This is a genomic window from Clostridium oceanicum (assembly GCF_039521385.1).
Taxonomy (GTDB): Bacteria; Bacillota; Clostridia; order Clostridiales; family Clostridiaceae; genus Clostridium_F; species Clostridium_F oceanicum.
Genome location: NZ_BAAACG010000003.1, coordinates 230,686 through 288,356, shown reverse-complemented (window position 1 = coordinate 288,356; position 57,671 = coordinate 230,686). Strand labels below are relative to the sequence as shown.

The 57,671-nt window shown below is 27.6% G+C and carries 52 protein-coding genes and 1 riboswitch (2 of these 53 only partly in view); of the genes, 48 read left to right on the top strand and 4 right to left on the bottom strand.

The features are described 5' to 3' along the window. The 6 genes from ptsP to ABDZ71_RS02975 form a co-directional block, all read left to right on the top strand. A protein-coding gene (ptsP, locus tag ABDZ71_RS03000; RefSeq protein ID WP_343758715.1) for a phosphoenolpyruvate--protein phosphotransferase crosses the window boundary here: on the top strand, positions 1-6 show its final stretch. The gene continues 1,614 nt to the left of window position 1, outside the view; the window shows 6 of its 1,620 coding nt (coding positions 1,615-1,620); its start codon lies off the left edge, out of view; the stop codon is at positions 4-6. A gap of 302 nt (positions 7-308) precedes the next feature. Then, positions 309-1,013, top strand: a complete 705-nt coding sequence (locus tag ABDZ71_RS02995; RefSeq protein ID WP_343758714.1) for a DUF4652 domain-containing protein — start codon at positions 309-311, stop codon at positions 1,011-1,013. A 20-nt stretch (positions 1,014-1,033) separates the two neighbouring features. Next, the gene (locus ABDZ71_RS02990; RefSeq protein WP_343758712.1) at positions 1,034-2,311 is read left to right on the top strand and encodes a tetratricopeptide repeat protein; all 1,278 of its coding nucleotides are present in this window, start codon (positions 1,034-1,036) and stop codon (positions 2,309-2,311) included. Positions 2,312-2,380: 69 nt separating this feature from the next. After that, positions 2,381-3,556, top strand: coding sequence for a beta-aspartyl-peptidase (gene iadA, locus ABDZ71_RS02985; RefSeq protein ID WP_343758710.1), 1,176 nt, complete (start codon positions 2,381-2,383; stop codon positions 3,554-3,556). A gap of 90 nt (positions 3,557-3,646) precedes the next feature. Continuing rightward, on the top strand, positions 3,647-3,964 hold the full coding sequence (gene trxA, locus ABDZ71_RS02980) for a thioredoxin (protein WP_343758707.1): 318 nt from the start codon (positions 3,647-3,649) through the stop codon (positions 3,962-3,964). A gap of 134 nt (positions 3,965-4,098) precedes the next feature. Then, positions 4,099-4,971 (top strand): NAD(P)/FAD-dependent oxidoreductase, encoded by an 873-nt coding sequence (locus tag ABDZ71_RS02975; protein ID WP_343758706.1) that lies wholly within the window; start codon positions 4,099-4,101, stop codon positions 4,969-4,971. A gap of 176 nt (positions 4,972-5,147) precedes the next feature. Here ABDZ71_RS02975 and ABDZ71_RS02970 read toward each other — a convergent pair whose 3' ends face one another. After that, positions 5,148-5,624 (bottom strand): cell wall hydrolase, encoded by a 477-nt coding sequence (locus ABDZ71_RS02970; RefSeq protein WP_425544687.1) that lies wholly within the window; start codon positions 5,622-5,624, stop codon positions 5,148-5,150. 221 nt (positions 5,625-5,845) lie between these two features. Continuing rightward, a riboswitch (cyclic di-AMP (ydaO/yuaA leader) is annotated at positions 5,846-5,970 on the bottom strand. Between the two features lie 134 nt (positions 5,971-6,104). On the opposite strand from ABDZ71_RS02970, the gene cdaA reads away from it, so the two are divergent. The 13 genes from cdaA (at position 6,105) to glmS (ending at position 20,542) form a co-directional block, all read left to right on the top strand. Next, positions 6,105-6,953, top strand: coding sequence for a diadenylate cyclase CdaA (gene cdaA / locus ABDZ71_RS02965; RefSeq protein ID WP_343758704.1), 849 nt, complete (start codon positions 6,105-6,107; stop codon positions 6,951-6,953). After that, positions 6,923-8,230, top strand: a complete 1,308-nt coding sequence (locus ABDZ71_RS02960) for a CdaR family protein (RefSeq protein WP_343758702.1) — start codon at positions 6,923-6,925, stop codon at positions 8,228-8,230. The genes cdaA and ABDZ71_RS02960 overlap by 31 nt, the downstream gene beginning before the upstream one ends. Continuing rightward, positions 8,211-9,812, top strand: a complete 1,602-nt coding sequence (locus tag ABDZ71_RS02955) for an NAD(P)/FAD-dependent oxidoreductase (RefSeq protein ID WP_343758700.1) — start codon at positions 8,211-8,213, stop codon at positions 9,810-9,812. The genes ABDZ71_RS02960 and ABDZ71_RS02955 overlap by 20 nt, the downstream gene beginning before the upstream one ends. Positions 9,813-9,889: 77 nt before the next feature. Next, the gene (gene buk, locus ABDZ71_RS02950; protein WP_343758698.1) at positions 9,890-10,981 is read left to right on the top strand and encodes a butyrate kinase; all 1,092 of its coding nucleotides are present in this window, start codon (positions 9,890-9,892) and stop codon (positions 10,979-10,981) included. Then, a complete protein-coding gene (ptb, locus tag ABDZ71_RS02945; protein ID WP_343758697.1) occupies positions 10,974-11,885 on the top strand; it encodes a phosphate butyryltransferase in 912 nt (303 codons plus the stop codon). The genes buk (ABDZ71_RS02950) and ptb overlap by 8 nt, the downstream gene beginning before the upstream one ends. A gap of 28 nt (positions 11,886-11,913) precedes the next feature. After that, the gene (buk, locus tag ABDZ71_RS02940; RefSeq protein WP_343758695.1) at positions 11,914-12,984 is read left to right on the top strand and encodes a butyrate kinase; all 1,071 of its coding nucleotides are present in this window, start codon (positions 11,914-11,916) and stop codon (positions 12,982-12,984) included. 281 nt (positions 12,985-13,265) lie between these two features. After that, positions 13,266-13,928, top strand: a complete 663-nt coding sequence (locus tag ABDZ71_RS02935; RefSeq protein WP_343758693.1) for a ParA family protein — start codon at positions 13,266-13,268, stop codon at positions 13,926-13,928. A gap of 95 nt (positions 13,929-14,023) precedes the next feature. Beyond that, complete coding sequence (locus ABDZ71_RS02930; RefSeq protein WP_343758691.1) at positions 14,024-14,233, top strand: 4Fe-4S dicluster domain-containing protein; 210 nt, start codon at positions 14,024-14,026, stop codon at positions 14,231-14,233. Between the two features lie 17 nt (positions 14,234-14,250). Then, positions 14,251-15,321, top strand: a complete 1,071-nt coding sequence (locus ABDZ71_RS02925; protein WP_343758689.1) for a 3-methyl-2-oxobutanoate dehydrogenase subunit VorB — start codon at positions 14,251-14,253, stop codon at positions 15,319-15,321. Next, a complete protein-coding gene (locus ABDZ71_RS02920) occupies positions 15,321-16,070 on the top strand; it encodes a thiamine pyrophosphate-dependent enzyme (RefSeq protein ID WP_343758687.1) in 750 nt (249 codons plus the stop codon). The genes ABDZ71_RS02925 and ABDZ71_RS02920 overlap by 1 nt, the downstream gene beginning before the upstream one ends. Beyond that, on the top strand, positions 16,071-16,595 hold the full coding sequence (locus ABDZ71_RS02915; RefSeq protein ID WP_343758685.1) for a 2-oxoacid:ferredoxin oxidoreductase subunit gamma family protein: 525 nt from the start codon (positions 16,071-16,073) through the stop codon (positions 16,593-16,595). It abuts the gene before it with no gap. A 162-nt stretch (positions 16,596-16,757) separates the two neighbouring features. Continuing rightward, on the top strand, positions 16,758-18,107 hold the full coding sequence (gene glmM, locus ABDZ71_RS02910; protein WP_343758683.1) for a phosphoglucosamine mutase: 1,350 nt from the start codon (positions 16,758-16,760) through the stop codon (positions 18,105-18,107). Positions 18,108-18,712: 605 nt separating this feature from the next. Beyond that, positions 18,713-20,542: a glutamine--fructose-6-phosphate transaminase (isomerizing) gene (glmS, locus tag ABDZ71_RS02905; RefSeq protein WP_343758681.1), complete on the top strand. Its 1,830-nt coding sequence runs from the start codon at positions 18,713-18,715 to the stop codon at positions 20,540-20,542. Between the two features lie 295 nt (positions 20,543-20,837). On the opposite strand, the gene ABDZ71_RS02900 is transcribed toward glmS, so the two are convergent. After that, positions 20,838-21,218, bottom strand: coding sequence for a VOC family protein (locus ABDZ71_RS02900; protein ID WP_343758678.1), 381 nt, complete (start codon positions 21,216-21,218; stop codon positions 20,838-20,840). 406 nt (positions 21,219-21,624) lie between these two features. Between ABDZ71_RS02900 and ABDZ71_RS02895 the strand changes: the two genes are divergently transcribed. From ABDZ71_RS02895 to ABDZ71_RS02845, 11 genes are all read left to right on the top strand, one after another. Continuing rightward, positions 21,625-22,815 carry a phosphoenolpyruvate hydrolase family protein gene (locus tag ABDZ71_RS02895; RefSeq protein WP_343758676.1) on the top strand — a complete coding sequence of 397 codons (1,191 nt, stop codon included), beginning with the start codon at positions 21,625-21,627 and terminating at the stop codon, positions 22,813-22,815. 196 nt (positions 22,816-23,011) lie between these two features. Next, positions 23,012-24,220 (top strand): Tm-1-like ATP-binding domain-containing protein, encoded by a 1,209-nt coding sequence (locus tag ABDZ71_RS02890; protein ID WP_343758674.1) that lies wholly within the window; start codon positions 23,012-23,014, stop codon positions 24,218-24,220. Positions 24,221-24,234: 14 nt separating this feature from the next. Beyond that, positions 24,235-25,065, top strand: coding sequence for a phosphoenolpyruvate hydrolase family protein (locus ABDZ71_RS02885; protein ID WP_343758673.1), 831 nt, complete (start codon positions 24,235-24,237; stop codon positions 25,063-25,065). A gap of 298 nt (positions 25,066-25,363) precedes the next feature. Next, on the top strand, positions 25,364-26,128 hold the full coding sequence (locus tag ABDZ71_RS02880) for a class I SAM-dependent methyltransferase (RefSeq protein ID WP_343758672.1): 765 nt from the start codon (positions 25,364-25,366) through the stop codon (positions 26,126-26,128). A 165-nt stretch (positions 26,129-26,293) separates the two neighbouring features. Beyond that, entirely contained in the window at positions 26,294-26,644 is a 351-nt protein-coding gene (locus ABDZ71_RS02875; RefSeq protein ID WP_343758670.1) for a RidA family protein, read from the top strand. A 256-nt stretch (positions 26,645-26,900) separates the two neighbouring features. Next, positions 26,901-27,317: a YjdF family protein gene (locus ABDZ71_RS02870; RefSeq protein WP_343758668.1), complete on the top strand. Its 417-nt coding sequence runs from the start codon at positions 26,901-26,903 to the stop codon at positions 27,315-27,317. 311 nt (positions 27,318-27,628) lie between these two features. Continuing rightward, positions 27,629-28,861 carry a tetratricopeptide repeat protein gene (locus ABDZ71_RS02865; protein WP_343758666.1) on the top strand — a complete coding sequence of 411 codons (1,233 nt, stop codon included), beginning with the start codon at positions 27,629-27,631 and terminating at the stop codon, positions 28,859-28,861. Positions 28,862-29,281: 420 nt separating this feature from the next. After that, positions 29,282-30,883: a sodium:solute symporter family transporter gene (locus ABDZ71_RS02860; RefSeq protein ID WP_343758664.1), complete on the top strand. Its 1,602-nt coding sequence runs from the start codon at positions 29,282-29,284 to the stop codon at positions 30,881-30,883. A gap of 145 nt (positions 30,884-31,028) precedes the next feature. Then, a complete protein-coding gene (locus ABDZ71_RS02855; protein WP_343758662.1) occupies positions 31,029-32,036 on the top strand; it encodes an ester cyclase in 1,008 nt (335 codons plus the stop codon). Between the two features lie 42 nt (positions 32,037-32,078). Then, on the top strand, positions 32,079-33,302 hold the full coding sequence (locus tag ABDZ71_RS02850) for an ester cyclase (protein WP_343758660.1): 1,224 nt from the start codon (positions 32,079-32,081) through the stop codon (positions 33,300-33,302). Between the two features lie 158 nt (positions 33,303-33,460). Further along, the gene (locus ABDZ71_RS02845) at positions 33,461-34,741 is read left to right on the top strand and encodes an MFS transporter (RefSeq protein ID WP_343758658.1); all 1,281 of its coding nucleotides are present in this window, start codon (positions 33,461-33,463) and stop codon (positions 34,739-34,741) included. A gap of 223 nt (positions 34,742-34,964) precedes the next feature. Here the strand turns inward: ABDZ71_RS02845 and ABDZ71_RS02840 are convergent, their stop codons facing one another. Further along, complete coding sequence (locus tag ABDZ71_RS02840; RefSeq protein WP_343758656.1) at positions 34,965-35,573, bottom strand: YczE/YyaS/YitT family protein; 609 nt, start codon at positions 35,571-35,573, stop codon at positions 34,965-34,967. 312 nt (positions 35,574-35,885) lie between these two features. Here ABDZ71_RS02840 and ABDZ71_RS02835 point away from each other — a divergent pair, with 312 nt between their 5' ends. The 18 genes from ABDZ71_RS02835 to ABDZ71_RS02750 all read left to right on the top strand — a co-directional run bounded on the left by ABDZ71_RS02835 (position 35,886) and on the right by ABDZ71_RS02750 (position 57,083). Beyond that, on the top strand, positions 35,886-37,889 hold the full coding sequence (locus ABDZ71_RS02835; protein ID WP_343758655.1) for a BglG family transcription antiterminator: 2,004 nt from the start codon (positions 35,886-35,888) through the stop codon (positions 37,887-37,889). Between the two features lie 29 nt (positions 37,890-37,918). Next, a complete protein-coding gene (locus ABDZ71_RS02830) occupies positions 37,919-38,368 on the top strand; it encodes a PTS sugar transporter subunit IIA (protein WP_343758653.1) in 450 nt (149 codons plus the stop codon). 71 nt (positions 38,369-38,439) lie between these two features. After that, positions 38,440-38,748, top strand: a complete 309-nt coding sequence (locus ABDZ71_RS02825; RefSeq protein ID WP_343758650.1) for a PTS fructose transporter subunit IIB — start codon at positions 38,440-38,442, stop codon at positions 38,746-38,748. Between the two features lie 27 nt (positions 38,749-38,775). Then, positions 38,776-39,945, top strand: a complete 1,170-nt coding sequence (locus ABDZ71_RS02820) for a hypothetical protein (RefSeq protein WP_343758648.1) — start codon at positions 38,776-38,778, stop codon at positions 39,943-39,945. A gap of 88 nt (positions 39,946-40,033) precedes the next feature. Then, positions 40,034-42,730, top strand: a complete 2,697-nt coding sequence (locus ABDZ71_RS02815; protein WP_343758646.1) for a glycoside hydrolase family 38 N-terminal domain-containing protein — start codon at positions 40,034-40,036, stop codon at positions 42,728-42,730. 169 nt (positions 42,731-42,899) lie between these two features. Beyond that, complete coding sequence (locus ABDZ71_RS02810) at positions 42,900-44,345, top strand: tetratricopeptide repeat protein (RefSeq protein WP_343758644.1); 1,446 nt, start codon at positions 42,900-42,902, stop codon at positions 44,343-44,345. A 211-nt stretch (positions 44,346-44,556) separates the two neighbouring features. Continuing rightward, positions 44,557-45,801: a homoserine dehydrogenase gene (locus tag ABDZ71_RS02805; protein WP_343758642.1), complete on the top strand. Its 1,245-nt coding sequence runs from the start codon at positions 44,557-44,559 to the stop codon at positions 45,799-45,801. A gap of 1 nt (position 45,802) precedes the next feature. Beyond that, entirely contained in the window at positions 45,803-46,858 is a 1,056-nt protein-coding gene (gene thrC, locus ABDZ71_RS02800; protein WP_343758640.1) for a threonine synthase, read from the top strand. A 1-nt stretch (position 46,859) separates the two neighbouring features. After that, positions 46,860-47,750 carry a homoserine kinase gene (gene thrB / locus ABDZ71_RS02795; protein ID WP_343758638.1) on the top strand — a complete coding sequence of 297 codons (891 nt, stop codon included), beginning with the start codon at positions 46,860-46,862 and terminating at the stop codon, positions 47,748-47,750. A gap of 135 nt (positions 47,751-47,885) precedes the next feature. Then, a complete protein-coding gene (locus tag ABDZ71_RS02790; protein ID WP_343758636.1) occupies positions 47,886-49,607 on the top strand; it encodes a methyl-accepting chemotaxis protein in 1,722 nt (573 codons plus the stop codon). Between the two features lie 240 nt (positions 49,608-49,847). Further along, on the top strand, positions 49,848-51,569 hold the full coding sequence (locus tag ABDZ71_RS02785) for a methyl-accepting chemotaxis protein (RefSeq protein WP_343758634.1): 1,722 nt from the start codon (positions 49,848-49,850) through the stop codon (positions 51,567-51,569). A gap of 136 nt (positions 51,570-51,705) precedes the next feature. After that, complete coding sequence (locus tag ABDZ71_RS02780) at positions 51,706-52,086, top strand: NifB/NifX family molybdenum-iron cluster-binding protein (protein WP_343758632.1); 381 nt, start codon at positions 51,706-51,708, stop codon at positions 52,084-52,086. Positions 52,087-52,106: 20 nt separating this feature from the next. Next, entirely contained in the window at positions 52,107-52,940 is an 834-nt protein-coding gene (locus tag ABDZ71_RS02775) for a nucleotide-binding protein (protein ID WP_343758630.1), read from the top strand. Next, positions 52,931-53,782: an ATP-binding protein gene (locus ABDZ71_RS02770; RefSeq protein WP_343758628.1), complete on the top strand. Its 852-nt coding sequence runs from the start codon at positions 52,931-52,933 to the stop codon at positions 53,780-53,782. The genes ABDZ71_RS02775 and ABDZ71_RS02770 overlap by 10 nt, the downstream gene beginning before the upstream one ends. 12 nt (positions 53,783-53,794) lie before the next feature. Further along, positions 53,795-54,151 (top strand): NifB/NifX family molybdenum-iron cluster-binding protein, encoded by a 357-nt coding sequence (locus tag ABDZ71_RS02765; RefSeq protein ID WP_343758626.1) that lies wholly within the window; start codon positions 53,795-53,797, stop codon positions 54,149-54,151. Between the two features lie 122 nt (positions 54,152-54,273). Beyond that, entirely contained in the window at positions 54,274-54,714 is a 441-nt protein-coding gene (locus tag ABDZ71_RS02760) for a DUF134 domain-containing protein (protein WP_343758624.1), read from the top strand. Between the two features lie 216 nt (positions 54,715-54,930). Next, entirely contained in the window at positions 54,931-55,848 is a 918-nt protein-coding gene (locus tag ABDZ71_RS02755) for an ABC transporter ATP-binding protein (protein WP_343758622.1), read from the top strand. Between the two features lie 2 nt (positions 55,849-55,850). Further along, positions 55,851-57,083 (top strand): ABC transporter permease subunit, encoded by a 1,233-nt coding sequence (locus tag ABDZ71_RS02750; protein WP_343758620.1) that lies wholly within the window; start codon positions 55,851-55,853, stop codon positions 57,081-57,083. A 121-nt stretch (positions 57,084-57,204) separates the two neighbouring features. On the opposite strand, the gene ABDZ71_RS02745 is transcribed toward ABDZ71_RS02750, so the two are convergent. Beyond that, a protein-coding gene (locus tag ABDZ71_RS02745; protein ID WP_343758617.1) for an aminotransferase class V-fold PLP-dependent enzyme crosses the window boundary here: on the bottom strand, positions 57,205-57,671 show its 3' portion. Its footprint extends 688 nt past the window's final position; 467 of the gene's 1,155 nt are visible here — the last part of the coding sequence; its start codon lies off the right edge, out of view; its stop codon occupies positions 57,205-57,207.

Sequence of the window (57,671 nt, the reverse complement as noted above, 5' to 3'; positions counted from 1 at the left end):
AAATAATATAACCTAAATATATTAGGCAGAATTACTATATTGATTACATATTAGACTAACAAAAGTTTATTTTAATAAATTTTTGTTAGTCTTTTTATAATATATTTATATATAAATTTAAAATTACAATATAAGTATTAGTATTTATAAAAAATTTCTTAGGACAAATGATAATAATATAATTTGTCTTAAGAAAGGGGTAAGATTTATAAGGATATTATGATTAATACTAAAAATATCATGAATATACAGAATTAATCTTTTTATGTATAATTAAGTTGTATAATGTGGAAAATGGAGGTAGTAAAATGATTAAAAATAATAAATCTTTTTTAAAAAAAATTATAAGTGTATTGTTAATGTGTTTATGTATAAATGTATTATTTATAGGATGCAAAAATAAAGTTTCCAATAAGGAAACTACTAAAGAGAAAAAAGTAACAGAGGAAAGTGACAAGAGTAAAAACAATGAGGATACAAAAGAAACTAATAATTCTAAAAAACCGAGTGAAATTACTATAGAAAAAAAGGAATTTGATAGTAAAAATTCTAAAGAAAAAGAAGATATTAAATGGCAAGAATCTAAAAATAATAAATTTTCAGCAGCTATTAAAGGAAGAGGTAACAATGGTGAGGAAGAAGGAGTAGGAACAATATGTGTTAAGGATAAAGAAAATAAAATATGGAATATAAAGGTTAAAAATGATAAACAAGATACTCCTAAAAATTTATTGTGGTTAGATGATGAAAATATACTTGTAGTGATAGGACATGCCTATGGAACTGTATCTAAAGGTGGAGACTTATATAATATAAATGTTAAAACTAATAAAATTAGTGAAATTTATAAAAGAAAAGATTTAAAAAAAGAAGTTGTATCTGTTAAAAAGGAAGATGAATTTTTAGTATTAAATATGAATGTATTTGAGGATGATAATTTTTCAAAATCTCATAAAGAAGAAATAAAAATGTCTTATAAAGAGATTAAAGAAATTATCTCTAAAAACAATTAGTTATTAAGAGAGGAAAAAATATGAACAAGAGTGATAAATCTAATAAAATATATTTAAAAGCACTAAAGCAATATAATAATGGTTATATAGATAAATCCTTGGATTTATGTGAAAAGAGTATATCTATAGATTGTAAAAATTCATCAGCTATTAATCTAAAAGGATTATTATATTATTTAAATGGAGATTTAATAGGTTGCAAAAAACTTTGGGAAATGAATTATAAAAATAATAAAGATGAGATAGCTAATAAGTATTTAAAAGATATTGAAGACGATAAAATTTTATTAAAATACTATACAGAAGCTATAACTTACATTAGAAAATCAAATTATGAGAGAGCTATAGTATTTTTAGAGAAATGCGAGAAAAGTGATTTTAATTATATAAATGTACTTAATAATTTAACTAAATGTTATTTAAAAATAGGAAGAAACTATAAAGCATTGGAATATAACGAAAAAGTTTTAGAAAGAGATAAAAATAATTTAAAGGCAAATAAATTAAAAAAGAATTTTTCAAATAGTGGATTAGATAAAAAAGGAAAGGGAAAAAAAGTAGCTGTATGCTCAATTATATCTATAATTTTTATTTGTGTAATGGCAACAACTGTGTATTATTTTAAATTTAATCCTAAAAAACCTTTAAAGGCAAAAAAAACAGATAGTAAAAATGTAGCTAGCAGTAACCTTAAGAAAATTAAATCTAATCCTAAGTCTAATAATATTGTTAAAAATAATGATAAGGATAAACAAAAAAAACCTGAAAAAAGTGAAAATAAAAAATTTGACTCAAACAAAGTAAAAAAATTTATAGAAAACAAAAACTTTAATGAACTATATAGCATATATATATATTGGAAGAATAGGAATTTAAGCATTAATGATAAGGCTCTTCTTATAAAAGGTGAAACTTTACTTAAAAAAGAAGGTATAGAATATTTTTATAAAGAAGGAGTAGAGTATTCTAAATCTAAAGATTATGATAAAAGTAATGAAAAATTGCTAAAAGCTTATAATTTTGGCAAGGTCAATTATTTATATTCTCATATAGTTTATTTATTAGGGAACAATTATGAGAAAATTTCAGATGTATCAACTAGTATAAAATATTATGAAAAGTATATAAATGATTTTCCAAGAGATAGTTATTCAGCAGAAGTATTATATAAATTAGCTATTATGTATGAAAAAATAGACAACAACAAGTCTAAACACTATGCTGAAAGAATAGATGATATATACTCTGAATCTATGTATAATAATAGTAATATAAAAAGAATAATAAATTCTAATTAATTTTAGAATAAAAGTATCTATGTATGAAGAATAATAATAGTAGAAATTTTATTATAGGAGGGATATAAAATGATAACAGTTATAAAAAATGGTTATGTATATTCTCCCTCATACCTAGGTAAAAAAGATATTTTAATACTAGGAGATAAGATAGAAGGATTATATGATAATCTTGATTTATCAAATATACCTTTAAAAGTAAAGGTGATAGATGCAAAAGAAAACTTAGTAACTCCTGGTCTTATAGATTCTCATGTTCATATAATAGGAGGCGGAGGAGAAGGTGGATTTTCAACAAGAACTCCAGAAATACAATTGTCTCAAATTATTGAAGGTGGAATAACTACAGTAGTAGGTTGCTTAGGCATGGATGGTATATGTAGAAGTATGGAAGCTTTACTTGCAAAAGCTAGAGGACTAGAAGAAGAAGGCATAACTACTTACATATATACAGGGTCTTATAGTATACCAGTTGATAATATTACCGGTAGCCCAAAGTCAGATATTGTTTTAATTGATAAAGTTATAGGAATAGGAGAAATAGCTCTATCAGACCATAGATCTTCCCAACCTAATTATGATGATTTTATGAAAATATGTGCAGAAGGTAGATCCGGTGGTTTAATTTCAGGAAAACCAGGGATAATACATGTTCATATTGGAAATGAAAAAAAAGGTATAGAATACATTTTTAAAGTTTTTAAAGATACAAATATACCAATTAATCAGATAATACCAACTCATATGGGAAGAAATAAAGAACTTTTTAATTCTGCTATTGAATTTATGAAAAAAGGTGGAATAATAGATTTAACAGCCAGTTCAGATCCAAATCATATAGAGAAAGAACAAGTAAAAGCAAGTAAAGCATTAAAGATTATAATAGATAAAGGGTTAAATATAGAACAAGTTCATTTTTCATCTGATGGTCAAGGAAGCTTACCTATTTTTAATGATAAAGGTCAATATGTAGGTCTTGGAATAGGTACAGTTAAAGCTCTTTATGGAGAAATTAAAGATTGTGTTAAAAGTGAAAATATAGAATTAGAAAAGGCTTTAAAGGTAGTTACATCTAATGTAGCAAAGCATTTAAAGATGAAACATAAAGGATCTTTAGAAAAAAATAAAGATGCAGATATTTTAATTTTAGATAAAAACAATCTAGACATCTTGTCTGTATTTTCAAAAGGCACACAATTAATGAAAGATAAAAAAATATTGAGAAAAGGTACTTTTGAGTCATAATAAATATTTGATATGTTGACTTTTATAAATATATAGATTAAAATATAATTAACAAAGTACCCTAGAGGGGTATAATTAGGAGGTAAAATAATGGTAAGAGAAATAAACCAAAATATGTTTGGTCAAGAAGTTTTAAACTCTGATGTTCCTGTAGTGGTAGATTTTTGGGCAACTTGGTGCGGACCTTGTAAAATGCTTTCACCAGTAATGGATGAAGTATCCAAAGAATTAAAAGGAAAAGTTAAATTTGTTAAAGTTAATGTAGATGAAAATCCAGTTATATCTCAACAATATAGTATAGCAAGTATACCAACAGTTATGGTATTTAAAAATGGTAATCTTGTAGAAAATTTAGTAGGATTTAGACCAAAAGAAGCAATAAAATCAGTTGTAGAAAATCATATTTAATTTATTATTATTAATTATAAGAATAACATTTTTAATGTTATTCTTAATTTTATATTAAAGATTTTTATTTAAAAACAAAAGATAAGAAAAAAGTTATATAAAAATTTAAAAAGAATATAAAGGAAGTGATATTTATGGAAAATAGATATGATATAGCTATAATAGGAAGCGGTCCAGCAGGGTTAGAAGCAGCAATAAATTGTAAGATAAGAAATAAAAATATTATAATATTTGGAAGAGAAGATTTAAGCAATAAATTAATAAAAGCTCCTAAAGTAGATAACTATTTAGGATTTCATGGTATAACAGGTAAAGAGCTTAAAGATAAATTTCAAAAACATATAGATGATATGGGAATAGAGATTGTTTATGAAAGAATAAATAATGTTTACGCTATGGGTGAATATTTTGCTTTAATGGTTGATGAAAAAACTTACGAAGCTTCTTCTGTAATATTAGCAACAGGTATGGAATATACTAAACCTTTAAAAGGAGAAGAAGAGTTTCTAGGAAAAGGCGTAGGGTATTGTGCTACTTGTGATGCACCTCTTTATAAAAATAAAATAGTAACTATAATAGGTTACAATAAAGAAGCAGAAGAAGAAGCAAATTATGTTAATGAGTTAACAGCAAATCTTTATTATATACCTATGTATAGAGGAGAGTATAATTTAGATAAAAGTATAAAAGTAATTAAAGATAAGCCTGTAGAAATTTCAGGAGATAAAAAAGCTAATAAATTAATTCTTAACAATTCACAAATTGAAACGGATGGAATATTTGTATTAAAAGATAGTGTATCTCCAGCACAACTTGTACCAGGATTAGAAATGGAATCTTCACATATAAAGGTAGATAGAGAAATGAAAACAAATATAAAAGGTTGTTTTGCAGCAGGAGATTGTGTTGGTAAGCCTTATCAGTATATAAAATCAGCAGGAGAAGGGCAAGTAGCAGCTTTAAGTTCTGTATCTTATTTAGATAATAAAGATAGATTAAATAAATAAATAATTATATTATTTTTCATTTTAAATAGATAGAAAAATAAAAAAACCTGAGTAATTTTTTACGCAGGTTTTATTTTTATAAAAATAAAAATTTTTGATATTTATTATATAGGAGAGAATAAATTGGAAGTTTTTTATAAATAGAATATTTTTATGGTAATGTATCTTTTATTTTCTTAAGAAATATTAAAGAATACATGATTTCCTATATTTTTTTTATTATTTTTGTTAGCATTTTTCATCCATTTTGAAGTTGCTATTTTGGGATTGTAAAAGAATAATGCTTTGTTTGTAGGATCTTTTCCTTGTAAGGCCTTCATTACTGCATCGTAACTGGATTTGTCAGCATCTTTTATTACGTTACCATTTTTATCTACACAAGAAAAAGCGCCTCTTTCTTTTATTACTGATTCAATAGTATTTGGAAATTTAGGATTTATAGTTCTATTTAAAATTACAGATGCTACAGCAATTTTACCATTAAAAGGTTCAGATTCACTTTCTGACCTAACTACCTTTGCCATTAAATCAATGTCTTTTTTATTGATGTATAATTTTTTCCCAACATAATTTATAACTTGAGTTGAATTAGAGTTTAAGTTAAAAGTTTTTTCTGCTTTAGGGGTTTTAACTACAAACTTTTTAGGGTTAATTTGATTTCCCTTAAAAACTTCTCTAGTTTTTTTAGAATTATTAGGGTTATTGGTATTTTTACATTTAATATTTTTACTACTAGCTAATTTTAAATTTATAGGTTTATTTTCTTTTAAATTACTAAAACTATACTTAGGAATTAGTTGGATTTTTGAATTACTAAGCATTATTAAAGATAATAAAAATAATGTAAAAATAAACCTTCTTATTTTTTTCAAAATTAAACACTCCTTTTGCCAACGGGGTTAGCTGACGGGTTCGGTAAAGGCATAACCTACATTTTGATAAAAATGATTCACCCCAAAGATGGTTTCCCCGCGTTATAAACTTAGGCTAATGATATTATTTCCAAATTAAAAAAAATAATACTTAAAATTTTATTAAAATTTATTTTAAATTACTTTTAGGGTGATATAAAAATACATAAATAGTGTATAATTGTAAATGTATATTTATATAAGTATAAGGGGTGACTAAGGGTGGAATTTTTACAAGTATTATCCAATTCAATAAAAAATATGAGTATGTTTTCCGTTTTAGATATACTTGTAGTTTCTTATATTTTTTATAAAAGCTATATGTTAATTAGGGAAACTAGAGCTGAACAGTTGTTAAAAGGAATAATATTAATAGTTGTATTAATACCTATAAGTAGCTTATTAAAGTTAACTATGCTTAGTTGGATATTACAAAAAACTATTACTATTGGTGTGTTATCTTTTGTAATAATTTTTCAGCCGGAAATTAGAAGAGCCCTTGAACACATTGGAAGAAGTGCTTTTAATGAAAAGCAAATATTAAGAGATGAAGAGAAAATGGAAGACGTTGTAGGAAACATAGTAACAGCAGTAGATAATTTATCAAAAGATAAAGTTGGAGCTTTAATTATTGTAGAACAATTTACAGGGCTAGGAGAAGTTATAAGTACAGGAACAAAGTTAGATGCTGAGATTTCTTCTGCACTTTTAGAAAATATATTCGTAGTTAATACTCCACTTCATGATGGAGCTACAATTATAAGAAATGATAGAATTATTTCTGCAGGGTGTTTTTTACCTTTAACTCAAAATAAACATATAAATAAAAAATTAGGAACTAGACATAGAGCAGCTATTGGGATATCAGAGAATTCAGATTGTATAACCATAATAGTGTCAGAGGAAACAGGAATTGTTTCTCTTGCAGTAAATGGTCAACTTACTAGAGGGTATGATAAACAAAAATTGAAAGATATATTAATAAAAATAATAAAGAAAAGTTATACAAGAGAAGTTACTTTTAAAGGTAAGGTGGTAGAATGGGTGGAAAAAATAAAAACCAAGATATGATTATAAGAATTTGTTGTATTATAGCATCCTTTAGTTTATGGCTATATATTTTTAATATAGAAAATCCTATTAGAGAACATAAAGTATCTGTTCCTGTTCAAATAATAAATCAAACTAGTGCTATAAAATCAAATTTAGCTATGATACCACAAGATAATACATCTATTAATCTTGTATTAAAAGGTAATGCATCAGATATATATGCTGCTAATGCAGACAAGTTTAAATTAGAAGCAGATTTAAGTGAATATGGATTAAAAAAAGGGGTAAATAAAATACCAGTAAAGGTAAAGAAAAAACCAGATAATATTTCTATAGTGAATGAAGAAAACATATGGATAGAAGTTAAATTAGATGAGCTAAAAACTAAGACTGTAGATGTAGATATAAAATTAACAGGTAATAATAAAAAGACATATACTTCACTTACTCCAACTACAAAAACAAAAAGAGCTACTATAAGCGGTACAAAATCTTATGTGGATAAAGTTAAAGATGTAGTAGCTGTTTGTGATGTAACTGATACATCTGATGTTATAAAAAGGAATATACCTCTTATAGCTAGAGGATTTGATGGAGAAGAGGTAAAAGGCGTTGATATAAAGCCTTCTTTTATAAGTGTAGAGATACCTGTGAAAAAAGTAAAAACAGTGCCTATTAATGTTAAATTAAATACTTCTTTAGATAATAACCCTAGTATACAATCAATACTTCCAACTTTAAAATATGTTGATATAGCTGGAGATGAAGAAGTTATAAATAATATAAAAAGTATAGATACAGAAACTATAGATATAAATAGTTTAAATAATAAGAAAAAAATACAATCAAAACTAGTGGTGCCTCAAAATGTAACTTTAGTTAATAGTAATGGATCTATAGAATTAAATATAACTTTTAAAAATGGCAATAATAGCAAAAAACCAGATGAATCAAATGATGATAAAGAAGATAATAATAATAAAGATGAAATAATAACTAAGAATTTAAGTTTAACTATAAAAACTTTAAATATTATGCAAGGTAAAGAAGCCTCACTTGATAATACTAAAGTGAGTATAAGTATAAAAGGAAAAAAATCTTTAATAAATACTTTAAATAGTGGTAATGTAAATGCTTATGTTGATTTAAAAGATAAAAATGATGGACAATATACTATTCCAATAAATATTGAATTACCACAAGGTGTAACTAAGATTTCCTCAGATATAGAGAATGTTAAAGTTACTATAAAACCACAAAACCAGGAGGAAACAGATGACAATAAGAATCAATAATATACAATTAACAATAGATGAAGATATAAGCCTTCTTAAAAAAAAGGCAGCAAAAAAATTAAGAATAAAAAGCGAATATATTAAAAATTTAAAAATATTAAGAGAATCTATAGATGCAAGAAGGAAAAATAATATTAAGTTTAATTATATGTTAGAAGTAAATTGTGAAAATGAAAAGAAGATAGTTTGCAAAAGTAATTTAAAGGATGTAAAAATTAATCCTCCAGAATATAAAGAAGAAATTGAAATAGGAAACAAAAAACTTTCTTCAAGGCCAGTTATAGTAGGAATGGGTCCAGCAGGTATGTTTGCTGCTTTAAGGCTTGCTACCTATGGTTATAAGCCTATAGTTATAGAAAGAGGAGAATCTGTAGAAGAAAGAAGTAAAAGCGTAGATGATTTTTGGAAAACAGGTAAATTAAATACAGAATCTAATGTACAATTTGGTGAAGGTGGAGCAGGAACCTTTTCTGATGGAAAATTAACTACTAGAATAAAAGATAGAAGATGTTCTTTTATATTAGAAGAGTTTGTTAAAGCTGGAGCTCCAGAGGAAATAATCTATTCTAGTAAACCTCATATAGGTACAGATGTATTAAAGGTGGTAGTAAAAAATATAAGAGAGACAATAAAGTCTCTTGGAGGAGAAATAAAATTTAATAGCAAGTTAGAGGACTTTGTTGTTAAAGATGGCAAACTAAAAAGTATTGTAGTAAACAAAGAAGAAATTCCTTGTGAAAATTTAATCTTAGCTATAGGCCATAGTTCAAGAGATACTTATGAAATGCTTTATAAAAATTCTGTATCTATTGAATCTAAGCCCTTTGCCATTGGAGTTAGAGTAGAACACTTAAGAGAAATGATTGATGTAAACCAATATGGTAAATATGCAAATCATCCTAGATTAAAAGCTGCAGACTATAGACTTACATATAGATCGAAAAATACTGGACGATCTGTTTATAGTTTTTGTATGTGTCCAGGAGGAGTTGTTGTAGGAGCATCTTCAGAAAAGGATGAGCTTGTAGTTAATGGTATGAGTTATTATAAAAGAGATGGAAAAAACTCTAATTCAGCAATAGTTGTATCAGTATCACCAGAAGATTTTGATTGCACCACTCCTTTAGGAGGAATAGAATTTCAAAGACATTATGAAAAATTAGCTTATAAATTAGGTGGTGGAAACTATAAAGCACCAGTTCAATTAGTTAAAGATTTCTTAGAAGATAGAGAGTCTTTAAGACTTGGAAAAGTTGAACCTTCATATAAACCAGGATACGAATTTCGACAAGTATCACAGTGTCTTCCTTCATATGTAGTAGATTCTTTAAAAGAAGGTTTTGTAAGTTTTGATAGAAAAATAGAAGGTTTTAAAGATGAAGGTGCTATAATTACAGGCATTGAAACTAGAACATCTGCCCCAGTTAGAATTAAAAGAAATGAAAAACTTGAAAGCTTATCTTTAAAAGGATTATACCCAGCAGGTGAAGGAGCTGGATATGCAGGAGGAATAATTTCAGCTGCAGTTGATGGCGTAAAAGTAGCAGAAAGTATAATAGGGGAATATAAACCTATAGACTAAAAATTATGAAAAATTTCACTTTACCGATAATTTCTGATAGAATATAAAATGGAATTAATTTTATTGGAGGTTTGTTTATGGGGAAAGAATTAATACTGGTTATAAATCCAGGTTCTACATCTACAAAAATAGCTTTGTATGATCATGACAAATGTGAGGCTTCAGAAAATTTATCTCACTCCACTGAAGAAATAAAGAAATTTGATACAATATATAACCAAAAAGATATGAGAGAAAATATAATTATGGACTGGCTTACTAGTCAGAATATAAGTATTAGTGACTTAAAGGCGGTAGTAGGTAGAGGTGGACTTTTACGTTCTATGCCTGGAGGAACTTATAAGATAACTGATAAAATGCTTGAAGATCTAAAAATTGGTTATCAAGGACAACATGCATCAAATCTTGGAGGCGTTATAGCCTATAGCATTTCTAAAAAAGCAAATATACCATCATTTATAGTAGACCCCGTAGCAGTAGACGAAATATCAAAAGAAGCAAGAATTTCGGGAATGCCAGAAATACCTAGAAAATCTTTAGTACATGCTTTAAATATAAAAGCTGTAACTAGAAGAATATGTAAAGAAGAAAATAAAGATTTTTATCATAGCTCTTTTGTAGTAGCTCATATGGGAGGCGGAATATCTGTTTCTCCAATGAAAAATGGGCAAATTTTAGATGTTAATAATGCTAATGAAGATGGCCCTTTTTCACCAGAAAGAGCAGGAGGTGTTCCTGTAGGTGATTTAATTAAAATAGCTTACAGTAACAAATATACTTATAGGGAATTAAAGAGTAAACTTATTGGAAAAGCTGGATTTGTAGGATATTTAGGTACAAACGATGGAAGAAAAGTAAATGAAATGATTGAAGAAGGTAACCCTAAAGCTAAGCTTGTTTTAGAGGCTATGGCCTACCAGATTTCTAAAGAAATTGTTTCTATGGCTACCGTTTTAAACGGAAAAGTAGATGCTATAATTTTAACTGGTGGACTAGCTCATAATAAAAAACTTACAAGTTTAATTGAAAATAGGGTTAACTTTATGTGCAAAGTTAAACTAGTACCTGGGGAAGATGAGATGTTAGCATTGGCTCAAGGTGCTTTAAGAGCTCTTTTAAATATAGAAAAAGCTAAAATTTATGAAGACGAGGTGTTTTTTAATGATTAAAACTTTTAAAGAGGTAGTAGAAAAAGCTAAAAGTCAAGAAAAAAGAACAATATCAGTAGCAGTTGCTCAAGATGAACATGTTTTAGAAGCTGTGAAAGATGCTAAAGAGCAAGGATTAGTTAATGCAGTTTTAGTTGGTGATAAAGAAAAAATACTAGAAATTGCAAAGAAAATAAACATGAATCCAGAAGATTATGAAATAATAGATGAAAAAAATAATAAAAAGGCTGCGCTTAAAGCAGTTGAAATCGTTTCTAGCGGAAAAGGTCATATGGTAATGAAAGGCCTTATAGATACAGCAAGCTTTCTAAGAGCTGTTTTAAATAAAGAAATAGGATTAAGAACTGGAAAATTAATGTCACATGTTGGTGTTTTTGAAATTCCTAAATTAGAAAAAATAATACTTGTTACAGATGCAGCTTTTAATATGTATCCAGAATTAAAGGATAAAATAGATATAGTTAAAAACTCAGTTACTGTAGCTCATTCTATGGGAATTGAAAATCCAAAGGTTGCTCCAATATGTGCAGTAGAAGTTGTTAACCCTAAAATGCCTGCTACATTAGATGCTGCTACTCTTTCAAAAATGAATGATAGAGGACAAATTAAAGGTTGTGTGATAGACGGACCACTAGCATTAGATAACGCAATTTCAAGAGAAGCTGCAAAACATAAAGGAATTGGCGGAGAAGTTGCAGGACAAGCTGATATATTCTTAGTTCCAAATATAGAATCAGGAAATATAATGTATAAGACTTTAACATATGCTGCAGACTGTAAAAACGGTGGATTACTAGTAGGCACAGCGGCTCCAGTTGTATTAACATCAAGAAATGATAGCCACGAATCAAAATTAAATGCAATAGCATTAGCTGCATTAGTTGCAGGTCAGCTAAATAAATAGATTTATAGATTTTAGGAGGAATTTTAACATGGGATACAAATTATTAATAATAAACCCAGGATCAACATCTACAAAAATAGGTGTATATGAAGACGAAAAACAGATATTAGAGGAAACTTTAAGACATTCATCAGAAGAAATAGGTAAATATCATGCTATATACGATCAATTTGAGTTTAGAAAAGAAGTAATATTAAATGTTTTAAAAGAAAAGAATTTTGATATAAATGAATTAGACGGTATAGTTGGTAGAGGTGGCCTTTTAAAGCCAATAGAAGGCGGAACATATAGAGTAAATGATTTAATGCTTGAAGATTTAAAAAAGGGAGTTCAAGGCCAACATGCAGCTAATTTAGGTGGAATAATAGCAAATGAAATAGGTAAATCACTTAATATACCTGCTTTTATAGTAGATCCAGTAGTTGTAGATGAAATGATAGAAGTTGCTAAAATATCTGGAATGCCTGAAATAGAAAGAAAAAGTAAATTCCATGCATTAAACCAAAAAGCTGTAGCTAAAAGATATGCAAAAGACAATAACAAATCATATGAAGACTTTAATTTAATAGTTACACATATGGGTGGAGGAGTTTCAGTAGGAGCTCATGAAAAAGGAAAAGTTATAGATGTTAATAATGCACTTGATGGAGAAGGTCCATTTTCACCAGAAAGAACAGGAGGACTTCCAGTAGGTGATTTAATAAAATTATGTTATAGCGAAAAACATACTTATGAAGAAATGAAAAAGAAAATTAGCGGAAAAGGTGGAGTCGTGGCATATCTAAATACTAACGACTTTAGAGAAGTAGAGGAAAAAGCCGAAAAAGGTGAAAAAGATGCTAAACTAATAGTAGATGCATTTGCATATCAAGTTGCAAAAGAAATAGGAAAATGTGCAGCATCATTAAGTGGTAAAGTAGATGCTATATTATTAACTGGAGGAATAGCTTATAGTAAACATATAACTGCTCTTATAAAGGAGAAAACAGGATTTATAGCACCAGTTGTAATTTACCCAGGTGAAGACGAATTACTTGCATTAGCTCAAGGGGGATTAAGAGTCTTAAAAGGTGAAGAAGAAGCTAGAGAATACAAATAAAAAAAATTGTAATATTGTGCAATTTTATAACTTTATCAAAATATAACTTTGATAAAATTATAACTAATAAAAAAATTCATAATTTACTACAAAATTGATAATTTTATGATATAATAGAGTTGGTTATTGAAAGATATTCGTTTAAAATGGTTTACAATTGAAAGATATATTTTAATTGTAAGAACATACGTCCATCAATTATTATATATCTTTCTCTGGTTTTAAATGGTAATAGTTACTAAAGTATTAATAGATGGATTATTATTGGAGTGATAAAAAGTATGAGTAGATTAAATATTTTTACAGGACACTTTGGAAGTGGAAAAACAGAAATTTCTATAAATTATGCAATTAAATTAGCAAAAGAAGGTAAGAAAGTAGCATTAGTAGATCTTGACATAGTTAATCCTTATTTTTGTTCTAGACAATTAAAAGACAAGCTTAATGAATTAGGAATTAGAGTTATTGCTTCAGATTCTAATCTTATGAATGCAGAACTTATGGTTGTTCCTGGAGAAGTTTTAGCTGTATTTAATGACAAAAGTTATGATGTAGTAATGGATATAGGAGGAGACGATCAAGGAGCAATAGTCCTTGGACAGTATAACAGATACTTTAAAGAAGAAAGTTATAATATGTACTTCGTAGTAAATAATAATAGACCTCTTACAGCAAATGAAAACGATACTCAAGAATATATGAAATCTATAGAGGAAGTATCAAGATTAAAAGTAACTGATTTAATTTCTAACACAAATTTATCATATGAAACTAATAAAGAGCATATCTTAAAAGGAGACAAGATAGTAAAAGAGTTATCAGAAAAAACAAATATTCCTTATAGATATATTGCTTGCAAAGAAGAATTTAAAGATCAAATAAAAGATGAAGTACAAGCAAAAGTATTTCCGATAGACATATACCTAAAGACACCATGGAAATAAAGCTGAATTTAAAATTGTACACGTTTTCAAAAGTTTAAAACTAATTATTTTAGTTAAGATATATTTTATCTATTAAATCTTAAGGAGGGGTTGTAATGCCAAAAGTAACATTTAGAGAAGACAGATGTAAAGGCTGTGGTCATTGCATTGAGGCATGTCCTAAGAAAATAATAAGCTTTTCAGACAAGCTAAACAAAAAAGGTTATCATCCAGTTACAATAGTTGATGAGAAAAAAGACGATTGTATAGGTTGCGCATCTTGTGCAAGAATTTGCCCAGACAGCGTAATAACAGTAGAAAGATAAGAAGGAGGGGTTATATAATGGGAGAAAAGGTTTTAATGAAAGGTAATGAGGCTATTGGAGAAGCTGCCATTCAAGCAGGATGCGAATGTTTCTTTGGATATCCAATTACTCCACAAACAGAAGTAGCTGCTTATATGTCAAAGAAAATGCCTAAAATAGGTAAAACTTTCTTACAAGCAGAAAGTGAAGTTGCAGCTATAAACATGGTATATGGTGCAGCAGGAACAGGAGTTAGATGTATGACTTCTTCAAGTTCACCAGGAATAAGTTTAAAATCAGAAGGTATTTCATATATAGCAGGGGCAGAACTTCCATGCTTAATAGTTAACATAGTAAGAGGAGGCCCTGGTCTTGGAAGTATACAACCAGCTCAATCAGATTACTTCCAAGCAACAAAAGCAAGTGGACATGGAGATTTTAGCATGCCAGTATTTGCACCATCTTCAATCCAAGAAATGGTTGACCTTATAGAAGATGCTTTTGATGTAGCTGATACATACAGAACACCTTGTATGGTTATGGGAGATGGAATGTTAGGTCAAATGATGGAGCCAGTTGAATTTAAAGAAAGAAGCAAAAAAGAAGTTTCAAAATCAGACTGGGCTGCAGATGGCTTAAAAGGAAGAAAAGAACATCACGTAATCAATTCATTATATTTAAAACCAGAAGAATTAGAAAAACATAATGAAAAATTACAAGCTAAATATAAGAAAATAAAAGAAAATGAATGTAGATATGAATTATACAATTGCGATAAAGATTGCGATTTAATTATAGTTGCATATGGAACAACTTCAAGAATATGCAAAAATGTTGTTAAAATGGCTGAAAAAGAAGGAATAACTTTAGGTTTAGTAAGACCTATAACAATTTGGCCTTTCCCATATGAAGCATTTGAAAAAACTATAGATAAAACTAAACATGGATATTTGTCAGTTGAAATGAGCTGCGGACAAATGGTTTATGATGTTAAAGTTGCTGCAAATGGAAGAAAACCTGTTGATTTCTACGGAAGATCAGGCGGAATGGTTCCAGACCCACAAGATATATTAGATAAAGTTAAGACTATAGTAGGAGGTGCTAAATAATGGCTATCGTATATCAACCACCTAAAGCATTATTGGACGTACCTACACATTATTGTCCAGGATGTACACACGGTGTAATTCATAAATTAGTTGCTGAAGTTATTGATGAACTTGGAGTATTAGACAAAACTATAGGTGTTGCTCCTGTTGGATGTTCAGTTTTAGCATATGACTATTTTGCATGTGATATGTTTGAAGCAGCACATGGTAGAGCACCAGCTGTAGCAACTGGTATAAAAAGATCTAAACCTGATTCAGTAGTATTTACTTACCAAGGTGATGGAGATTTAGCTGCAATAGGAACAGCTGAAATAGTTCATATTGCAACTAGAGGTGAAAATGTTACTACTATATTTGTAAACAACTGTATATATGGAATGACTGGTGGACAAATGGCACCAACTACATTACCAGGACAAGTAACAGAAACTACTCCTTATGGAAGAGATACAGATTACGCAGGATTCCCTGTAAGAGTATCAGAAATGATCTCTACATTAACTGGAGCTTGCTACGTAGAAAGAGTATCTGTTGATACAGTTCCAAATATATTAAAAGCTAAAAAAGCTATAAAGAAAGCTTTCCAAAATCAAATAGATGGAAAAGGATTCTCATTAGTTGAAGTATTATCTATATGCCCAACTAACTGGGGATTATCACCACAAGAATCATTAAAATGGTTAAGAGAAAACATGATTCCATATTATCCTCTTGGTGTTAAGAAGGATACAACTGGGGAGGTGAAATAAATGGCAACACAACAAATAATATTTGCAGGATTTGGTGGCCAAGGTATATTATCAATGGGTAAATTTTTAGCTTATGCTGGAATGGATTCAAACATGGAAGTTTCATGGTTGCCATCTTATGGCCCAGAAATGAGAGGAGGTACAGCTAACTGTTCAGTTGTACTATCTGATCAGCCAGTAGGATCTCCTATAGTTACTAGACCAGATACAATAGTTGTAATGAATAGACCGTCTTTAGATAAATTTGAAGATTTAGTTGCTCCAGGCGGACTTATTATATTAGATTCTGACCTAGTAGATAGAATGCCAGAAAGAAAAGATGTAAAGGTTATAGCTCTTCCAGCTCAAAGCGAAGCTCAAAACATAGGAAGTAAAAAAATAGCTAACATGGTTCTTTTAGGTGCTCTTGTAAAAGAAACAGGTATAGTTACTATGGATGAAATAACAGCTTCATTAAAATCTCACGGAAAAGAAAAATTCTTTGAATCTAATAAGAAAGCTCTTTCTGTTGGAGAAAAATACTAATTTAATATAAAAATTAAAACAAAATATTGCAGTGAGGATTACTATAATCTTCACTGTTTTTTTTATATTAGAACTTATTCAAAATTTTTACTGTTGTTACTAAATTAAAACTGTAATATAATAACTGTATGTATTTAATAAATTAGGAGTGGTGTTTTTAGTATGAGTAGATTATTTGGAACTGATGGAGTTCGTGGAATAGCTAATAAAGAATTAACAGCAGATTTATCATATAAATTAGGAAAAGCAGGAGCTTATGTACTTACAGAAGGTACCCATAAGCCTAAAATAATTGTAGGAATGGATACAAGAATATCAGGACATATGCTTGAATGTGCATTAGTTTCCGGAATACTATCAGTTGGTGCAGAAGCTATTTGTGTAGGGGTTGTTCCTACACCAGCTATAGCATATTTAACTAGAAAATATAAAGCAGATGCAGGAGTAGTTATATCAGCTTCTCATAATCCTGTAGAATACAATGGTATTAAATTCTTCAATAAAAATGGATATAAACTATCTGATGATTTAGAAGATAAAATACAAGCTTTAATAGAAAGTGATTTTAAAGGAATCCCAGTACCTACTGGAAAAGATTTAGGAAGAAAGATAGAAGAAGAAGGAGAAGCAGTTAGAGATTACATAGACTTTACAAAATCTACTATAGATGGAGATTTAAAAGGATTAAAAGTAGCATTAGATTGTGCTAATGGTGCTTCTTCTGTAACGTCTTTAAAAGCTTTTGAAGAAATGGGAGCAGAAGTTCACGTTATAAATAATAATCCAGATGGAATAAATATAAACCATAACTGTGGATCAACTCATCCAGAAGATTTAATGAAATATGTAACTGAAAATAAATGTGATCTAGGTTTAGCTTTTGATGGAGATGCAGATAGATGTTTAGCTGTAGATGAAAAAGGTAATTTAGTTACTGGAGATTTCATATTAGCTATATGTGGAAAAGCATTAAAAAGTAGTGGAAAACTTAATCATAATACAATAGTTGTTACTGTTATGAGTAACCTTGGATTAGATATAGCTATGAAAAAAGAAGTAATTGGTACAGTTAAAACAAAAGTAGGAGATAGATATGTTCTTGAAGAAATGAAAAAGAACGGCTATGCTCTTGGAGGAGAACAATCAGGACATATTATATTCTCTGATTATAATACAACAGGAGATGGACTTATAACAGGTCTTCAAATGGCTTATATAATTAAACAAAGTGGAAAAACATTATCAGAATTATGCTCTATAATGAGGGAACTTCCACAAGTGCTTGCTAATGCCAAAGTTCCAAATGATAAAAAGGATATATATTTAAATGACGAAGAAATAAAAGGACAAATAGATTCTATAACTGAAAAATTAAATGGATGTGGAAGAGTTCTTATAAGACCTTCAGGAACTGAACCTTTAGTTAGAGTTATGCTTGAAGGAGAAAACCAAAAAGAGATAGATGTTATGGCTCATGGCCTTGCACAGCTTATAGAAGAAAAGGCAAACTAGTTTTTATAAGGAATATTACAATGTTTTCCATTAAAGTAAAAATTAAAAGTGTGAAAATAGTTAATTAAGGTATAAAATTTTTATTATTAAAGTTAACATGTATTTGAATTTTTAATTCTATCTATAAGAAAAAAGCATGAACATTTCATGCTTTTTTTATTTTTCATATGTAAGAATATCTTATAATGACCTAAAATCAATGAGTGTACAAAATGAATAGAATTTATGGGTAAAAATATAAGATATTTATAGTAAAGTTTAAATCTTAACATTTTATAAAGTTTTGAAGATAATAACAAATTAATATTGACCTTTATGGGACAGCTTATATATAATATAATAAGGCTTTTAGATTTTAGTCTAAAGGAGGGAAGATGTATACAATTTAATATTTTTTAAGCGCCAGAACTTAAGATTTAAACTTAAGTTGACGAGGACAAGGAAATTCGAAAATTCGGCGGATACCTTGCGGTATAGTACTACCGATAAACACTAATAAAACCAAAAAGTGATTTTTGGGACAATATTAGTGGGGTACTTAAAGGCCTTTTTGCGTTATACAAAAATAAAATGTATGAAATGTTGAAAGGTAGGTAGTTATAATAATGTGCGGAATAGTTGGATATATAGGACAAAGACAAGCATCTTCAATTTTAGTAGAAGGATTAAGTAAACTAGAATATAGAGGATATGACTCAGCAGGAGTTGCGATTATTAATGAATCAAATAATATAGATGTTAAAAAGTGCAAAGGTAGATTAGCTAATTTAGAAGAACAATTAAATGAAAACCCAATAGAAGGAATGATTGGTATAGGCCATACAAGATGGGCAACTCACGGAGAACCATCCGATGTTAATTCACATCCACATTCAAATGAAAAACAAACAATAAGTGTGGTACACAATGGTATAATAGAAAATTATATTGAATTAAGAGAATGGCTTATAAAAGAAGGATATACTTTTAAATCAGAAACAGATACAGAAGTAGTACCTCATTTAGTAGATTACTATTATAATGGGAATTTATTAGAAGCAGTTATGAAAACTGTAAAAAAACTAGAAGGAAGTTATGCTTTAGGAGTAGTTACTAGTGAAGAATCAGATAAAGTAGTAGCTGTAAGAAAAGATAGTCCTTTAATAGTAGGTCTTGGAGAAGGAGAATCTTTCATAGCATCAGATATACCAGCAGTATTAAATCATACAAGAGACGTATATCTATTAGAAGACAACGAATTTGTACTAATGGATAAAAATGGAGTTTCTTTATTTGATACAGAAGGAAATAAAATAGAAAAAGAAGTATTCCATGTAACTTGGGATGCAGCAGCTGCTGAAAAAGGTGGATTTGACCACTTTATGATAAAAGAAATATATGAACAACCAAAAGCTATAAGAGATACTATGACTTCAAGAATAGTAAAAAATGAAAGTATAAAATTAGATGATATTACTATAACAAAAGAGCAAATTAAAAATATAGATAAGATATATATAGTAGCTTGTGGTACTGCATATCATGCAGGAATAGTTGGTAAATACGCTATAGAAAAATTAACTAGAATACCAGTAGAAATTGAAGTTGCATCAGAATTTAGATATAGAGATCCAATCATAAATGAAAAAACTTTAATGATTGTTATAAGTCAATCAGGAGAAACAGCAGATACACTAGCAGCTCTTAGAGAAGCTAAAAGACAAAATGCTAGAGTTATAGCTGTAACAAATGTTGTTGGAAGTTCAGTATCTAGAGAAGCAGATGATGTTTTATATACTTGGGCAGGACCTGAAATCGCAGTAGCATCTACTAAAGCATATGAAACACAACTTATAGCTATGTATATAATTGCTTTATTCTTTGCTGAAAACAAAGAAACATTAAGTGAAGAAGAAATAGAAGATATAAAAGAAGAAATGTTAGCTTTACCAGAAAAAGTAGAAAAAGTTTTAGAAGGTAAAGAAAAAATAAAAGAATTTGCAGCTAATATTTGTAACAATAAAAATATGTTCTTACTTGGAAGAGGACTAGATTATGCAGTAGCATTAGAAGGAGCTTTAAAAATAAAAGAAGTTTCATATATTCATTCAGATGCTTATGCAGCTGGAGAATTAAAACATGGTCCTATAGCTTTAATTGAAGATGGAACAGTAGTTATTGCATTATCTACTCAAGAAAGATTATTTGAAAAAATGGTAAGTAACGTTAAAGAAGTTACTACTAGAGGAGCAAATGTATTTGGAATAGCTATGGAAGGTCATACTGAAATAGAAAAAACAGTAAATGAATCTTACTATATTCCAAGAACAATTGAAGTATTAGCACCAATATTATCAGTAGTTCCTATGCAACTTATGAGTTACTATACAGCTATAGAAAAAGGCTGCGATGTAGATAAGCCTAGAAACTTAGCAAAATCAGTTACTGTTGAATAATAAATATAAAAAATTATAAATGCTTTAAAGTTAAAATAAAGAATGGTTGAATTTAATAAAGATTGATTTTTGAAAACAATCTTGAGTTAGAAAAGTATATAGATGAATGGATACCCGTCAAAACGCAAGTTTAGATGGTTTATCCATTCATTTTTTATTGAAAAATCTGGTATCTAGATATATAATGTGACTTGTATTAGCTATGCATAAATACTAAAAAGAGGGCTTATAACAGCCCTCTAATTAGGAAACAACCTTTTGTTATTTTTATAGTTGTAATACTTTATTTATAATATTAATCATATTTTTGATTAATTACCCATACATGATTAAATTTATCAGAGATTACTGCATTTCTTGCTGGAATTTCTGGGAAATCATTAATTGGAGATATAACTTTACAGCCTTGACTAACAGCATTATTAAAGGATGATTCTATATCTTTAACATATAGATTTAACCACATTGAACTAGTAGAACCTTCAGATGGAGCAATAAGTCCATAATCCTTATTTTCATTGAGAACACGAATCTCTGTATTTCCAAGTTTCATTCTTGTTTCGTTCATTTCAGAAGTTTCATCTGTTTTGGATAATATTGTTGCATTAAATAAATTACTATAATAATCAGCAGCTTCCCTCGCATTACTTACTACCATGTTAACTTCTAACTTCATTATTTACATCCTTCCTTTCTTAGTTCAATCTGTTATAAAATCTATCTCACAATTCAGTGAGTATACTTTTTTAATCTGGAAAAGTATGTTTCTCATTGTGTTCAATGCCTACTCCTTTTCATGAAGTAATAAACATATTTTATATTTGTTCACTGCTCATTTTTAAAGCAATTTCTCTCTTTTCATTTGGAGAGAAGAAACAGTATAATAATTAACTTTCATATTTGCTAGTTTTCTTTTTTTAAACCAACTCATCGGTCTGTGCTGTAATGATACTGTATTAAATTACTCCTGTCAATAATAGAATTATTAATATTTAATATTTAGTTTCAAAAAATTAACAACTATAATATTGTTAATTTTTAGGTGATAATGATATGATGAAATAAGATAAGGAGATTAAAATATGCAAAGGAAAAGAATATTAAAAGAGTTAAAACTACAGATAAAAAATGGTAACCATATTATTGGTGTAGCAACAGGTTCTGGAATGACTGCAAAGTATGCTAAAAAAGGAGGAGCTAATTTCCTTTTGGCATTAAATTCAGGTAGATTTCGTCAAATGGGAAGAAGTTCATTAGCAGGTTTTTTACCTTTTAATAATAGTAATGATATGGTTATGGATTTCTCAATGAGAGAGTTAATACCCTTAGCAAAAGGACATATTCCTGTAATATTTGGAGTAAATGCAACAGATCCTACAAAGGATATGGAAAGTTATATAGAAGAAATAAAAAATAAAGGGTTTTCTGGTATTAACAATTATCCAACAGTTGGATTAATAGATGGCAAGTTTAAAGAGGCTCTTGAAGAAAATGGTTGTAATTATTCTATGGAAGTAGAAGCTATAAATATAGCTCACAAAAAAGAGATGTTTACTATTGCCTTTGTATTTAATGATAAACAAGCAGTTCAGATGATTAAGGCTGGAGCGGATGTTATTTGTGTTCATTTAGGATTAACAGGCGGAGGATTATTAGGGGCAAAAAAAGTTTTATCACTGGAAGAAGGCAAAATTAAAGCGAAAAAGATATTTAAAAAATGTAATGAAATAAAACCAAATGTTATTAAGTTAATTTATGGTGGTCCTGTAAAAACCCCTACAGATATTTGTTATATGTATAGTAATAATAAAAATTTAATGGGCTACATAGGAGGATCAGCTTTTGAAAGAATTCCTTGTGAAAAATTTATAACTAATATAACTAAAGCATTTAAAGTTCCTGTACATTTAAAGGAAGATGAACTAATGAATAAAATGTTAGATGGAATTACCAAACATTATGATTATGTTGAATTTGTTAAAGAATATGTTAATAAAAATTATATGAGTCAGATTTCTTTTTCTGCTTTAGCTAAAATTGCTAATATATCTAGAAGTTATTTAAGTACCTTATTTAAAAAGGAGATAGGCTGTAGTTTTAAACAGTATTTAGTTAAGTTTAGAATAGAAAAAGCTGCTAAAATATTAGAAAAAGAAAATATTCAACTATCACAAGTTTCATCTTTAGTAGGATATAAAGATTATGCACAATTTAGTAAAATGTTTAGAAAATATAAGGGTTGTTGTCCAAAAGAATATAATACAGAAATATAACATAAACACAAGAATACATAATATAACAATATTTACATTAAAAGTAATATAAAGTATGATTAATTTATAGTTAATCATACTTTTTTGTTATTTAATAAATTATTTATTTATATATTTTTGATGCTTAACATTATAATTTAAAAATATTTAATTTATAAAAATTACATAAAAATTTATTTGGAGAGGAGGTTAAATAATGAAAACAATCGCAATTGCAGGAACATTTGATACTAAAGGACCAGAGTTTTTATATATAAAAGAATTGATTGAAGGTTTAGGATTAAATACTTTTACCATTCATACTGGTGTATATGAATCATCATTTAACCCAGATGTACCTAATAGTGAAGTAGCAAAAGCAGCAGGAACAAATATTGAAAAGTTAGCAGCTAAAAAAGATAGAGCAATACCAATGGAATTGCTATCAAAAGGTATGGAAAAATTAATACCTCAATTATATAGTGAAGGGAAATTTGATGGAATTATTTCCTTAGGAGGTAGTGGTGGTACTTCATTAGTAACACCAGCTATGAGAGCTTTACCTATAGGTGTTCCTAAAATTATGGTATCAACAGTAGCATCAGGAAATACTGCTCCTTATATAGGAACCAGTGATATTATTATGATGCCTTCTATAGTAGATGTTTCAGGACTTAATTCAATTTCAACGAAAATTTTTGCAAATGCAGTATTTGCAATGGCAGGTATGGTCAAATTTGAAAATACAAAAAAGACAGAGAAGAAACCCTTAATTGCTACTACTATGTTTGGAGTAACAACTCCCTGTGTAAATGCTGCTAGAAAATACCTTGAAGCTAAGGGGTATGAAGTTTTAGTATTTCATGCAACTGGAGCAGGTGGAAGATGTATGGAGTCCCTTATTAATCATGGATTTATTCAAGGAGTATTAGATCTTACTACAACAGAATGGGCGGATGAAGTTATAGGTGGGGTTTTAAGTGCAGGAGAAAATCGTCTTGAGGCAGCAGCTAAAAATAATATTCCTCAAGTAGTATCTGTAGGTGCACTTGATATGTGTAATTTTGGTCCCTATGATACAGTTCCAGAAAAATTTAAAAAGCGTAGATTATATAAACATAATCCTACAGTTACTTTAATGAGAACAAATGGAGAAGAAAATAAACAAATAGCTGAAAAAATAGCTCAAAAATTAAATATGTCTAAAGGAAAAACAGTTTTAATGTTACCTCTTAAAGGAGTATCAAGTATTGATACTAAGGATCAGCCATTTTATGGGGAAAAAGAAGATAAAATTTTATTTACTACTTTAAAAGATAAAGTTGATAAAAGTGTTGTAGAGGTAATAGACCTTAATTTTGCAATCAATGATTCAGAATTTGCAGAAATAGCAGCACAAAGATTAATAGATTTAATTAATATGTAAAGGAGAAGGTATAGATGAACAAAATGACAAGAAAAGAAATTATAAAAAAATTTAAAGATGAAGTTAAAGGTGGAAAAATATTAGTAGGAGTAGGTGCTGGAACAGGAATTACTGCTAAAAGTAGTGAAGCTGGTGGAGCAGATATGCTTATAATTTATAATTCTGGAAGATATAGAATGGCAGGAAGAGGGTCTCTTGCAGGATTATTGTCTTACGGAGATGCAAATCAAATTGTAGTTGAAATGGGCGCAGAAGTGTTACCAGTTGTAAAAGATACACCAGTATTAGCAGGTGTATGTGGAACTGATCCATTTAGAGTTATGGATGTATATTTAAAACAGTTAAAGGATCAAGGCTTTAGTGGAGTTCAAAATTTCCCAACAGTTGGTTTAATTGATGGAGTATTTAGACAAAACTTAGAAGAAACAGGAATGGGTTATGATTTAGAAGTTGATATGATTAAAAAAGCTCATGAATTAGATATGCTTACAACTCCTTATGTATTTAATCCAGAACAAGCAAGAAAAATGGCAAAGGCTGGAGCAGATATTTTAGTAGCCCATATGGGTCTTACTACAAAGGGAACAATTGGAGCAAAAACAGCTGTTACATTAGATGATTGCATAGAGAAAATTAAAGCTATTATTAAAGCTGGTAGAGAAGTTAATCCAGATATAATGGTAATTTGCCATGGCGGTCCTATTGCAGAACCTAAAGATGCTAAATATGTAATTGAAAGAATAGATGATATAGATGGATTCTTTGGCGCATCTAGTATTGAAAGATTTGCAGCTGAAAAAAGTATTAAAAATCAAACAGAAGAATTTAAAGTAATAAAAAAATAGTTAGGAAATTTTCATATTACAGATTAAATAAAGCCAAGTAGATTAAGGAAATACTTAATTCTACTTGGCTTTTATAATATGTTACCTATATTAAAAAATAAATAAGATAATATGTTATTATATTTTTATAACCTTAAAGGATTTTAAAGATTATTGTTGAAATATGAATATTGTTTAGAAATTTATAGTCATTTATTACAATAGTTTATTAAAAGGGTGATTTCTTAATTTAGATAAAGTTAGTAAGGTTATATTTTAGAGAATTAATTAATGAATTTTAAAAGGATGGGATATTAGTATGGATATTATAAAGCAAAATGAACTTGCTTGGGATAAAAGAGTAGATGATGGTATATGTTGGACTATTCCTGTTAGTAGTGAAGATATTAAAAATGCTAGAAATGGAGTTTTTGATATTAAACTTACATCAGAAAAATCCGTTCCACGTAGTTGGTTTCCTCTCAACTTAAAGGGGGTTAAAATTTTATGCTTAGCTTGTGGCGGTGGGCAACAAGGTCCTATTTTAGCAGCAGCAGGAGGGGAAGTAACTGTATTTGATATTTCAATATCTCAGCTAAAACAAGATGAACTAGTAGCTAAAAGAGAAAACTTAAATTTAGAAACTATTAAAGGAAATATGTGTGATTTATCAAGGTTTAAAGAAAATACATTTGATATTGTGTTTTGTCCAGTTGCAGTTACGTATATTTCTGATGTTAATCCAGTATTTAAGGAAAGTTATCGTGTATTAAAGAAAAATGGAAAGTTTATGTTTGGAACAGTTAATCCATATATATATTTATTTGACGGTAAGAAATGGGATGAAGGTATTTTTCAAGTATCTAATAAATTACCATTTAACTCTTTTGATGAACTTAATGAAGAGGAAGCAACGGAATTTATAAAGAATAAAAATGCTATTGAATATAGCCACACATTAGAAGATTTAATTGGAGGTCAAATAATAGCAGGATTTAAAATAGATAAATTTTATGAAGATATAGATAAAGATGAAATTTGTAAGTATAGTAGTAAATATTTTGCTACAAGAGCAGTAAAATAGTGAATTTAATTTGACAGGTATTATTAATATAATTGAATCATTTTTATCTTTTATAATTTTTAAAGAGAAACTGTATAAATAATTCAGAAATTTGTAATTATTTATTAAAATTAGTATAATTGTAAAGGTAGACAAACCATAATAATGTAAAGTAGGTGTATTATAGTGGAAATTAAAAGATATGAAGGTACAGGAAGAATGAGTCGTGCAGTAGTACATAATGAAACAGTATATTTATGTGGACAAACTTGTGCAGATAAAAATAAAGATATGAAAGAACAAACTAAATGTGTTCTTGAAAAAGTAGAAGAATTATTAAATAAATATAATTCTGATAAAAAACATATCCTTTCAACTACAATATATATTAAAGATATGTCAATGTTTAAAGATATGAATGAGGTTTGGGATTCTTTTATTGAAGATGGATTTGAACCAGCAAGAGCATGTGTTGAAGCTAAAATGGCAAGAGAAGAAATTTTAGTAGAAATGTCTGTTGTAGCAGCAGTAAAATAATCTTATACTAGAAAACTGTTAAGACTCCTTTTCTTATGTTTAGATAAGGAGTTTTTTCTATAAAAGCTTAGTTTGATGTTTTGTATTTTTTTATATTATTTGTATATGATATAATTAAATGATGAGCAATAAAGATAAAAACACAGTTCGGTTGGTAGTCCGGACCTATCTAATTTAATTAGTTAGCAGTAACCTGCCCTCCTGGGGTTGTCCATTCTTAAGATAAATTGCCATTTATTTTACAGGAGGATTTAAAATGGAAGTTAGTAGCAAAATTACAGTTTTATTTGAAGACCCATTTTGGGTAGGAATTTTTGAAAGAAGTTGTAACCACAAATATGAAGTTTCAAAAGTTGTTTTTGGATCAGAACCTAAAGATTATGAAATTTATGAGTTTATACTTAATAAGTTTAATAGTATAAAATTTAGTACCCCAGTCTCTATATCTTATAAAAAAGATAAAAAGATAAATCCTAAAAGGCTTCAAAGGAAAATAAAAAAAGAAGTTAATAACAAAGGAGTTGGAACAAAAGCTCAACTTGCAATGAAAACTCAGCAAGAATCTAATAAAATAATATACAAGAAAATATCTAAAGAAAAAAAGGAAGAATATAAAAAAAGAAAATTTTTATTAAAACAAAAAAAGAAAAGAGAAAAACATAAGGGACATTAATAAATTTTATAAAAATTGTTAAAATCTATAATTAGGTTTTAACAATTTTTTTATCTTTATAAGTATACATAATTTGAACTTAATAAAAAATATTATATATAATAGTAGATATAGATAGATAATTATATATTATTGTATTTATAATTATGTAAAGGTTTTATAAAAATGTAATTAATATGAAAGATATTTTTCTTTTAATATTAAGTTAATTTTATTTATAGAAATTAGAAAATAGAAAAGAAACTTTAACTAAAAATATTTAATTTTTACTAGAAATTTTTACTCTGTATTAATAATTTAGGAGGAGTTATATGAAAAAAATACAAATAGAAGAAGTTGTAATTAAGTCACCTGGAGTACAAATAAGAGAAAAGATTGCAGAAAAGTTTGGCTCAATAAAGGTTTTTGGTGAAAAAATTAATTTATATGAAGCATCAATTAATCAATATTTATCTAGTAAAGGATTAGGATCGGCAAATTTTAAAATTAGAACTACAGAAGTTTTTGGTCAAAGTTTTGATTCTTTGTATATGACAGAGGAAGAACAGGTTAGATATATGACTACTGCTATTTCTTCTAATATAGATTTATATAATAAATTTGAAGATATTAATATTTTTGAAAAATTGAAAAAGATATGTATAGAAAAAGAATTATATGAGGATTATGCAATTGTTTGTAGGTGTTATGGGAAATATTATATGAATAAAGGAAAGAGAGATAGAGCATATGCTTACATAGAACTTGCAGCTAATGCAATGCGAGGAAAGAAAAATGTTGATAGATTTACTTTATACCTTTCAGATTTAATACTTATGGAAGCAAAAGATATGAGTAAGACTAAGTTAAAAAGACTTTTAAATGAAGCTTACAGTAATATAAAAAAACTGAAAGAATCAAGTATGAAAGGATATATTTATACTAATTTAGGCGATACCTTTTCAAAACTTAAAGATTATGAAAAGAGTAAATTTTATTATAAGAAGGTTTTAAAATATATTGATGATGATAGGGAAAAAGCACTTGTATATACTAAAATAGGAGATATTGAGAAGCATCTAGGATATAGTAGAAAAGCAATTTTAACTAAATATAGAAAAGCAGAAAACTTACTAGATGAAGAAGATAGTTTTATTAAATATGTTTATCACGAATATGCATTATATTATTTAAAATGTGGTTATTTAAAAAAAGCTGAAAGCTATATAGATAAAATATTTTTTGATAACTCTTGGAAAATTTCATCTTCAAATCATAAATTTTTAATTACTTTTGTTCATATTAAAAGTATATTAAATAAAGAAACCCAAATAGTAGAAATTATTAATATGTTACTTAAAGAAACAGAATATAGCTATATATATACAATTAGCCATTTATATTTAATAGATAAAATTATAGCTTGGAAAAAAAATAATGAAAAATTATTAAAAGAGTTAAACAAGTCTATTATTAATTATTATTTAAATAATAAAATAAAAAATGATTATAAAAATGTTCTTAAAATGATATTAGGAAGTATAGCTATAGGGCTAAATAAATAATTTGTATGTATGGATAAATTATTTAATATATATAAAAGTAAAAAAATGTAAAAATAATTTTATAATTAGATTTGATTACAACAGTTGATATAATTAGATTTTGAAATTATACTTAGGTATTTAAAAATATTGTTAAAATTTTATTATATATAACTAGAGAGATATTTCTAATTATAAGATTTTATAAATATTAGTGATTTCAATAAATATAGGTATAATGTTAATTTAAATAACAAAAACTATATTGTACATTATATAAAAATGTAAAAATATAGAAAAACAGTATATTGTGAAAAAATTCCTTAGAGTTATAATAATAGTATAACAAAAACGAATATTTTGAAAATTGACAGAAAGATAAAATGCGCTTCTATAAATTACTATAGGAATTATAATCTATATATAAGGGAGGAGGCACATATGATTTCAACAATTGATGCCTTAATTATAGGCATATACATCATTGGAATGATGTTAATTGGATGGAAACTTGGAAAAAATAATGAAAGTTCAGAAGACTATTTTTTAGCAGGAAGAAATATGCCCTGGGTACCTATTGCATTTTCTGTGGCAGCAACTACCATTAGTGCAAATGGTTTTATAGGAGGTCCTGGTTGGGCGTATACATCAGGAATATCTCCATATATGGTTCAAGTTGCAATTCCTTTAGCTATATTTATAATTATGGTTACTACTATTCCGGTATTATACAATTTGAAATTAACATCTATATATGAATATGTAGAAATGAGATTAGGAGTTAGAACTAGAATTTTAGCAGTAATTGGATTTTTAGCTAATTCAATAATTCAAATAAGTTCTATGGTTTTTATACCATCGCTTATACTTAAAACATTTACAGGATGGGATCTTAAAATAGTAGTTCCTATAATAGTTGTGTCAGCTATAGTATATACTTTACTTGGAGGAATAAAGGCTGTTATATGGACTGATTTTATTCAAATGATTGTTATGTGGTGTGGTCTTATTATATCAATAGTATTAATTTTAAAATCTTTAAATATGGGGTTCTTTGATACTTTATCAGTAGCTAAAGGAGCAGGAAAATTAAATGCTATTAATTTTACTTTTGATATTTCTGAGACTAATGGATTTTGGGTAACTTTAATTGGAGGAACAGTTTTATGGGTTAGATATTTTGGATTTGATCAAGCTCAAGTTCAAAGAATTTTGACTGCAAAATCAATGAAAGATGTTAAAAAATCTTTTGCTATAAGTGCTTTTGTAACTAATATAATATATTTTGCGTTTATGATTCTTGGAGTATTTTTATTTATATTTTATAAAGGAAGAGAATTTGATAATGCAAATAATATAATGATTGATTTTATATCTAATAATTTGCCTGTTGGAGTTGTAGGAATTATTCTTGCAGGAGTATTTGCAGCAGCAATGTCTAGTGTGGATTCACTTTTAAATTCTATGTCTACAGTATTTGTAAAAGATATATATGAAAGATTTTTTACTAAAAAAAGGAATAAACAAACCTCACTAAAAGAATCTATGATTATTTCTTTAATATGGGGAATTATTATAATTATAGTTACTGTATTAGGATTTTCAGGTACAACAAAATCAGTATTAGATGTAGTTGGTAGTTATATTTCATATATTTCTGGTCCTATGTGTGCAGTTTTTATATTAGGGTTATTTACTGAAAAAGCTAATGATAAAGGAACCACTTTAGGTACTATACTTGGATTTATAATAACAATTTTAGTTGGAAAGAAAGTTATAATGAGTTGGATTTTAAGACCGGCAGTAGGATTTATTATTACCTTTATCTTAGGATATTTGTTTAGTTTAATCTTAAAGTCGGATAGAAAAAGAAAAGATATTAGGAAATTTACTGTATTAGGGCAAAGAAAAAGACTTATGGAAAAATGTTCATCAGAAGAAAATGATCTTTCAGTCCTTCCATTAAAAATAGATAAATATGCTTGGATTGTTTTGGGATTTTTCATATTTCAATATATATTCTTTATAATTATAGCCTTATAAGTAGCATATCTAATATTTTTAGATGCTATATAAAATAAATTTCAAATAACATAGATTTAAAATACAGAATATTATGAATATTACAAAAATAATGGTATGTTTAATATTTTGTTATTATTAAAAAATTTAGTTTTAGGAGGACATTATGAGTAAATATCAAGAATCAAAAAAACTAGTTAGAAAATATTTTGATGCATTAGAAAATTCAACAGCTGAAAATGTTTTGAGCGTATTAAAAGAATTTACTAGTGAAGATTATTTATGGAGAGGTGTTTATCCTTTTAGAGAGCAGCATGGAGCTAAAAATGTAGCAGAAAAATTTTGGATTCCATTTATGAATTCTCTAAGTCATATACAACGTAGACAAGACATATTTATTGCTGGTACTAATGAAATAAGTGGTGGCAAGTGGGTAATGAGTATGGGACATTTTATGGGACTTTTCGATTCAGATTGGATGGGAATAAGACATACAGGAAAAATGATAAGTTTAAGGTATGCAGAATTTAATCATGTAGAAAATGGGAAAATAGTTGAAACAGGTTTATTTGTTGATATTATAGGATTTATGCTTCAAGCAGGAGTAAATCCACTACCACCTTCAACAGGATCATATTTTGTATATCCAGGGCCAAGAAATCATGATGGACTTTTATTTGAAGATGCTAAGGAAGAAGAAGGTATTAAAACTTTAAACCTTGTTAATAAGATGGTTGATGACCTATCAGCACTTAATGAAAGTGGATCAATGGGATGTCCACCAGAAATATTAGAAAAAACATGGTCAAAAAATATGATATGGTATGGACCTGGTGGAATTGGAGCAAGTTATACTATACCAAGATATCAAAAGCAACATCAATTACCTTTTAGAAATAATTTGAAAGATAAAAAATTCAATGGACATGTTTGTCGTTTAGCAGAAGGAAAGTTTGCATGTTTCTTTGGGTGGCCAAATTTATCTAATACACCAATTGGAGGATTTTTAGGATTACCTGGAGGACAGGTTAAAGCTGATATGCAAGTTGTAGATGTTTATTGTCGTGAAGGAGATGAACTATCAGAAAATTGGGTTCTTATTGATTTACCATACTGGTTAAAACAACAAGGATTAGACATCTTTGAACGTACTAAACAAATATTAAATCCTTAATTATAAATTTAAATATTAAAATAATATTTTGGGGGTATAGTAATGGCTAATGATAACAAAAGTAATAGTTTTGAAACAAAAGCTAATTTAAATGATCCAAAAAGTGATTCAAAAGAATTTAAAAATAATTTAAAACAAAGAGATGATGGAAAGATTTTTTATGGAGATAGTACTGAAGTTAATCCTGTAGGTTATTCTGATTATAATGATTTTATAAAAAATAAAAAAAGTAAACAAGATTTAAAAGGATTTGATAGTCAGTATAATGATTTTGTAGATTATATTATGAAGATAACTCATGGAATATGGGAAGAAAAAGGAATTGGAATAATATATGACACATATCATAATAATGTTACAATGCATACAGGATCAAGTAATATAACTGGTATACAAAGTGTTATTGCAGGAACATTACAAACTCTTCATGCTTTCCCAGATAGAAGACTTATAGGTCAAAATGTAGTTTGGTCAAACTTTGATAAGGAAGGTTATTTATCATCCCATAGAATTATGTCTACAGCAACAAATTTAGGGGATAGTGAATTTGGACCAGCTACAGGTAGAAAAATAACTTTTAGAACTGCTGTAGATTGTGCTGTTCATAATAATAGAATTCATGAAGAATGGCTTGTTCGTGATAACTTATGGATAGTAAAACAATTAGGATTTGATTCTCATGAAGTAGCAAAAAAAATGGCTAAAGCAACTTCTAGTAAAACACCAGCTCTTCAAACACGTTATGGATTATGTGAATCTATGGAAGGCCAATTTTTCCCAGAAAAATATACAGCTAAAGACTCAAGTATAGGTGAATTTATGCTTGAGATGACAAGTAGAATATATCAATATAAGATGCTAAATGATGTTAAAAAATATTATGCTGATAACGCTACTGTGCATTATATTTGTGATAAGGATTTAGTAGGATTTGATCAAATACAAGGAATGTTAATTAGTTTATTATCATCTTTCCCTAATGCTTCTTATAATGTTGATCGTGTAACCTGCAATCAAAGAGGAAAAATAGAAGAAAATGATTGGAATGTATCATTAAGATGGAGATTAAGAGGAATACATGAAGGTAGGGGGTATTTTGGAGCTCCTTCCGGTAAACCAATAGAAATTTTAGGTATAAATCATTTTCATGTACGTGATAACAAAGTTGTTGAAGAATGGGTTACATTTGATGGACTTGATGTACTTCGTCAGATTTATCTACAAACAGATGATGAATACTATAAAGAAGAAGAAAAAGAAATTTAATATTATTTTTTATTAAACAAAATATAGTTCACATGACTTTATAGATTTTCTAGATTGATATAAGTTATGTGAACTATAAATTTTATTATAACTTTTGTTTTATTAAATCCTGGAATTTTTATAACTAAATTACCAAAAACATAGGAAGGAGATGTACTATGAGTAATTTACAAAAAGAAAAAATAAAAGATGATGAAATAATCTTAGGGAAAGATAGAAGTAATTTTCAAAGATATCTAGCTTTCTTTGCTATAATAGTTGTTTACTTTTTTTATTGTTATAATTTTATGGTAGGTACCTTTGTAAAACCTGTAATGACTTATTCACTTTCAGATGGAGGGTTTGCTTTTACATTAAAACAAACAGAAGAAATTTTTGCAGTTATGTCTTTAGCTACTATACCAGGTACTATTTTGTTTGGTATAATTTCATCTAAAATAGGTAAAAAGTTCACATTAATAATAGTAGCTTTAACAATTGGAATAACAACATTTTTACCATTAACTATTCCAACAAGCTATTTACTATGGAAAGTATCACGTTTTACTACAGGAATAGCTCTTGGAGGTGTGTTTGGTACAGCGGTACCTTTAGTTACAGAAATGTTTCCACAAAGATATCGTGGTAAATTAGCAGCTATATTAACTAGCCAGTTTTCAATAGCTATGATATTTGGAGGACAACTTTATGGTGCCTTAGGAGATGCAAATTGGAAATTACTTATGTATACAGCAGTAATTCCACCTATAGTTGGAGCTATACTTGTATATTTATTTGTTCCAAGTGATAGAGAGCATACTAAGAAATTAATAAAAGGTGCTAAAAATAAAGGGGAAAAAATAAATTATTTGAATATGTACAAGGGTAAATATTTATGGATAGGTATAGGTGCTATACTTCTTTCAGGTGCTAACTTTACAGCATATTCCTCTTTTTCAAATAATGCTACAACTTATTTAAAAACAACCTTAGGATTAAGTGCATCTGTAGCAGGAGCAGTATTTAGTCTTCAAGGAATAGGTCAATTAGTAGGCTATAATTTATGGGGGTTTGTAGCAGATAAATTTGGAAGAAAAGTACCAGCAGTAGGAATGCTATTAAGTGCAGCAGGGGTATTTATATATATGAAATTAGGAGCTAATGATATAACTACTTTTAAGATGGTTTCATTATTTTTAGGTTTTAGTATGGGCTTTTCTGGAGCTTGGGGTGCTTATTATACTGAATTATTCCCTGAAAAATTCAGTTCCCTATCATCAGGCATATCTTTTAATGGTGGACGTATAATATCTACATTTACTTTACCAGCAATAGCTGGAATTGCTGCAACATCAGCAGGAATGACAGGTATATTTAAGATATCTATGTTTGTATTTATAGCAGGAACTGTTGTTTGGATATTGCTTCCTGAAACATTAAATAAACCTAGGAAAGATTAAAATCTAATTTTAAATTTATAATAGAATTTTTTATATAATTATTATAGTAAAAAGGAGTATCTGAGTTAATACAGATGCTCCTTTATGTTTATATATTTAGTATTTTTTTTAATTTCTTAGTGTTTTATGGGTAGAATTAACAGAGGTTATAATATTATTTAATTTAAGTATCTATGCTATAATAAATAGTAAATTTAATAATAAAATTTTATTTCACATTTTATTATGATATAAATTTTTTTAAATACTTACCTAAAATAGATTGCCATAAATTTATACCAGGTCCCATTAATAGGGCAAAAGAAATTGTTCCTATTCCAACTGGCCCTTTGAATAAAAGGGCTACTATAACACAAATCCCATCCATTAAAAGCTTAGCATGCATAATTTTCAAATTGAATTTGTTTTTAAAAACTACCATTAAATGATCTATTGGATAAGCAGGTAAGTTTGGAAATAGATATATTGATAATCCTATAGATACAATCACTAGTGCTACTACAAATATTAAGTATTTAGATAGCACTCCATTAATAACTAAAGGATTTAGTACATATATCCAAAAATCTATAAATAATCCTATAATTATAGAGGTAATAAAGCTTGTTATTTTAATAAATTTCTTTTCTATAAAGGCTGCTATTATAAGTGCTATTAAAGAACAGAATATAATCCATCTTCCAGTAGACATAATGCCAAATGTTTTACTTAACCCAAAATTTATAGCATCCCAAGGAGCTACACCTACATTGGTTTTTGAAGCTAAAACTGCTCCAAATGACATTATAAATATACCTAATAAAAATTCTACATATTTTTTAAAATCTTTCACATTAAACTCCCTTTCTATTATGTTTTATTGAAAATTTATATAAAACATTTAAATTTAAATAATAGAAAGGGGAAAATAGATAATAAAATGATATACATACTGGTAAAAGAAATATGAGTAATATATGTGATGAAATGTATATAAAAACATAACGACTTGGCTTTATCATATATCATAAACGATAACACTATAATTGTAAATATTATTTTTAAATATTATATTTCACTAAAAGTTCAACAATTAATGTTGAACTTCTTTGAATATTTAGATAATTGAATTGTTGATATAATAAAAATGGAAAGGGGAAAGAAAATGAATATACTTACAGAAAGAAGCCGTTATATATTAAGTGATTTGCTAAATAAAAACAAAACTACACTAAACGACTTGGAAAAAACAATTAAAGTTTCAAAAAGAACAATAGCAAAAGATCTAATATTAATCGATGAATTTGTAAAAAAGTATAATGTTAAATTAATGAGAAAGCCTAGAAAAGGTATATGGATAGAAGGTAGTAATGAAGTCATAAATAATTTAAGATTACATGTAAACGTTAAAGATAACAATATGCCTAATTCTCCACAGGAAAGAAAAGTTTATATAATTATTAGATTAATAACTAATAAAGGTTATATAACGGCTCAAGATTTAGCTGATGAAATGTATGTAAGTAGAGGAACTATATGTAGTGATTTAATCAAGGTTGAGAATTATTTGATTAAAAGAGGTATAGATATTGAAAGAAGACAAAATAAGGGAATGAGAATTGTAGGGTCTGAAAAAGTGTTAAGACAAATATATGCAGAATTATTTTCTAAATATGATTATATGAATTATATTTTAAAAATAATTAATCCTACTAAAGAAATTAGTGAACACAGGGATATACAAAATTATATAGGTGATGATTTATTAAGATTATTTAATAAAAAAGAAATTTTGAAAATAAAAGGGCTTATTAACGAAATAGAAAAAGAGTTAGGATATGGATTTTCAGATACAGCTTTAGTAGCATTAATGATTCATATTGCAATAGCTATAAAGAGAATAAAAGATGGTAATAAAATAAAACTAGATAAAAAAATAATAGAAAAATTAGAGAAACATAATGAGTATAATATAGCTATTAAGCTAATAAAGAAAATAGAAGAAAACTTCTATATAAATATACCTAAAGAAGAAATTGGATATATAACTATGCATATTTTAGGTTCTAAAATGAAAAATTTAAGTTTAGATAGTGATGAAATTATGGATTCACTAATATCAAATTTTGATTTAGAAAAAGTAGTTAAAGAGATGTTAGATATTATCCAAAAAGTTGTAGGTTTTAATATTGGTAATGATAAAGAACTATTTAAAGGATTGATGTTACATATTAGACCATCAATTAACAGGTTAGTAAATAATATGCCAATAAAAAATCCATATATAAAAGAAATAAAAATAAAGTATCCTCTTTCTTTTGAAGCAGCAGTTAAAGCTTATGAAGTATTAATAGAAAAATATTCTATTAATACTAATGAAGATGAAATAGCTTATATTGCTATACATATAGAAGCTTCAATGGAAAGGTTTAGAAAAGACAAAAAGGATAAGTTGAAAGTTTTGATAGCGTGCAGTACTGGCATAGGAACATCTCAATTAGTTACTGCAAAGATAAAAAGATTATTTAATAATATAGAGGTAATAGGTGTTGTTTCTATTATGGACTTGCATTATAAAGACAAATTTACTGAAATTGATTTGATTATATCAACGGTTCCAATGTTTACAGATAAAAAACCGGTAATAAATATTAATCCATTTTTACCCCAAGAAGATATAAATAAAATCAATAATTTTATTACTACTAATCATATAACCAAGCCATTAAAAAAAGTTAGTAATAAATTAAATGTTTTTCAAAAAGAGTTAATATTAAGCCAGAAAACCTTTAAAACCAAAGAAGAAGCTATTTCAAATATATGTTGTTTATTAGAAGAAAAGAAATATATAACTAAGAAATATTATAATACAGTAATTGATAGAGAAAATATTGCTGCAACAGCATATGATGTGTTTGCTATACCCCATGGTGATTTTAATGAAGTAGTAAAACCTTGTATAGCAATTTGTACATTAAAAGAATCAATAAAATGGAATGAAAATGATGTAAAAATAATATTTTTGATATGTGTTACCAAACAAATAAAAGATCATTTAGGTAAAATATTTGATGATTTGAATCAATTAATTAGTAATGAAAAAAAGATAGATAAAATTTTAAAACTTTCAGATAGGGAAAAAATTATTAATTTAATTTTAAAAGGATAAAAGAATAATTGGAGGGACATTTGTTGGATATGCAGAATTTGATAAATCAAAATATGATTAAACTAGGATTAGATGCAAAAGATAAGAAAGATGTAATTAAACAACTTACAAAGGTTTTAAAAAAAGAAGGAAAATTGATTGATGAAGAAACTTATATATTTGATGTTTTAGAAAGAGAGAAAGAGATTACAACAGGAGTTGGTAAAGCAGTAGCTATACCTCATGGAAAGTCATGTGGAGTTAAAGAGACTAGTGTTGTATTTGCAAGATTAAAAAATCAAGTTGATTGGGATGCTATAGATGGGAATCCTGTAAAATTAGTATTTCTTTTAGCTATAAAAAAAGAGGATGCTAATAATACACATTTAAGAATTTTATCAAAAATTGCAAGTAAGTTAATGGATGATGAATTTTTAAATAAGTTTTTAAATGCAGAAAATGAAGAAGTAGTAGTAAATGCTATATCAGCGATATGTTAGTAGTTAATAATTAAAATTAAATAAATTATTAAAAATAAAAAATAATTAAACCAATTAAAGGAGGAAGTAAAATGAAAATTTTAGGAATTACAGCATGTCCTACAGGGGTTGCACATACTTATTTAGCTGCTACTAAGTTGAAAGAAGCAGCAGAGGCTAGAGGTCATAGTATGAAAGTTGAAAAACAAGGGGCACTTGGTGCTGAAGATGAACTTTCTTTTAAAGAAATTAAAGATGCAGATGTAATTATTATGGCATTAATGGTTGGTTGTGAAAGAGAAGAGCGTTTTGTTGGGAAAAAAGTTTTGAAAGTGGCAATAGGTGATGTTTTAAAAGATGCTGAAGCACCTATTATTAAAGCTGAAAATTTAGTTAGATAAATATGAATAGAAATGGAGGGAGAGCAAATGAGTGAATTTAGTATTAAAGATACTTGGGAAGAAATGAAAAGAGCTATGTATAATGGACTTTCATATATGATTCCACTTGTTGCAGGTGGCGGTATACTTATCGCTATAGGAACATTTATATATGCTATTAGTGGTAAAGATATGTTGGTTTTCAATGACTATATGTATAAAGCTGCAGGAGGATATTTAACAAAAGATGGTTTTATGAATATTACTTTTGCAGAATTGGACAGGCTTATCTTTTGGCTAGGTAAGATGGGATTTTATATAATTCCTGAGTTTATGGCTGCTTTTACAGCTTATGCACTTGTTGGTAAGCCAGGTGTAGCTCCTGGATTTATACTTGGTACAATGGCAAATAAGATGGGCGGTAACTTTCTTGGAGGTATTATTGCTGGTTGGATTGTTGGTTATTTAGTTCGTTTCACAGTTAAAAAAATGTCTCTAAAAGGAGGACTAAGAACAGTTACAAGTTTTGTATTCATACCTATTATGGCAATTCTGGTCGGGGGCCTAATATATAGATTTTCTGTTGGACTTTTAATTACTAATATTATGGATATGCTTACTGCATTCTTAACATCAATGCATAATGTTCCGGGAAAACGTATTCTTTTAGCAGTTGTTATGGGTGCTATGGTTGTTAGTGACCTAGGAGGCCCAATTGGTAAGGTGTCAGTTTTGTTTGGTTTAGGAGTTATAGGTACTGATCTTTATCCACATACGTTTAATCATATTGCAATTCCAACATCAGGAGCAGTTTTCTTTTTAGCTTATCTTATTACTAAAAAGGCTTTTAATGCTACTGGTCGTCAAACTGTTATTAATAATGGAATTAACTGCTTTTTTACAGTAACAGAGGGTGGATTACCACTTCTTTTCCAAAAGCCACAAATTGTATTACCATCTACCATTTCAGCCGGTGCTATTTCAGCAGGATTAGCAGCTTATTTTCAAATTAAGTTACAAGTTCCATTAGGATTTTGGCTTGCACTTCCTTTTGTTAATGTTGGTAATGGATCTATGGCTATAGTTCACTGGATTTTATCTTTTGCAGTAGGTGTTTTAGTTGGAACAGCAATATTTACAATTTTATTGCGCCGTGAACTGAAAAAAAATGATGGAAAACCTGTATTCCTTGATGATTCTACAGGTATGATTATATAAATTATAAGGTTATTAGTCATTAAATTATACATTTCATAATTTAAATCTAAATAAAAATTGTTAACTAATGTTGAGGAGGAGCTTTTTAATGAAGCAAAAAATAAAGGCTAATGTAGTACAACAAGTTCATTGGGATCCAGAATGGTATTTTACAGAAGAAGATACAACAGTTCAATTTGCATATAATACAAAAGATTTAATTGATGCACTAGAGGAAGGTAGATTAAAACAATTCTTTTTAGATGGTAGAACGGATGCATTAGAAGATTACTTATTATCCCATCAAGAGGATAGAAAAAGAGTAGAAAAATTAGTTCAAGAAAATAAGCTATTTATTGGACCTTTTCATGCTCAATTAGATTGTTTTATCTCTAGTGGGGAAGCTATTTTCAATAATTTACGAATAGGTATGGAATTAGGAGATAAATATGGTGGAACATCTAAACTTGCATGGTTGCCAGATTCTTTTGGACATACACAAGATTTTCCTAAAATATTTAGCTCAATGGGAATAAATGATTTTATATTTAGACGTGGTATGGGAGAAGAGCATAATTTACCTATAGATTTTTATTGGGAGTCAAATGATGGAAGTAAAGTTTTAACTAACGTATTGCAATGTGGATATGGTTTTGCAACACCTGCATTTGTTAGTGGGAAATTAACAGATGAGAAAGCTGAAAATTATCAGGGAAAAGATTTAAATAATGAATTTAGAAGTCTTGCTAAATGGTCTACTTTAGATAATGAATTTTTACTTCCAATTGGATTTGATTTAAATCCTACAATTGATGATTTTCAAGAGTTAATTGATAAATATAATAAGGAATCGGATGAATTTGAATTTGAAGAGATAACATTCCATGAATATATGGATAAATTACGTGAAGAAAGCAAAGATTTTAAAAGTTATAAAGGTGAATTTATGAGTGCTCAGCATCACCGTATGCATAGATCTCTTTTTTCTGCAAGAGCGGATATAAAAGCTCTTCAAGATAAAGTTGAAAGAATAATGACATATGAAGTTCAACCATTAATGACTATGATTGATAACTTAGGATTAGAATATGATAAAGGACTTATTGATAGAGCCTGGGATCTATTAGTTAGAAGTCAAACTCATTCTTCAGCTACAAATACAGATAAAACTAATGAATTAATAAAAGTTAGAAGTGCAAGAGCATATAACATAGCCGAATCATGTAAGGTATATTTGATTAGAAAAATTGCAGCAACAATTCCAAAAGAAGAAAACAAAATGCCAATAGTTATATATAACACATTACCTGAAAAACGTGATATGTGTACTAAATTATATGTATATTCAAGATCTAAAGATTTCAAGTTAGAATTAAATGGTGAAGAAGTAGAATATTCAGTAATAGATGTTGATAGAATGTTCAGTGGCATTTACAGAAAAGATGCTAGTTTAATGAAAGAAGAAGATTACTTCTATAGAACAGAAATATCTATTAATATAAAAGATTTTAATGGATTTTCATATAAAACTTTATATCTTTTAGATGGAGAAAAAGCAAATAAAATTACAATTACTGAAGAAGTTTGCGATACCATAGAAAATAGCAGATATAAAATATCTTTTGTAGATGATAAATTTAATATATATGATAAAAAATATGATATTTTACATAAGGATTCTATTTATATAGAAGAATCAGGAGATGAAGGTGATAACTATGATCATTCATATCCAGATAAAGATCTAATTCTTAAGTATGATTTTAAAGATGCTAAAATCAATAGAGCCTATAATACTAAAAATGTAAGTGAACTTGAAATAGAAGGTAAAGTATTAGTTCCTTATAACTTACAGGAAAGAGCAGAAGGAAAAGTTACTACTAAATTAGGATATAAATTAAAATTTAGATTAAGGGAAGATAGAAATGTTATTGAGGTTTCAGGAAATTTTGATAATAAATCATTAAATCATAGAGTAAGATTAGTTGTTAGAACTGAAAATGAAAGCAAATATTCTTATGCAGGAACACAATTTGGATATATTAAGCGTGAGACTTTACCTGAAAATCTTGAAAGCTGGAGAGCACAAAAATATGATGGTGAACCAATAGAATCTAGTTCTTGGTTAGAGGAGCCAACTCCTACATATCCTTTATTAAATTATGTATCTTTACTTGGAAACAAATATGTTGCAACTGCATATACAAGAGGAAGCAAAGAATATGAAATCATTGGTGAAAATTATAGTGATATTGCATTAACAATTTTTAGAGGGGTAGGACACTTAGGTTTACCAGATTTAAATAGAAGACCAGGTCGTGCTAGTGGACTACAAGAAAAATTATTTGAAACTCCACTTAGTCAAATGCTTGGAGATAACCAATTTGAATTTGGTTTTGAATATAGTGATAAATTTGATGGAAATAAAATTGGTAAAGAATATGTTAAATATGCAACAGATCAAAGTTATTTCCAAAATCAAAGATTGGAAAGAGTGGTATTTCCTATGTGTTTCTTAGATACTGCTGCACTTTCACAAGGTGTTCCAGAAGAATTTAAATTACTTGAATTACAAGATTCTGAGGCAACTTTTGGAACACTTAAAAAAGCAAATGAAGGAAATGCCTATGTTTTAAGAGTTTTCAACAATGAAAATCATGAAGTTGATGGTGGTACATTAAAAATTAATGTAGATTACAAAGAAATTAGATTTACAAATGGGGCAGAAGATGTAGATATTGATGGAAGTTTAGAATTAGGAAATTTAAGACCAGGAGAAATTATAAACGTTAAGATAATATTATAAAAATAGTAAAGTGAGTTCAATAATTATTGAACTCACTTTACTATTTTATCTATTTAATTAAGGTAATTATAATAAAATATTACTGTATAATTTATATTTACATAAAATTATATATTTTAGTAAAAAATATGAATATATAATTATGATAAATAGAAAGGATACAGATAAAATGAAGAATAAAGGTGGAATAATTGCTGTTATTGTTTTACTTTGTGTTATTGTAGGAGGAATATTTTTTTATTGGAATAAAAAAGAGAGTAGTGTAGAATCAGCAGAAAAATACATAGCACAAGCAGATTTTGATGCAGCAAGGACTGTTTTATCTAAAGCTACAAATAATAATCCTAAAGATTCTAAAGCATATTCTTATTTAGCTTATTGTAATATAGAAAATGAAGAATATGAAAAAGCATTGGAAAATTCTAAAAAAGCTATAGAGTTAAATAAAGAGAATTATTTGGCCTATGGAGTAAAAACTATAGCAGATAGAAATCTAGGAAAGAAAGAGGATATAAAATCAGATTTTAATGAAGCTATAAAATTAAAACCAGAAAGTAGATTAGATTACTTATTTTTAGGAGATTTGTATAGGTATGAAGATAAAAATAAAGAAGCAATGGATAACTATAACAAAGCTTTAGAAAAAGATAAAAATTTGATAGGAGCTTATATAGGTAGAGGTACAGTATATAAGTATGATAAGAAATATAATAAATCTTTAGAAGACCTTAATAAAGCTATAGAATTAAATCCTAAATATAAAGGTGGATATGGTGAAAGAGGATGGGTTTACAAAGAACAATTAAAATATAATGAAGCTTTAGAAGACTTTAAAAAATCTATAGATTTAAAACCTAAATATATATATGGATTGATAGGTAGAGGCTGGGTATATAACGAACTAGGAAAATATGATGAAGCAATAAAAGATTTTGATAATGTTATAAGTTTAAATGAAAAGATTGATGATAGTTATGTAGGTAAAGGAATAGCTTACTATAATCAAAATAAAAATAAAGAAGCTATAGATAATTTTAATAAGGCAATAAAACTTTCTCCTAACAACCCAGATAACTATGTTGTTTTAGGAAATCTATATAGATCAGAGAGAAAATATAATGATGCTTTAAATAATTTTAATAAAGCAATAGACATAAATGATAAGTATTTTGATGCTTATGTAGGTCGTGGGTATGTATACAGAGAAGAAGGAAAATATAATGAAGCTTTAAAAGATTTTGATAAAGCTTTAGAATTTAATCTTACGTTATATGATTCATATACTGGTAAAGGATGGGTCTATCAAGACCAAAGGAAATATGATAAATCTCTAGAAAATTTTGATAAAGCCTTAAAATTAAATTCTAAATATGTTTATGCTATAAATGGAAAAGGATGGACCTATTACTATAGTAAAAAGTATAAAGAAGCTATAGAAGAATTTAATAAGTCTATAAAATTTAATGACAAAAATTCTAATTCATATACAGGACGAGGGTTAGCTTATTTAGAACTTAAAGATAAAGATAAGGCTACGAAGGATTTTAATAAAGCAATTTCAATAAATCCTGAAGATAAAATAGCAAAAGAAGGATTAAAAAGAGTAAAGAGCTAGAATATAAATAAGAGGATAGATTTAAAGGATTAAACCCATTAATACCTTTAGATCTATCTTTTTAAAATTGAAAATGTTTTCAAAGAAAAAACATTTGTATTCTCTACACGGATGTGTTAATATAATTTTAAAGTTTTCAAATTAAGAACATGTGTATTGTATATGCGTACAAATATGTATTTAATTATAAATGAAATTGGGGGGAAGGTATATGATTTCTATAGCAATGTTAGGTTATGGTGTAGTTGGAAGTGGGGTAGCAGAATTAATCAATACAAATAGAGGAATATTTAAAAATTCTATGGACCAAGAATTGAGTATTTCTAGTATATTAGTTAGAAATTTAGAAAAATACAAAGATAACAAAAATAATAGACTTATAACTAATGATATAGAAGATATTTTTAAAAATAAAGTAGATATAGTTGTTGAAGCAATGGGCGGATTAGATCCTTCATATGAATATGTAAAAAGATCTTTGAAAAATAAAAAACATGTAGTTACTGCAAATAAAGATTTAATAGCAGAACATGGTAATGAATTATTAAGTATAGCTAGAGAAAATGGGGTTAAGTTATATTTTGAGGCAGCTGTAGGTGGTGGGATACCTATATTAAAGCCTCTAGCTGAATGTTTATTAGGAAATAAAATAGAAAATATTAAAGCAGTATTAAATGGTACAACTAATTTTATATTAAGTAAAATTGAAAAAGAAAATATGAGTTACAATGAAGCTTTAAAATTAGCTCAAGACTACGGATACGCTGAAGCTAATCCAGAATCAGATGTTATGGGGTATGATTCTGCAAGAAAGCTAGCCATATTATCTAGTATAGCTTTTAATAAGAAAGTTCATTGGAAAGATATGTTTATAGAAGGAATTACAGATATAGATTATAAAGATTTTTTAGTAGCTAAAGATAAAGGCTATACAATAAAATTACTTTGTATGAGTAATAAAGTAAATGATGATATGTACGGATCAGTAAGACCTGTTATGGTAAAGAAAAACTCAACTTTAGGAATTATAGAAAACGAAAATAATGCTATTTTAGTAAAAGGTAATGCAGTAGGGGAAGTTTCATTTTGTGGTAAAGGAGCAGGAATGCTTCCAACAGCTAGTTCTGTATTTGCAGATATTGTAGATGTTGTTACAAATAAAAGTTCTTTATTTATGAATATTGCAGATGATGAAATAAAAGTAGACACTTTAATAGAAGAAGAAAAAGAATGGTTAATTAGGATTAAAACTGATAAAAGAATTGATGTTATGAATAAGATTTCAGATAAATTTAGTAATACTTATGTTTATTCTAATAATTTTGTAAATGATGAAAGTGAACTTATGGCTATAGTAAAAGGAAAAGAAAAAAATATTAATGAAATATTAAATGAGATTGTTAAAAAAGAAGAAGCAGATAGCTATAGAAAAATACTAATTATGGGGGAAGTTTAAAATGTGGAGAGGTCTTATAAATAAATACAAAAAATATTTACCTGTTAGTGAGGAAACTAAAGTTATTACTTTATGTGAAGGAAATACACCTTTAATTAGAGCGGAAAATTTAGAAAAACTTATGCCTGGTCTTGAAATATATTTAAAATATGAAGGATTAAATCCTACTGGTTCATTTAAAGATAGAGGTATGACAATGGCGGTAACTAAAGCTGTAGAAAGTGGATCAAAAGCAGTAATATGTGCATCTACTGGTAATACTTCAGCATCAGCAGCAGCTTTTGCTGCAAAAGCAGGAATAAAAGCAGTAGTTTTGATACCTAATAATAAAATTGCTTTAGGTAAACTTGCTCAAGCCATGGTGTATGGAGCGAAAATAATAGCTGTTGAAGGAAATTTTGATGATGCATTAAACATGGTAAAAGAAATATCAGATAAAAATCCTATAACTTTAGTTAACTCTATAAATCCTAATAGAATTGAAGGACAAAAAACTGCAGCTTTTGAAGTTTCTGACCAATTAGGTGATAGTCCTGATTATTTATGTATACCTGTAGGTAATGCTGGAAATATAACAGCCTATTTTAAAGGATTTAAAGAATACTCTGATAAAGAATATATAAGTAAAATTCCAAAATTATTTGGATTTCAAGCAGCAGGTTCTGCACCTATAGTTGATAAAAAAGTGATAGAAAATCCTGAAACTATAGCTACAGCAATAAGAATAGGAAATCCTGCTAGTTGGGATAAAGCTTTAAATGCTATAGAAAAAAGTGAAGGGCTTATAGATAAAATAACTGATGAAGATATTTTAAAAGCCTATAATATGTTAGGTAAAATGGAAGGCATATTTGCAGAGCCGGCTTCATGCATATCTATAGCTGGGTTATATAAATCATATAAAGAAGGAAAATTAGAAAAAGGAAAAAAAGTAGTTTGTGTGTTAACTGGTAACGGTCTTAAAGATCCTGATATAGCAATAAAGGAAAATAAAGATATAACAGTACTTCCTTGTGATTATAATGTTATAGAAAGTGAAATATTAGGGGGATTTTAATATGGTAAGAGTAAAAATTCCAGCTACTACTGCTAATATGGGCCCAGGCTTTGATGTCTTAGGTATGGCTTTAAAGTTATATAATTATGTAGAAATAGAAGAAACTGATGAAGAAAGTAAGATATTTATAAATGGAGAAGAAAGTGAATTAGATTATAAAAATCATTTGGTTTACAAAACTCTTACTAAAGTTTTAGATAATTTTAAATATAAATATAATGGATTTAATATAAATATGGAAGAATGCAATATACCAATGTCTAGAGGATTAGGTTCTAGTGCAGCTTGTATAGTTTCTGCAGTAGTATCTGCAGGTAAAATAATGAATCGAGAATTTTCAAAAGAAGATATAATAAATATAGCAACTGAAATAGAAGGGCATCCAGATAATGTTGTACCTGCTACAGTAGGGGGAATGGTTATATCTTTAATGGATGAAAATAAAATAAATTATTCTAAAGTTAAAGTACCGGAAGAATTAAAATTTGTTGTTATGATTCCATCTTTTAAGGTGGATACAGAAGAATCTAGAGATATATTACCAAAATCTTATGATAAAAAAGATTGTATATATAATATATCTAGATCTTCTATGTTAATTTCCTCTTTGTATAATAAAGAATATGATAAATTAAGGTTGTCTTTTGATGATAAAATACATCAACCCTATAGAAAAAAGCTTATACAAGATTCAGAATATATATTTGAAAAATCAAAAGAGTTTGGTGCTATAGGAGAATTCATAAGTGGATCTGGCTCTACCTTAATATCAGTTATTCATAAAGATGAAGAAAAATTTATGAATTCTATGAAAGACATCTTAAATAATGGTAAGAAAATTTGGAATATTAAACTTTTGGAACCGGATTTAGAAGGAGTACAAATAGTTTAAAGAATAAAAAGCTGTGCTAAATGTACAGTTTTTCTTTTTTTGTACATATTTACTAAAATGTTGAAAGAAAAAGTCGAAAATAGTTATAATAGCGCATATGAAAATTTATTGTTTATAGAATGAGAGGATGATGAAATGAATTTAATAAAAACAACTAAAGTAAAAACAAAACTTATTTTTACCGTTTCTTTATTGAGTATTTTAATATGTATAATGGGGATAGTAGGGTTAATATCAAGTTCTCAAATTAATAAAAATTCTAAAAATATGTATGAAACTAATTTATTATCTACAAAATACATAGAAGAATTTAAATCTAATATAAATGAACAAAGAATAGAATTTGCTTGTATATTATATGATAAAGATGCAACCTTAAAAGAAATAGAAGAAAGAATAACACAAATAGATAATATTGCTAAATTAAATGATGAATTAATGAGGAAATATGAGGCTCTACCATCTACAGAAGAAGAAAAGAAAGTTTATAGAGAGTTTAAGGAAAATGTAAAAAAATATATCGAAGATAGAGAAAAAATAACAGGATTAGTGAAAAATAAAAAGTTTAAAGAAGCAGAAGATCTTTATGAAAATGGAGCTAGTCAAAATAAAGAAGAAATGGTTAAGAATTTAAAAACATTAAGTAGTATAAATGTTAATGAAGCAAAAAATGCTAATGAATATAATGAAGAAATATATTCAAATTCCAAATTTACTATGATATCAATTATTGTAGTTTGTCTAATAATATCTGTATTACTTTCTATTATAATAATTAAAAATATTATGTACGGGTTAGGAAGAATTAAAGATTTTGCTAGTAAACTAGCAGTATATGATTTTTCAACTCCAATAAAAATAACTGGTAAAGATGAAATGAGTGAAACAGCAATTGCTTTAAATACTGCTCAAGATAATGTTAGAGAGCTTATAAAAGTAGTGATGAATGATTTGGAAAATATGAGTGCTTCAAGTGAAGAGTTATCTGCAACAATGGAAGAGCTAACTGCTAAGTTTGAAGTTATTGATGAATCAACAACTCATATAAATAAAGGAGTTCAAGAAACTAGTGCATCATCAGAAGAGATAACAGCTTCTATGGAAGAAATAAACTCAAGTGTTGGAGAACTTTCACAAAAATCTATAGACGGAAGTAATAATGCTAATGATTCTAAGAAAAATGCTATAAGAGTACAAGGTATTGCAAAGGATGCTATTGAAGATACTCAAAGAGTATATAAAGATACAGAGAAAAAGATATTAGAATCTATAGAAGCAGGAAAAGTAGTAGAAGAAATCAAAGTTATGGCAGATGCTATTGGAGGTATTGCAGAACAAACTAATCTTTTAGCTTTAAATGCAGCTATAGAAGCTGCTAGAGCGGGAGAACATGGAAAAGGATTTGCAGTAGTAGCAGAAGAAGTAAGGACTCTTGCAGAACAATCAGCTAAAACTGTATCTACAATACAACTTACAATAGATAAAGTTCAAAGTGCTTTTAAAAATTTATCTAATGATAGTAATGAAGTTTTAGATTTTGTTAATGTTAAAGTAAATGATATGGCAGATAAATATTTAAGAACAGGAAAAAGATATTATAATGATTCTGAATATGTTAGTAATATGTCAGAAGATTTAGCTTCTATGACAGAAGAGATTGAAGCTACTGTTAATCAAGTTAATGAAGCAATACAAAATATGGCTTCTATAGCCCAAAACTCAGCAGAGTACACATCAGATATATTAGGAAATGTAGATGATGCCACTAGTGCAATGGAAGAGGTTTCAGCAACGGCTCAAAGCCAAGCAGAATTTGCTGAAAAATTAAACGGATTAGTTAGTAAATTTAAAATTTAAAATTATATTTTTAGTTGTATATAAATGTAGAGAAGTTAAATTATTTAACTTCTTTTTTTTTATATTTTACTAAATACTTTATGTAAAGGTACACTAAAATTTAATATTTAAGGTACACTTTATAAATTTGATTTGGTTATTTTAACATTATTAATAAAATATTGGTAAAAAAGGTCGAAAAAAGTTATAATAGTATACAGTGTAAAATAATTCATAATAATGTATTGAAAGGAAATTGATATGAACATAGTTAGAAAAATTAAGGTTAAAACAAAACTTATTACTACCTTTTCTTTATTAGGTATTTTAATATGTATAACAGGAATAATGGGAATAACGTCTAGTTCAAAAATTAATAGTAATACTGAAGATATGTATAATATTAATTTATTATCTGTTAAATATACAGAAGAAGTCAGATCAAATATAAATGAACAAAGAGTACAATTTGGTTGTATGTTATATGATAGAAATGCATCTTATAAGAAAACTGAAGAAAGAATAAAGAAATTGGATAATATTGCTGAAATAAACTATTCCACATTAAGAAAGTATGAGGCTTTACAAACTACACAAAAAGAAAAGAATGCTTATAAAAAATTCAAAGATTATGTACAAAGGTATGTTGCTGATAGAGCAAAAGTAATTAGCATGATAAAGAATAAAAAATTTAAAGAAGCAGAGGCTCTTTATCAAAGTGGAGTTAGTCAAAATAAAGAAAAAATGCTTAAAAGTTTGGAAAAATTAAGAGATATAAATATAAATTCAGCTAAAGATTTTAATGAACATAATTCTGAAATTTATAAAGGTTCTAAGAATATGATAATATCAATTATTATCATATGTTTAGTGTTAACAGTATTATCTTCCACTATAATAACGAAAGATATTTTAAAAGGGTTAGACAAAATAAAAGACTTAGCAAGTAGATTATCATTATATGATTTTTCTGAAGCAATAACTGTTACTGGTAAAGATGAAATGAGTGAAACAGCAATTGCTTTAAATACTGCCCAAGATAATGTTAAAGAGCTTATAAAAGTGGTGATGAATGATTTGGAAAATATGAGTGCTTCAAGTGAAGAGTTATCTGCAACAATGGAAGAGTTAACTGCTAAATTTGAAGTTATTGATGAATCAACAACTCATATAAATAAAGGAGTTCAAGAAACCAGTGCATCATCAGAAGAGATAACAGCTTCTATGGAAGAAATAAACTCAAGTGTTGGAGAACTTTCACAAAAATCTATAGATGGAAGTAATAATGCTAATGATTCTAAGAAAAATGCTATAAGAGTACAAGGGATTGCAAAAGATGCTATTGAAGATACTCAAAGAGTATATAAAAATACAGAGAAAAAGATATTAGAATCTATAGAAGCAGGAAAAGTAGTAGAAGAAATTAAAGTTATGGCAGATGCTATTGGAGGTATTGCAGAACAAACTAATCTTTTAGCCTTAAATGCAGCTATAGAAGCTGCTAGAGCTGGGGAACATGGAAAAGGATTTGCAGTAGTAGCAGAAGAAGTAAGGACTCTTGCAGAACAATCAGCTAAAACTGTATCTACAATACAACTTACAATAGATAAAGTTCAAAGTGCTTTTAAAAATTTATCTGATGATAGTAATGAAGTTTTAGATTTTGTTAATGTTAAAGTAAATGATATGGCAGATAAATATTTAAGAACAGGAAAAAGATATTATAATGATTCTGAATATGTCAGTAATATGTCAGAAGATTTAGCTTCTATGACAGAAGAGATTGAAGCTACTGTTAATCAAGTTAATGGAGCAATACAAAATATGGCTTCTATAGCCCAAAACTCAGCAGAGTACACATCAGATATATTAGGAAATGTAGATGATGCTACTAGTGCAATGGAAGAGGTTTCAGCAACGGCTCAAAGTCAAGCAGAATTTGCTGAAAAATTAAACGGATTAGTTAGTAAATTTAAAATTTAAAAAAATATATAGTATAAGAAGAGATTAAATAAATTAATTTCTTCTTTTTTTAATTGGCATTTGACAAAAACTAAATATAGGATTAATATATAAATAGCAAATGCCAATAATAAGTTTAGAGAAAGGATTGATATAAATGAAGATAGCAATTTCATCTATGGGAGCATCATTAGAAGATTCACTAGATTCTAGATTTGGGAGATGTGCATATTTTCAGATTTATGACACAGAAACAAAAGAAGGAAAAGCTATACAAAATAAAGGTCAAATATCCGGTGGTGGTGCAGGTATTGCAGCAGCGCAGCAACTTATTGATGAACATATAGATATTATAATAACAGGTAATTTAGGACCTAATGCTTTTAATTTAATAGATAAAACAGACATAAAGGTATATAAAAGTGCAGTAGTTGATGTGAATTCAGCTATAAAAGAATATAGAGAAGGAAATTTATCCGAATTAAAGAGTATGGTTGCACCACATACTGGAATGAATATGGGTGGAAATAGAAAATAGATTCAGAGGAGGAAAATAAATTGAATATAGCAGTTCTAAGTGGAAAAGGCGGAACTGGTAAAACAACTGTATCTACTAATCTTGCCATTGCCATGAATGCAAACTATATTGATTGTGATGTAGAAGAACCTAATGGGTTTATATTTTTAAAACCTGACAATATTAAAAAAAGAGATGTACTTACAGAATATCCTTTTATTGTAGAGGAAAAATGTAGTCTATGTGGCAAATGTGTTAACGCATGTCAATTTAATGCCTTAGCTAAGGTAAAAGAAGACATTATTTTATTTGAAAAAATATGTCATTCATGTGGAGCCTGTGAAGTTGCCTGTGATAAAGATGCAATAACTTTTAAAAAAAGAAAAGTGGGAATTGTTGAAGAAGGAAACTATAAAAATTTAAAATGTGTAAGAGGATTACTTGATATAGGAGAACCAATGGCAGTACCAGTAATTAGAAATGTCTTAGATAGTATACCAGAAGGTACTAATATAGTAGATTGTTCTCCAGGAACTTCTTGTAATGTGGTTAATTCTCTTAAGTATGTAGATGGAGCTGTATTGGTTACAGAGCCTACAAAGTTTGGATTACATGATTTAAATATGGCAGTTCAGCTTGTTAAAAAATTTAATATTCCTTTTGGAATTGTTATAAATAAAAGCAATTCTGATGAAAAAAATGAAGTTATAGATTATTGCATGGAAAATAATATAAAAATATTAGCACATATACCTTATAGCAAAGATGTTGCTAAGATATATTCTAGAGGACATATGCTTTATGATACAGAAAAGTATAAGAATATGTTTGATAAGATAGTTTTTGATATAAAGGAGGTGCTTCCATGGAAATAGCTATTTTAAGTGGAAAAGGTGGAACAGGCAAAACAACTATAGCTACAGCTCTTTCAGAACTTATAGATGATGTAGTAAAAATAGATTGTGATGTTGATGCACCAAATTTATACTTATTTTACGGTGGTAAAAATATAAAAAGTGCTGATTTCTCTGGAAGTAAGAAAGCAGTAATAGATGAGAATTTGTGTATAAAATGCGGTAAGTGTGAGCAATTTTGTAAGTTTAATGCTATAAAAGATTGTAAGATAGATGAGCTTAGTTGTGAAGGCTGTGGAAGTTGCGCATTAGTTTGTCCTAAAGACGCAATAAGACTTGAAGATGAAAAAAGTGCAGATATGTATATTACTGAAACTGAAAAAGGAATAATTGCTAGGGCTCAGATGGAAATAGGAAGCGATGGATCAGGTAAGCTTATAACAGAATTAAAAAAACAGGGAAGAGAATTTGCTAAAAAAGATTCTATAGTTATAACTGATGGATCACCTGGAATAGGATGCCCAGTAATTGCATCTATAGCAGGTAGCAATGCTATAGTTGTAGTTACAGAACCAACTCAATCTGGTCTTGAAGATTTAAAGAGAGTAGAAGAACTTTGTGAGTATTTTGGTGTTTTTACTATGGTTTGTATAAATAAATTTGATATTAATTTAGATATGAGTTTAAAAATAGAAGAATTTGCTAAACTTAAAAATTTAGATATTGTAGGTAAAATTCCTTATGATGAGTTAGTTATGAAGTCTATTAATGAATTAAAACCAATAGTATATTATAAAGAGAGTAAAGCAAATGAAGCAATAAGAGATATGTGGTCAAATATAAAAAATATAATATTTAAATAGGAGGAATAAAGTATGAGAATAGCTATTGCAAGTGAAGGAAATATAGTAAGTGGACATTTTGGATTTTGTGAAGGGTTTACTATTTATAATGTTGAAGGTGAAAAAGTTTTAGATAAAGAGTTTGCTAAAAACCCAGGACATAAACCAGGATTTTTACCTAAATTCTTAGGAGAATTAAATGTTAATGTAATTATAGCAGGAGGAATGGGAGAACACGCTCAAGAATTATTTGCAGAAAATAATATAAAAGTTGTAGTTGGAGCTCAAGGTAATTGTGATGATATTTTAGATGGATATATTAAAGGTCTTGTAAAATCTACAGGTAGTGTATGTAGAGAACATGAACATGAAGATGAAGGTCATTGTTAATATTAAGAATATATTTAAAGTAATCCCTGTAGAATAATTAAAATGTAGTATAATATAATAAAGTTTTAACGAGAAATATTGTTTTAAAGCTATGAATGTAAAAAATACAGGGAGGAAATGATATGCCAAGGCCAATTAAAGTAAGAAAAGTTGAGTTTTTCCCAAAGAGTACTTATTTTATACCTTTAGGAAAACAAAAATGTAAGATAGATGAAGTGAATTTAAAAGTAGAAGAATTAGAAGCTATAAGATTAAAAGATATTGATGGACTAAGTCAAGAAGAATGTGCACAAAAAATGGCTATATCAAGACAGACTTTCCAAAACATAATAGACAGTGCACGTAAAAAAATAGCTATTGCTTTAACAGAAGGAAAGGCTATAAATATAAACGGTGGTAATTATACAACTAAGCATTGTAAATTTAAGTGTTTAGATTGTGGTAATGTGTATGAAATAAAATATGAGCAAGATAGAAGAAGTTGCCCAGAGTGTGGTTCTTCAAATGTAGCTTGTGATAAAGGCAGAAAGTTTTGTCATAGATGGTGTAAAAAAAGTGAATAGATAGATTAAGTTTAAATAAAAACTTTCCACAGGTTGTGGAAAGTTTTTTTGTTTAGATGTTTAAAATGTTAGTATTTATTTTTAATTTTCAATAAAACATTTAATATTATAAGAAAAAATTAAACTTATTCATAAGGAATTATTAAGAAATGATTAATAAAAATTTTAACAATTAGTGGTAGTATTTATTTATTAGGAAATCAGGAGGAATTTAAAATGAAAGTTTTAGAAGTTACAGATGTAAGAAAAAAACTGGGGAAAAGAGAAATTATAAAAGGTATAAATTTTTCTGTAGAAGAAGGAGAAATTTTTGGATTCTTAGGACCAAATGGAGCAGGTAAGACTACTACTATAAGAATGCTTGTAGGACTTATAAAACCTAATTCAGGAAGTATAAAAATTAAAGGACAGGATCTTTTAAATGAAAAAGAAAAAGCATTAGCAAATGTAGGAGCTGTTGTAGAAAATCCTGAGCTTTATAAGTATTTATCCGGTAGAGAAAATTTAATGCAAATTGCAAGAATAAGAAAAGTGCAAAAAAAAGAAATAGATGAACTTATAGAATTAGTAGGATTAAAAGATAGAATAGATGATAAAGTTAAAAAGTATTCTTTAGGAATGAAGCAAAGATTAGGACTTGCAGCTTCTTTAATATCTAATCCTAGTCTTTTGATTTTGGATGAACCTACTAACGGATTAGACCCTTCTGGTATATTAGATTTTAGAGAAATTGTAAGAAAAGCAGCAAGAGAGAGAAATATGGCAGTCTTTATATCATCCCATATTTTAAGTGAAGTTCAAGAACTTTGTGATAGAGTAGCCTTTATAAATAAGGGAGAAATAAAAACAGTAGAAAGAATGGATGAGGAAGAAGAAAAAATATCTACAGAAACTTTAGCTTTAGTGGTAAAAGATATTGATAAAGAGAAAGTATCTAAAATATTAAAAGAGCTAAAATTTGTTAAGAGTTTCTATAAAGATAAAGAAGAATTTAATGTTGTAACTGAAAAAAATGGTTCTAGTGAATTAGTAAAAGCTCTTGTTAAATTAGATGTTGATGTTGTGGAAATTTATAAGAAACATAAAGGACTAGAGCAAAGATATATGGAACTTGTTGAAGGAGGCGTAAGATAGCTATGGGAGCATTAATAAAAAATGAAATTATTAAAACCCTTAAAAGAAAAAAGACTTGGATAGTATTTGTACTATTTGTTTTATTAGTAGGACTTATGGGAGTTGCTAATAATTATGCTAGCAAAAGTATGGAAAAACAAAATTCTTTAGAATACCAATTAACTGATTCTAAAAAGCAACTTAAACAAGTAGAGAAAGATTTTAAAGAAAGAGAAAAAAAATTAAAGCATGAAGATAAAATTGAGTATGAAAGATTTGTACAACAAAATTCAATAGAAAAAAAAGCTCTTAATGAAAGAATAAAAGTCTTAGAAGATAAAATAAAAAAAGGTGAAAAAGAAATTGATTGGAAAAAAGAGTTAAATTCTAAAATAGAAAAATCAAAAGAAACAATAAATGATGAAAAAATACCAGAAGCTGAAAAAAGTAGAATTAGATCTCAGTTAAAAGAATTAAATTATCTTAAAGAACATAATATAAAACCAGTTTCAGAATGGAGTTTTAATTCATATAATTTTATTTTAGGTACAGTATCTATGCTAGGAATTCTATTTTTAGCTGTTGGTGTATGTGTATTTATGAGTGATATAGTTTCTGGAGAATCAACTCCACCTACATTAAAATTTTTACTAGTACAACCTACATCTAGAGGGAAAGTACTTTTTTCAAAATTTATTGCTGTAACTTTAATATCTATAGTTATGATAACAGCTGTAGAATTGGTATCATTTTTAGTAGTAGGTATATTTAAAGATTTTGGAAATTCTTCCTATCCTGTAGTTTCAGGAACTTTATATAAATATGGTACACAATTAGCTGAAAATGGTACTAAACCTTTAATACAAGTTGTAGGAAGTTCAACTATAGTACCAATAGGCCAATTCTTAATCAAAGGATTACTTTTACAGGCCTTATTTATAACAACTGTATGTGCTTTTGCATTTATGATATCTTGTTTATGTAAAAGTAGTATGATTTCTATGGCAACTACTATAATAGTTTTAGTAATGTTTAATATACTTCAAAGTATACCTTTATCAAAAATAAAAAATTCTATTCATTTATTATTTGTATCTTATGGTGATCCATTTGCTTTAATGAGAGGTGACTTGATACTTAAGAATAGTAATTTAAATATGACAGTAATGTTTGGAATAGGTGTTATGGTTGCATGGTCTGTAGTATGTTATTTAATAGGATATATTGTCTTTAAAAAGAAAGATATATTAATATAATTAATATATAAAGTAAATAAAGCATATGTAGTGAATTATATAGTAAAGTATTTTTCATTACATATGCTTTTTATTTTAACTTTCTAATAAAATATTAAATTATATTTTAATTTAATATAATTTATAGAGAATCTAAAGATTTATAGATGCTATCTATAGCATAGGCCACTTCTTTATCAGTATTAAAATGTCCAAAACTAAATCTAACAGTTCCTTGAGGAAATGTATGTAAAGTTCTGTGAGCAGATGGAGCACAATGAAGTCCACATCTTGTCATTATACTGTATTCATTAGCTAACATGAAAGCAATATCCGCATTATCATGATTTTTAAAATCTAAAGAAACCACTGGGGTTCTTTTTTTTATACCATCTAGTCCTATAAGGGTAGCTTCATTTATATTTTTTACTTTATCTATAAATAACTTAGTTAAGTGCAATTCTTTTTCTCTTATAGTATTTAGTCCAATTTCATTTAAATATTTTAGTGAGGAGTTTAATCCATATATACCAGGAATATTCATTGTTCCACTTTCAAACTTATCTGGCATGTATTCAGGTTGATATTCATATTCAGATAAACTTCCAG

Excerpts from the sequence above, each read along its gene's own strand:
- ABDZ71_RS02880 (WP_343758672.1), top strand. The coding sequence starts at position 25,364 with ATGGATATTATAAAGCAAAATGAACTTGCTTGGGATAAAAGAGTAGAT.
- ABDZ71_RS02750 (WP_343758620.1), top strand. The coding sequence starts at position 55,851 with ATGGGAGCATTAATAAAAAATGAAATTATTAAAACCCTTAAAAGAAAA.
- ABDZ71_RS02820 (WP_343758648.1), top strand. The coding sequence starts at position 38,776 with ATGAGTGAATTTAGTATTAAAGATACTTGGGAAGAAATGAAAAGAGCT.
- ptb (WP_343758697.1), top strand. The coding sequence starts at position 10,974 with ATGATTAAAACTTTTAAAGAGGTAGTAGAAAAAGCTAAAAGTCAAGAA.
- ABDZ71_RS02860 (WP_343758664.1), top strand. The coding sequence starts at position 29,282 with ATGATTTCAACAATTGATGCCTTAATTATAGGCATATACATCATTGGA.
- iadA (WP_343758710.1), top strand. The coding sequence starts at position 2,381 with ATGATAACAGTTATAAAAAATGGTTATGTATATTCTCCCTCATACCTA.
- ABDZ71_RS02960 (WP_343758702.1), top strand. The coding sequence starts at position 6,923 with ATGGGTGGAAAAAATAAAAACCAAGATATGATTATAAGAATTTGTTGT.
- ABDZ71_RS02830 (WP_343758653.1), top strand. The coding sequence starts at position 37,919 with ATGCAGAATTTGATAAATCAAAATATGATTAAACTAGGATTAGATGCA.
- ABDZ71_RS02785 (WP_343758634.1), top strand. The coding sequence starts at position 49,848 with ATGAACATAGTTAGAAAAATTAAGGTTAAAACAAAACTTATTACTACC.
- trxA (WP_343758707.1), top strand. The coding sequence starts at position 3,647 with ATGGTAAGAGAAATAAACCAAAATATGTTTGGTCAAGAAGTTTTAAAC.
- glmM (WP_343758683.1), top strand. The coding sequence starts at position 16,758 with ATGAGTAGATTATTTGGAACTGATGGAGTTCGTGGAATAGCTAATAAA.
- ABDZ71_RS02990 (WP_343758712.1), top strand. The coding sequence starts at position 1,034 with ATGAACAAGAGTGATAAATCTAATAAAATATATTTAAAAGCACTAAAG.
- ABDZ71_RS02845 (WP_343758658.1), top strand. The coding sequence starts at position 33,461 with ATGAGTAATTTACAAAAAGAAAAAATAAAAGATGATGAAATAATCTTA.
- ABDZ71_RS02755 (WP_343758622.1), top strand. The coding sequence starts at position 54,931 with ATGAAAGTTTTAGAAGTTACAGATGTAAGAAAAAAACTGGGGAAAAGA.
- ABDZ71_RS02900 (WP_343758678.1), bottom strand. The coding sequence starts at position 21,218 with ATGAAGTTAGAAGTTAACATGGTAGTAAGTAATGCGAGGGAAGCTGCT.
- ABDZ71_RS02975 (WP_343758706.1), top strand. The coding sequence starts at position 4,099 with ATGGAAAATAGATATGATATAGCTATAATAGGAAGCGGTCCAGCAGGG.
- ABDZ71_RS02895 (WP_343758676.1), top strand. The coding sequence starts at position 21,625 with ATGCAAAGGAAAAGAATATTAAAAGAGTTAAAACTACAGATAAAAAAT.
- ABDZ71_RS02790 (WP_343758636.1), top strand. The coding sequence starts at position 47,886 with ATGAATTTAATAAAAACAACTAAAGTAAAAACAAAACTTATTTTTACC.
- ABDZ71_RS02915 (WP_343758685.1), top strand. The coding sequence starts at position 16,071 with ATGGCAACACAACAAATAATATTTGCAGGATTTGGTGGCCAAGGTATA.
- ABDZ71_RS02850 (WP_343758660.1), top strand. The coding sequence starts at position 32,079 with ATGGCTAATGATAACAAAAGTAATAGTTTTGAAACAAAAGCTAATTTA.
- ABDZ71_RS02935 (WP_343758693.1), top strand. The coding sequence starts at position 13,266 with ATGAGTAGATTAAATATTTTTACAGGACACTTTGGAAGTGGAAAAACA.
- ABDZ71_RS02810 (WP_343758644.1), top strand. The coding sequence starts at position 42,900 with ATGAAGAATAAAGGTGGAATAATTGCTGTTATTGTTTTACTTTGTGTT.
- ABDZ71_RS02925 (WP_343758689.1), top strand. The coding sequence starts at position 14,251 with ATGGGAGAAAAGGTTTTAATGAAAGGTAATGAGGCTATTGGAGAAGCT.
- ABDZ71_RS02995 (WP_343758714.1), top strand. The coding sequence starts at position 309 with ATGATTAAAAATAATAAATCTTTTTTAAAAAAAATTATAAGTGTATTG.
- buk (WP_343758698.1), top strand. The coding sequence starts at position 9,890 with ATGGGGAAAGAATTAATACTGGTTATAAATCCAGGTTCTACATCTACA.
- thrB (WP_343758638.1), top strand. The coding sequence starts at position 46,860 with ATGGTAAGAGTAAAAATTCCAGCTACTACTGCTAATATGGGCCCAGGC.
- ABDZ71_RS02760 (WP_343758624.1), top strand. The coding sequence starts at position 54,274 with ATGCCAAGGCCAATTAAAGTAAGAAAAGTTGAGTTTTTCCCAAAGAGT.
- ABDZ71_RS02780 (WP_343758632.1), top strand. The coding sequence starts at position 51,706 with ATGAAGATAGCAATTTCATCTATGGGAGCATCATTAGAAGATTCACTA.
- glmS (WP_343758681.1), top strand. The coding sequence starts at position 18,713 with ATGTGCGGAATAGTTGGATATATAGGACAAAGACAAGCATCTTCAATT.
- ABDZ71_RS02825 (WP_343758650.1), top strand. The coding sequence starts at position 38,440 with ATGAAAATTTTAGGAATTACAGCATGTCCTACAGGGGTTGCACATACT.
- ABDZ71_RS02920 (WP_343758687.1), top strand. The coding sequence starts at position 15,321 with ATGGCTATCGTATATCAACCACCTAAAGCATTATTGGACGTACCTACA.
- buk (WP_343758695.1), top strand. The coding sequence starts at position 11,914 with ATGGGATACAAATTATTAATAATAAACCCAGGATCAACATCTACAAAA.
- ABDZ71_RS02870 (WP_343758668.1), top strand. The coding sequence starts at position 26,901 with ATGGAAGTTAGTAGCAAAATTACAGTTTTATTTGAAGACCCATTTTGG.
- thrC (WP_343758640.1), top strand. The coding sequence starts at position 45,803 with ATGTGGAGAGGTCTTATAAATAAATACAAAAAATATTTACCTGTTAGT.
- ABDZ71_RS02815 (WP_343758646.1), top strand. The coding sequence starts at position 40,034 with ATGAAGCAAAAAATAAAGGCTAATGTAGTACAACAAGTTCATTGGGAT.
- ABDZ71_RS02765 (WP_343758626.1), top strand. The coding sequence starts at position 53,795 with ATGAGAATAGCTATTGCAAGTGAAGGAAATATAGTAAGTGGACATTTT.
- ABDZ71_RS02855 (WP_343758662.1), top strand. The coding sequence starts at position 31,029 with ATGAGTAAATATCAAGAATCAAAAAAACTAGTTAGAAAATATTTTGAT.
- ABDZ71_RS02805 (WP_343758642.1), top strand. The coding sequence starts at position 44,557 with ATGATTTCTATAGCAATGTTAGGTTATGGTGTAGTTGGAAGTGGGGTA.
- ABDZ71_RS02865 (WP_343758666.1), top strand. The coding sequence starts at position 27,629 with ATGAAAAAAATACAAATAGAAGAAGTTGTAATTAAGTCACCTGGAGTA.
- ABDZ71_RS02955 (WP_343758700.1), top strand. The coding sequence starts at position 8,211 with ATGACAATAAGAATCAATAATATACAATTAACAATAGATGAAGATATA.
- ABDZ71_RS02930 (WP_343758691.1), top strand. The coding sequence starts at position 14,024 with ATGCCAAAAGTAACATTTAGAGAAGACAGATGTAAAGGCTGTGGTCAT.
- ABDZ71_RS02885 (WP_343758673.1), top strand. The coding sequence starts at position 24,235 with ATGAACAAAATGACAAGAAAAGAAATTATAAAAAAATTTAAAGATGAA.
- ABDZ71_RS02770 (WP_343758628.1), top strand. The coding sequence starts at position 52,931 with ATGGAAATAGCTATTTTAAGTGGAAAAGGTGGAACAGGCAAAACAACT.
- ABDZ71_RS02890 (WP_343758674.1), top strand. The coding sequence starts at position 23,012 with ATGAAAACAATCGCAATTGCAGGAACATTTGATACTAAAGGACCAGAG.
- ABDZ71_RS02835 (WP_343758655.1), top strand. The coding sequence starts at position 35,886 with ATGAATATACTTACAGAAAGAAGCCGTTATATATTAAGTGATTTGCTA.